A 57,671-nucleotide genomic window follows, 5' to 3' on the forward strand; every position below is an offset into this window, starting at 1 on the left:
CTTTCATACGCATGAATGTGGCGTCATGATCTGTTTTCGAATAACTATTTCTATCTTTAAATATCTCCATATCTCGCTGATACTTTTGTTTCCGAACAAGAAAATCTCCATAATGTTTTCGATATTTCTTCGGTTCTTTGCGCTTCGAGCGCAACTGTTTCCGTTCGCTTACCACATCAGAATCGTCAATCTTTTTCGTATATGTATCAATGGTATCGTCTAGTTTTTCGACGATGGTTTCTATTTCCTTCACCGAAAGTTCTTCTTCATTTTCACGTTCGATTGCCGGGATGATTTCTTTTTCCAGTAATTCATCGTACATAAGATTAGATTTTTCAATTAAGTTTGAACTATATCTTTCTACAGATTTGCGCCAAACGAAAGTAAATTTATTTGCGTTTGCTTCTATTTTTGTACCATCAATAAAAATAGCTTCCGTGTCTATTTCTTTTTCTTGAACTAGCTTGGAACGAAATTGTACAAAACACTGACGTAATAATTCTTCAACCAAAGGATTTGTGCGGAATCGATTAATTGTACGATAAGTTGGTTCATATCCTTGAGCCAACCACATCATACGAACACTATCTTTTAGTAACGCTTCTATTTTCCGTCCGGAAAATACGGACTGTGTATAAGCACACAAAATAATTTTCATCATCATACGCGGATGGTAAGCTGGACATCCTGTACTACGAGCAAAATCTTCAAAAGATTCTACTGGAATACTTTCAACCAAATCATTTATGGCAAAAGCAATATCATTTTTATCTAATTTAATCTCTAAATCTAAAGGCAAAATCACTTGATTCATGGTATAATGTTTAAACATAAGAGCACCTCCGGTGAGTAATGGTTTGGTCACTTTTATCTTACCAGAAGGTGCTTTTTTTGTTTACTAATTATTAGCAGAATAATCAATTATTTTAAATCTAAAGCAAAAAAAGGAATCCAGTATCTACTGAATTCTTTTTTCGCTATTTAGCCGAGTTTTGTCCCAGCCTCTTGACGATTATTTTTATATAAAATGATGTTTATTTAGAATCACAATCTGAGCAAGTACCATAAAGAGTAGTAACCTTCTCATCATCAAAATATTCAATAACATGTTGGCAATCTTGACAAACGATCGTCCCCATTTGCTACATCTCCTTTTTCTGGTTAGTAATGATAGCGTATTCATATTATAATATGACATAATTGAAGTTTCAAGCCCGAATTAGTATAACCTATTAAAAAATGTGTTATTTAAAGTGTAAAAAGCATAAAAGAGGTTGGAACGTAACTAGCCAAGAATAAGTAAAAATGGGTTCGATCATCGGTCTTTGATGATTGAACCCATTTTTCTCAGGATTACTTTCTTGATCTTTTGCCTGATTTCTGTTCATGGCGATGCACTTTTTCAAGTTTACCACCATGAACGCAAACCCTAATTCATTTTCCATCTTCTCTTTGCCCCTCACCGACAAACGCGTGAAGCGAAAATTAGCCTTCAGAAATACGAACGCTAGTTCTGCATCTGTTTTACGCTTGCCGTAAATTTCACCAGTTTCTTCTTCTGAAAGCTTCTTTCTAATATATTCTTTTTGCTGCTCCCATTTTTCGTTATAATAAATTTTCCGGTTGTTTCCTTCTTTTGCTTTTCTGTCTTCAAATAACTGTTGCGTTTTCCGAGGATTTTCATGTCATTTTCGTATTTCTGTTTGCGGATTAAAAAGTCCTGGAATCGTTTGCGATATTGTTTCAGTTCTTTACGCTCGAAGCTGCTTACGTTCACTTCCATCTTCACTTGCTTCCATTTGCTTGTCATAGCCGGCCACTGTATCATTCAGCTATTCAACTACTTCAGTTAGCTCTTCAGTCGAAAGTTCGTCCGGAATACTTTCCACGACATCATTCACGGCAAAGGCAATATCATCTTCTTGTAATTTAATTTCTAAATCCAGCGGCAAAACAACCTGATTCATGGTATAAGAATTAAGCATAAGCGACAACCCTGATAAATTGTTGTGTAGTGGCTTTAATTTTATCAGAAGGTGTCCTTTTTGTTTACTAAAACAAGTATATTAAAGCCCTTTTCATATCTAGTTGACTGGAACGAAAGGTGGCTGACTCCAGCGGGAACAGCACGGGTCTCAAGACCCCACGTGAAGTGGTTTTCTTCCGAGGAGGCTGAGGCTGAGGCCGTGCCCGCGGAAAGCATCCGCCTGCGGTGCAAGTCAGCGGGATTACTAAATAAGTATAAATCGCACGGAAAAGTAAAATAAAGAAGGGTTTTGTCCCAACCTCGTTACTCTTTTGTCTGTATTGAATTTGGATCAACGATCTCATATCCTTTTTCTTCTAAACCTCTAACGATATCATGCAAACCCGCAGCGGTCCACTTTCGGTCATGCATTAGTAAATTAGCTCCATCATTAAGATATTCCGTATTAACCATAATATCTGTAATTGCTTCTTTCGTCTGATATTCTGGTTCCCAGTCAAAACCATATGTCCAATTCATCAAAATCATACCTTCTTTATCAGCAACCTGTTTGGAGTAATCTGTATTCGCTCCATTTGGAGCACGGAAGAATTTTGGACGTTCACCAGTAATTTCTTCAACCATATCACTTACTTTCACGATTTCTTCTTTTTGTTCTTGTTCTGACAAATCCGGTAAAAATGCATGACTGTATGTATGATTACCTATTAAAAATCCCATATCATAAATTTCCTTTAACTTTCCCTTGTCCTCATCTGTTTCTAAAAAATGACCATTAACAAAAAAAATAGCATTCACATCTAATTCTTTGAGCGTTTTAGCCATCTCTACAGCATGGTTATCAGGAGCATCATCAATGGTCAGCAAAGCTACTTTTTCCTCTATTTGATCTTCTAGAGGCACAATAGACCATGAATTTGTATCAACTTTGTATTTTTTCTCTGCAAACTTTTGTTTCTCCTCATCCATTTCTTCATCGTTATCTTGTTTATTCTGATCATCATTTTCTTTATTTTTAGATGGACTAACCTTTTTTTCTTGATGTTCTGTTTGATGACTAGATGCATTCGTTTCATTGTCTTTTTTAAGTGTTTCTTCACTGCCACTACAGGCAGCTAAAGAAATCATCAATATCATACCGAATAAAACCAAAATTCGCTTCAACACACAGTCCCCCTTTTAATCTATTAATCTATTATATTAAAATGGTACAGAAGTTGACAATACCTGGCAAATTGTTTAAATTTTAGAAAGTTGTTTAGATTAAGGACTTAATGGGTATATAAGAATCAGTTCAGCGGCATAATCCGATAATTTTAAACAAGATTATTTGAATATAGAAAGAGGATATGTTTAAATACATAAATGTACATAAATATGTCGCTTATGTTTATACTAATTTCTAGAGAAAGGATTGGATAATGAATATGAAAAAGGTCACTCGGGTTTTTTATATATCCGCAATAATATCTATTTTATTTATTATTTGGGGAATAATTCCAGATTCGATCTTACCTCAAGCAAATTTAGACAATGTTACTACTGTTGTTCAAACGTTTTTAGTCGATAAATTCGGATGGTTTTATTTAATAAGTGCAACTGGTTTTTTAATATTTGCCATTTATTTAATTTTCTCTAAATATGGCAATATAAAACTTGGCAAGCCAAATGACGAACCAGAATACTCCTACCTTACATGGTTTGCTATGCTATTTAGTGCTGGTATGGGAATTGGCCTTGTGTTCTGGGGCGCAGGTGAACCATTATCACACTTTCACACACCACCATATGGGGATGCAGAAACAAATGAAGCAGCGAAAGCAGCTATGCAATATAGTTTTTTCCACTGGGGAGTTCACCCTTGGGCAATCTATGCTACATTAGCTTTAGCTCTTGCATTTTTTAAATTCCGCAAACAATCCTCCGGTCTTGTCAGCGATATCTTACAGCCGCTTTTTGGAGAGAAAATAAAAGGAAAATGGGGGACGCTCATTAACACGATCGTTGTTTTTGCGACTGTTTTTGGTGTAGCAACCTCATTGGGATTTGGTGCGATTCAGATTAGTGGCGGTTTATCTTTTGTGTTTGGCATAAATCAAACGTTTGCGCTTCAACTGTCTATTATCCTTATTGTAACCGTCTTATATTTATTATCAGCTATGACTGGTTTAAACAAAGGGATTAAATACTTGAGTAATACAAACATTGTACTTGCTATCGCATTGATGTTGCTCCTTTTGTTTTTAGGTCCAACCAAATTTATTCTGAATTTATTTACAACAACATTCGGTAGCTATGTTCAGAATTTGCCAAGTATGAGTTTAAGAATGACCCCTTTTGATCCAGAAAATTCAACTTGGATAAAAGACTGGACGATTTTCTACTGGGCTTGGTGGCTTGCTTGGTCACCTTTTGTTGGAACATTTATTGCTCGTGTTTCCCGAGGGCGTACAGTTAAAGAATTCGTACTAGGTGTTTTATTAGTCCCAACAATCTTTGGAACTTTATGGTTTTCTGTATTTGGCGGATCTGCGATCAATTTAGAGTTTTTCCAAGGCGTAGACATTATGCAACATGTTGATGCAATTGGAGAAGAAGTAGCATTATTTGCTGTATTAGAACATATTCCTTTTGGGACTTTTATTGCCATCATCGCCATTTTGCTTATTAGTACATTCTTTATTACTTCTGCTGACTCTGCAACATTTGTACTAGGAATGCAAACAACGGGCGGAAGCTTATATCCTGCAAATAGCGTGAAATTTGCTTGGGGTCTTATTCAGTCTGGTGCTGCAGCAGTCCTGCTCTGGCAAGGCGGACTCAATGCTTTACAGACAGCATCGATTATCGCAGCATTTCCATTTACAATCATTATGATTCTTATTGTATTTTCTTTAATAAAAGCGTTCAGAGAAGAAGCAAAGCATATTAATGTAAAACGTAAACGTGCAAAACAAGATTAGACAATATTGTCTAATCTTGTTTTTCTTAAAATCATTTTATCCCAATCAAAAAGGCTAGGACAAAACGAGCCATAGGATCTTAAAAAAGGTTCCAATCATCAAAACCGATGATTGGAATCTTTTTGATTTGGATTATTTCCATTATCTATAATTAGATTTGCATTCCGGACGGTGTACATTCTCAAGTTTACCATCGCGCATACAAAGTTTATTTTCACCTATCTTTGCCCCTTAAGGACACTTCCAATAGTTATTGTGTGGTACTTTAATTTTATCAGGTGGTGTCCTCGTCCTTTTTGTTTACTATTATTAGCTAACGAAAGGCATTTTCTGAATCGATAAAATTCTAATCGATATATATATAAACAGGTTGGCCCTCTATGAAGTTAACTGGAACAAAAGGTGGATGAAGCCATGCCCGCAGAAAGCAGCCACCTGTAGTCGAAGGCAACGAAGATACCATCCATATCGAGATTATCTCATTCATAAAAAATGGTCAGGCAGTCCATCGAAAGATGAACTATCTGACCTTTTTTACATTTGCTGGGGTTTTGTCCCGGCACTTTTTTTAGTGTTTTTACATCATATGAACTGGAGTTCCTAAAGCAACTTCTGCTGCTTCCATTGTAATTTCACCTAGTGTTGGATGTGCATGGATTGTAAGTGCAATGTCTTCAGCAGTCATGCCTGCTTCGATTGCTAACCCGATTTCTGCAATCATATCACTCGCATTTGGCCCAGCAACTTGTCCGCCAATTACTAAACCATCTTCTTTGCGTGTAATTAATTTCAAGAAACCATCCGTACTATTTAAGGATAGTGCACGTCCATTTGCTGCAAATGGAAACTTAGAAGACTTCACATCATACCCAGCTTCTTTTGCTTCTTTTTCGGTATAACCGACAGATGCAAGTTCTGGATCAGTAAATGCAACGGACGGAATTGCAAGGTAATCAACCTCTGATTTATGTGCGCTAATCGCTTCTGCTGCTACTTTGCCTTCATAAGAAGCTTTGTGTGCAAGCGGCAAGCCAGGAACGATGTCTCCAATTGCATAAATATTATCAGCGTTGGTACGGCACTGCTTATCTACTTTAATAAGTCCTTTTTCATCTACTTCAATACCTGCCTGTTCTAGTCCAAGCTCTTCTGTATTCGGCTTGCGTCCTACTGTAACTAGGACATAGTCAGCTTCCACCGTTTCTTCTTTATCTTTGGCCTCATAAGTTACTTTCACGCCGTCTTTTGTTTCTTCAACGCCTTTGGCAGTTGCTCCTGTAACAACAGTGGCACCTTTTTTCTTTAAGCCTTTCTTAACTAATTGGGTCATTTGTTTTTCGAAGCCGCCAAGAATATCTTTCGCACCTTCGATAAATGTAACTTCCGAACCAAGGTTTGCATAGGCAGTTCCAAGTTCCGTACCGACATACCCTGCGCCAATAACAACAAGTTTTTTCGGAATTTCTTTTAAGTTAAGCGCACCTGTTGAGTCAAGCACACGATCGGAAAATTTGAAACTAGGAATTTCAACCGGTGAAGATCCGGTTGCTATAATGCAGTTGTTAAATTTGTACGTTTGAGATTGCTTCTCATCCATTACTTTTGCTGTATGCTGATCAACAAAGTATACTTCGCCATTTAAAATATCTACTTTATTTCCTTTTAGAAGCCCTTCTACACCTGAAGTAAGTTTGTCGACAACTTTTCCTTTCCACTCTTGTGCTTTAGAAAAATCGATAGATACATTCTCTGCAGTTATTCCAAGTTCGTCGTGTCCGTTAGCCGCTTCTGCTTTGTGTCCAACTTCAATTAAAGCCTTAGATGGGATGCAACCAACGTTTAAACAAACACCACCTAATGGACCTTTATCAACAATTGTTACTTTTTGCCCTAATTGTGCAGCCCGAATAGCGGCTACATATCCACCTGGACCTGCACCAACAACTAATGTGTCTACTTCAATTGGGAAATCCCCTACTACCATAACTTACGCCTCCATCATAATTAATTGCGGATCATTTAGTAATCGCTTGATTTGATTTAGAGCTAATTGTGCTGTAGCACCATCTACAATACGATGATCAAAACTAAGTGATAATGCAAGTACTGGAGCTATGACAATTTCACCATCGCGTACGACTGGCTTTTCGGCAATACGGCCAATGCCAAGAATGACTGCTTCCGGATAATTAAGTACTGGTGTAAACCATTGTCCTCCTGCAGAACCAATGTTTGTAATCGTATTTGATGCGCCCTTCATCTCTCCTGATGTTAGTGTACCACTACGAGCTTTTTCTGCCAATTCATTAATCTCTTTGGAAATTGCAAAAATAGATTTACGATCAGCGTCTTTAACAACTGGTACCAGTAGACCTTTATCTGTATCTGCAGCAATACCAATATTATAATAATGCTTATGGATGATTTCATTTGTCTCATCAGCAACAGCAGCATTTAATATTGGGTGTTTTTTCGATGCAGAAATGAGCGCCTTTACAACATACGGTAAATATGTTAATTTAATTTCTTGCTCCGCTGCAATTTCTTTAAATTTCTTGCGATGTGCAACAAGTTCAGTAACATCGACTTCATCCATTAATGTTACATGTGGAGCTTTAGTTTTCGAGTTAACCATTGCTTTAGCAATCGCTTTGCGGATACCACTCATTTTTTCTCGAGTTTCCGCATATTCACCCATCGGAACTGCAGCTTCTTTTGTAGTTTCTTCTGGTTTCTCTTCAGTTGCATCCACTGCATCCTCGGCTGGTTGATCCCCGCTTAAGTAGCTGTCAATGTCCTCTTTTAAGATGCGTCCATTTTTGCCCGTTCCATTAACGGCTTGAATATTCACATCATTGTCACGAGCGTATTTTCGAACAGACGGCATTGCAATTACTCGTTTATCAGAACCCGTATCTGTATCCTCTGTTTCTTTTTGTTCCGTTTTTTCTTGCTTTGGTTCCTCGTTTACTGGTGCTTCATTTTCAACAGCTTCTTCTTCATCGCTACTATCGGATTCATAGCCTTCTGCATCAAATGTAATCAGCGTATCGCCTACAACAGCAACTTCTCCTTCCTCAACATGAAGCTTTTTCACCGTACCTTCTACAGGTGAAGGAATCTCTACGACAGCTTTGTCATTTTGTACTTCACATAAAGAGTCGTCCTCTTTGACTTCGTCGCCTTCTTTTAAAAACCATTTCACAATTTCGCCTTCATGAATTCCCTCACCAATATCTGGTAATTTAAATTCATACGCCATTAATACTACCTCCCGTCCAATATTAGAAATTTATTACTTGATCCACTTTTTCCATAATGTCCTTATGATCTGGCAGCCATATATCTTCCGCTTCTGAGAAAGGATACACGGTATCTGGAGCTGTTACACGCAATACTGGAGCTTCTAAATGTAAAATTGCTCGTTCTTGAATTTCGGTTACGATATTTGCTGCTACACCTGCTTGACGTTGTGCTTCTTGTACAACAACAACACGATTTGTCTTTTCAACAGACTTAATAATCGTATCGACATCGATTGGTGAAACAGTCCTAAGATCAATTACCTCTGCATTAATGTTGTTTTTCTCAAGTTCATCAGCTGCTTTTAGGCATGCATGAACCATTGCACCATATGCAATTAATGTAACATCTTTACCTTCGCGTTTAACATCTGCTTTGCTAAGATCAACGGTGTATTCTTCTTCAGGTACTTCACCGCGGAAAGAACGATAAAGTTTCATATGCTCTAAAAACACTACTGGGTCGTTGTCACGAATCGATGCAAGCAGTAATCCTTTTGCGTCATATGGTGTAGACGGGATGACAACTTTTAATCCTGGTTGTTGTGCAACTAACCCTTCTAGCGAATCAGCATGAAGCTCAGGTGTATTTACACCGCCTCCAAAAGGAGAACGAATTGTAATTGGCTGTTGCTTTGTATTACCTGATCGGTAGCGTGTACGAGCCATTTGTCCGTTGATCGAGTCCATCACTTCATATACGAATCCAAAGAACTGTATTTCAGGCACAGGTCGGAAGCCTTCTAATGCAAGTCCAATAGAAAGTCCGCCAATAGCTGATTCAGCTAGTGGTGTATCAAAAACACGATCTTCCCCAAACTCATCTTGTAACCCTTCTGTAGCACGGAACACACCGCCGTTTTGTCCTACATCCTCGCCAAAGACAAGTACATTTTCATCATTTTTCAATTCCGTACGTAGTGCATCTGTAATTGCTTGGATCATGGTCATTTGAGCCATTGTTATTTCGACTCCTTCTCTTTATATTCTTCCATTTGTTCTTTAAGGTTTTGTGGAAGTTCTTCATACATATTAGAAATAAGGTCTGTTACCTTTTGTTTTGGATACTTATCCGTTTCTTTAATAGCTGCCTTAATATCCTCTTTTGCTTGTTCAATCACTTTATTCTCTTCCTCTTCAGACCAAAGCTTTTTACTTTCTAAGAAAGTTCTAAAACGTACAATCGGATCCTTTTTCTCCCACTCATTATTAAGGTCTTCTGTACGATAACGCGTTGGATCATCTCCAGCCATTGTGTGTGGTCCATAACGATACGTTAAAGCTTCAATTAACATTGGCCCTTCCCCATTAATAGCACGCTCTCTAGCATGTTTCGTCACTGCATACATTGCAAGTACGTCCATACCATCTACCTGAATACCTTCAATACCTGCTGCAATTGCCTTTTGTGCTAGCGTTTTCGCAGCTGTTTGTTTTTCAACTGGAACAGAGATTGCAAAATGGTTATTTTGAACAAAGAAAATTGCCGGTGCACCGTATGCCCCCGCAAAGTTTATCCCTTCGTAAAAGTCACCTTGCGAAGTTCCTCCATCACCTGTATAAGTTACTGCTACAGATTTATTTCCTCGTAGTTTTTTTCCTAATGCTACTCCAGCAGTTTGTACATATTGTGCTCCAATAATAATTTGCGGGCTTAGAGCATTTACACCTTCTGGCATTTGATTTCCGTGGAAATGGCCTCTAGAAAACAGGAATGCTTGATACAACGGAAGACCATGCCAAATGAGCTGTGGCACATCCCGATAACCTGGTAAAATAAAATCTTCTTTCTCCAGTGCAAAGTGGCTTCCTAATTGAGAAGCTTCCTGTCCAGCAGTTGGAGCGTAAAAGCCTAATCTTCCTTGACGATTTAATGCAATAGATCTTTGATCTAATACACGTGTATAAACCATTCTGCGCATAAGCTCTTTTAACTCATCATCTGACAGATCAGGCATATCATCTTTATTGACAATTTTTCCATTTTCATCAAGAATCTGGAACATTTCGAACTTACTTTCAACACTATCAAGAACGTGTTTCAAAATAGTTCACCTCTTCCTTTCTATTTACCTTAATAATAGTATCCTTTTTTATCCTTCCCAGTAATCGAAAAAAATCTGTACCTTTTTTGCATAAATCTAATACCCTTTTTTATTTGTATATAATCATCTATTATAATCTGTTACATTGATATCGCAAATTTCACTGGTACAATTTTTAATCTACTCAGATTGTAGCCCAAATAGATTCAATTGGTCAATCCTTTTGTTTTATTATATAAATTTTCATGAAGGCTTTTGTTCGAGCGCGAATAAATAGCCGATCTGTTATATCACCTGTACCATTTTACCTTGTAACAGGTTGTGTTGTTGTATAATAAAAAAGACTAGGTTATACACCTAGCCTTTCCATTAATTGAAGATTGATTATTTTTTTTCCTTAGTTTCTTCTGCGTTACCGTTTACATTCTTACTTGAAGTATCATCATACTTTACACTTAAGTCAGTCTGATCATAAAATTCCTTTTTTAACTTATTATAGTTAGCTGTCGCTTCTTTAAATTCTTCGTTTTTATCCAATACTTTTTCATATTTTTTATTAATTTTTTCAATATGCGCTGTTAAGTCTTCTTGTTCTAATTCTTCTTTTTGAAGCATTTGATAAAGTTCTTTTTCCAGTTTTAATGATTTTATGTATTCCTTATGTAATTGATCATAATGCTTATAACGGTCCATCATAACTTCATACATTTCACGCGCTTTATTTTTTGTTTTTTCATCTTCTAATTTTTCGATTAATTTATCAATTTTCTCAAATTCATCCTGTGATGCATGAATGCTTTCCTGTTCAGATTCCATTTTATTAGACCGCTTTTCGATGGTTTCTATCGCTTGTTTTGACGTTTCTTTAATCTTATCTAACTCATCCGGACCAAGCTCTATGATCGTGCTGTATAATTCCCTCTCCTTTTTTTCCAGTTCGGTAATTTCAGTTTGTACTTTTTCAAACTCTTCCTCCAAGGTTACCGCTTCTTCTAAATGTTCATATATTTTTTCTTCTGTCGACTTTCCACAAGCACTTATAAATAATAATAATGTCATAGTAACAAAAAACAAAAGCTTTTTATTCATCGCAGTGATCTTCCCCCCTTATAGTTAAAACTTACCAAAAAATCAATTAACATGCCCTTTAGTATAACATAAGATATCTTAAATTTATTCAATAAATTATTTCACTCAAACAAGACGAGGGTTGTCCTTGTGTCTATTCTATGATTTTTTTGTTCCTTTTATGATAAAATAATAATTGATATAAATAAAATATGGAGTGATATGAGTCATGTTAACGATGAAAGATATCGTCCGGGAAGGGCATCCGTCATTGCGTGAAGTTGCCAAGGACGTAGATATACCAACAACAGATGAGGAAATAAATTTATTACATGATATGCTTACTTTTTTAAAAAATAGTCAAGATGAGAATACGGCAGAAAAATATAATTTAAGACCTGGTGTTGGTTTAGCTGCACCGCAGTTAGGAATTAGTAAACGCTTAATTGCTGTCCATTTTGAAGATCCAAAGGGGAAGCAATACAGCTATGGATTAATTAATCCAAGAATCATTAGTCATTCTGTAGAGAAGGCTTATTTAGCTGGAGGAGAAGGTTGTCTTTCGGTTGATCGTCAAGTCGATGGGTACGTACCACGCAATGCGCGCGTAACCATTAGAGCAACCGATATGAATGGAGATGATCTTAAATTACGACTGCGAGATTACGCTGCTATTGTATTTCAGCATGAAATTGATCACCTAAATGGATTGATGTTTTATGATTATATTAATAAAGAGAATCCATTTCTTGCTCCGGAAAATGCGAAAGCAATACAATAACAAGCAGAAACAGTTACTGAAGTTGCCTGCTTCGTAACTGTTTCTGGATCATTTTGAAAAGGCGAACAAAAATAGCCTTAAATTAAATTATAATACTCGAGCCCTTTTAAGATACCTTGTTCATCGACAGTACTTGTCGTGTAATCAGCCACTTTTTTTAAAGATGGAACAGCATTTCCCATCGCAATTCCAACGCCAACCTCTTGAATCATCTCCATATCATTTAATCCATCACCGAATGCAAAGGCATCCGCTTTGTTTAAACCACTTGCAGAAATAATTTTATCGATTCCTACAGCTTTGGATCCGCCACCTGGAAGCACGTCATAGGAAAACCGGTGCCAGCGGATAAAGTCAAGCGCATTATGTTTCGCAATAAAGGCATTCTGATCCTGTTCACAAAACAATAATGCCTGATAAATAGGACGGCCATGATAATAATTCGAATCTACTTGAGGATAATTTAACTTTAAATTGGCTAGACTTTCTTTTATATGAGGATGATTGTCTGTCGTGGCGCGCATATCTTTATCACATATAAATATCATCGGGAAATTATTCAAAGCGGAAGCTTCGTATAATGTTTCTAATGGTTCCTGATCAATCGGATTTTCATAAATGACTTCTCCCTCAAAAACAACATGTTGTCCATTAAAGCTGACGTATGAGTTTATATCAAGTTCTTTGCGTATTTCCTCAAACATAAATGGTGCACGTCCTGTAGCTATTGCAACATAGACATCATTTCTTTTTAATTCTTCAATAGCCTGCTTCGCAGATAATGGAATGTTTTTATGCTCATCTACGAGCGTTCCATCAATATCAAAAAAGACTATTTTTTTGTGCATTTATTTCTTCCCCTTTATCTAAGCATTGTCTTTATTATAGACGAAAAGCGATATATATGTATAATAAATGATTCAATGTAAAAAAATAGGAATAATAAACCACGGATAAAACTTGTGATATGTAGGCAACATGAACAGTTAAAAAGATTCTTTATATTATAAAAAAGAGATTTTCATTTCAATATTTGCCAAATCATACTATACTATAAGTAAGAGGGATTGGATCGGTAGAACGTTTTTATTGCTTTTCTGAAAAAAATGAAAGGAGATGTCATTCAACATGTTAAAACGCCTAAAGGAAAAGCTGAAAAAACGCTGGAAGGATTTTTTAGGCAAAGAACGTGTACCAACAACATATAAGAAAGACTACCATGAGTAAATGAACCAATCACATTCCACTTATGCTGAGTGTACGTGTTTTATATGGAATGATTAATGTTATCGATTGAATCGTGTTTATATCTTCAACATAAAATAATGAGCAGCTTATTAATAATAGCTGAAGTTCAATAAAAAAATAAGTATAACTATTAAAGTGATATAAGGAGAGAGAAAATGATTTTTAAAGTATTTTACCAAGAACTTCCAAACGAAGTTCCTGTACGAGAACGCACAAAAAGTTTATATCTAGAAGCTGAGTCCGAACGAGATGTTCGTGTTAAATTAAATGATCGCAATTTGAATATTGAGTATATCCAGTTATTAAATGAAACACATTTAGCTTACGAAAAACAATCTGAAAATTTTACAATGGAAAACGTGTGAACCGATGAAGTTTGTAAAAAATGACCAAACTGCAGTTTTTGCACTAGGTGGGTTAGGTGAAATTGGAAAAAATACGTATGGTATTCAATTTCAAGATGAAATAATCCTAGTTGATGCGGGTATAAAATTCCCTGAAGATGAGTTGCTTGGAATCGATTACGTTATTCCCGACTACACCTACCTAGTCAAAAATCAAAACAAAATTAAAGGCTTATTCGTCACACATGGACACGAGGATCATATTGGTGGAATCCCATACCTCTTACGTGAGATCAATGTGCCTATTTATGCTGGTAAACTCGCGATCGGATTAATCAAAAACAAATTAGAAGAACATGGTTTATTAAGAAATGCAAAATTAAACACGATACAAGAAGAAGACGTTATTAAGTTCCGTAAAACAGCAGTTAGTTTTTTCCGTATTACCCATAGTATTCCTGATTCATATGGTGTTGTCATAAAAACACCTCCGGGAAATATCGTACACACAGGTGATTTTAAATTTGATTTTACTCCAGTTGGAGAGCCAGCTAATTTAGCTAAAATGGCTGAAATAGGCAAAGAAGGCGTACTTTGCTTACTATCTGACAGTACAAATAGTGAAGTTCCAGGTTTTACAATGTCTGAACAAGTTGTTGGTGAAAGTATACAAGATATCTTTAGCAAAACGGAAGGAAGATTGATTTTTGCAACTTTTGCTTCCAATATTGATCGTCTTCAACAAGTTGTATCGGCCTCTGTAAAACATAACAGAAAAATTGCTGTATTTGGCCGGAGTATGGAATCAAATATTACCATTGGCCAAGAGTTAGGCTATATTTCAGCACCTAAAAATACCTTTATTGATGCTGGCCAAATTAATCGTCTTCCAGCACAGGATGTAACAATTCTGTGTACTGGCTCTCAAGGTGAGCCAATGGCTGCCTTATCCCGAATAGCGAACGGGACGCATAGACAAGTTCAAATCATCCCTGGTGACACGGTTGTGTTTTCATCATCACCAATCCCTGGTAACAACATCAGTGTCAGCCGCACAATTAATAAGTTATCTCGTGCGGGAGCAGAAGTAATTCACGGACCTTTAAGCAATATCCATACGTCCGGGCATGGCAGCCAGGAAGAACAGAAACTAATGCTCAGACTTATCCAACCTAAATATTTTATGCCTATTCACGGGGAATATCGTATGTTAAAACAACATACCAAACTTGCAGAAGTATGTGGAGTGAATTTAAAACATTCCTTTATAATGGATAATGGGGATGTGCTTGCTCTAGGGAAAGATAATGCGATTATTGCAGGTAAGATTCCTTCTGGATCGATTTATGTTGATGGAAGTGGTATTGGCGATATTGGAAACATCGTCCTAAGAGACCGCCGAATATTGTCTGAAGAAGGTCTTGTCATCATTGTTGTAAGTATAAATATGAAAGAGTTTAAAATAGCATCAGGTCCTGATATCATCTCCAGAGGTTTTGTTTATATGAGAGAATCGGAAGACTTGATCAATGAGGCCCAAAAACTTGTAGCCTCGCATTTAACTACCGTGATGGAACGAAAAACAACACAGTGGTCCGAAATCAAAAATGAAATAACAGATACCATCGCACCATTTCTTTATGAAAAAACAAAACGTAAGCCGATGGTACTGCCGATTATCATGGAAGTGTAAAATTATTATAAAATATAAAACAGGTCTATCATCTATTAGGCAAAAAACCTATGATGGTAGACCTGTTTTTATTGGTACTATTTCTTCGGGTTTCATGGAAACTTAAGCATGATCCATAACTAAATGTTTTTCAAACCTCGATATGTCTTTATCTGCCCCAATGACAATTAAAATATCATCTTCCCTTAAGACTTCATCTGCACTTGGTGATACATTAATTTCATTCTCTTGTTTGATAGCTACCACATTACAGCCATAATTAGCACGTATATCTAAGTCTACAAGTGTTTTCCCCTGCATTTTCTTTCCTGCTTTCACTTCAACAATACTGTGTTCATCAGACAGTTCCAAATAATCCAGTATATTATTTGATATGACGCTATGTGCAATACGTTTCCCCATATCTCGCTCAGGATGAACCACTTGGTCTGCTCCGATTTTATTTAAAATTTTCTCATGATAATCACTTTGTGCTTTTACTGTGATTTTTTTTATCTCCAAGTCGGTTAAAATAACAGTAGTCAGAATACTTGCCTGAATATTGTCCCCTATCGATACAATCACATGGTCGATATTTTTAATGCCTAATTCTTTTAATGTTGCCTCATCTGTCGAATCAGCAATAACAGCATAAGAAGCAATATTTTTAAATTCATTTACCTTCTCTTCATCAATATCAATTGCTAAAACATCCATTCCTTCCATGCTTAATTCGCGACAAACGCTGCCACCAAATCTACCTAGACCAATAACGGCATAATCTTGTTTCATCCCTCTTCCTCCATCACTGTTTCAGTTTTTTAAGTGTATCATATCAAAGATTTATATAAATATGAAACGCAGGTTGTTTTCTGTTCAAAAAAATTACTCCTGCATACTGGCAGAAGTAATTTTTATCTTCTTTATTTAATTCCTAAAACCCGATTGACCCGTTTGCGCAGCATTTTCATACCGCCTCCACCAGCTTGGAAGTGACGTAACTTCCCTTCTTCATCAAACACATAATAAGCTGGTACATACTCATTTTGAAATGCGTCTGTTAATGCATGTTGATTATCTACGTAAATAGGTTGTGTGATGTCATGTTCTTTCGCCACACTTTGAACTTGATCCAGATCTAAATCCTTTTCCGAGCGGGGCATATGAACAGCAATTACATTAAGCTTATCTTTATACTCATCACGGAATTCATTTACATTCGGCATAGCCTCTTTACATAAACCACAACTTACAGACCAGAAATGAATCAGTGTTGGCTTATTCCCAATTAGTTCACTTTTTTGAATCGGATCACTGTTATACCATGTTGTCGCTTCCGGCAAATCAGGCATTTGTTCTCTTAACTTCATATTCCTACCTCCTAGGTTCCCTTAGAAAAAGCTGACTCCTTAAGCAAAGAACTTCCTTCTATTTCAAAAGAAATATTCTTTATTCATGAGTCAGCTTCTGCATTCAAGAAACGCTAATTATAGCGTTTCTTGACCTGGCTTCCAGTTTGCTGGGCAAAGTCCGCCTGTTTGTAGTGCTTGTAGTACGCGTAATGTCTCATCCACATCACGGCCAATATCAGTATGGAATACTGTTTGATATTTTAGTTCACCTTCAGGATCAATAATAAACAGGCCTCTTAATGCAATACCTTCTTCTTCAATAAGTACACCGTAATCTTTTGCAACAGCATGATTTGTATCTGCTGCTAATGGATATTTAAGATCACCTAGTCCATTATCATCACGGGATGTATTAATCCATGCTTTATGTGTATGAATTGTATCTGTGGAAACACCAATTACTTCTGCATCCAAGTCTTCAAATTCATCGTATCTGTCTGACATTGCTGTAATTTCTGTTGGACATACAAAAGTAAAGTCCATTGGATAAAAGAACAATACTGTCCATTTATCTTCTTTCATAATTTCCTCTAAATTAACTTTTCCGAATTCTTTGTCTGGCATTACAGCATCCATTTCAAAACGTGGTGCTTGTTTACCTACCATTCTTTCTGCCATTGTTAAATCCCTCCAAAAATAATGTCATATTTTGCATCCGTTTATTATTATAAACGACTTGTTAATTTTAGTCAATTTTAAATTAGAATTAGTGTAAAAAAGACAAGAAGTTGTCATATCATGCACATATAAAGTATACCCATTTGACATGTTCTCAAACGTTATTGTAAAGTATATATGTTCATATTACCATTTGTTTTAAAATTTTGTCCAACAATTGAGAATATCATACTCATTTTTTCAAAAGGTGACAGGTTTTAACGAGTGAACTATTGGGTAAATAATGAAGTGGTTACATATTTTTTAAATATTTAAGGAAGGAGACAAAAAATGGATATTTTTGGAATTTCATTTGATCTTAGTAACATTTTAGGTGTTGTCATCCCAATTACACTTAAAATAGTATTTCTAATCCTAGCCTTTATTATTCTCAAACCGATTGGGAGAAAAGTAATTGAAAAAACCATTCAAAAAACAGGTAAATCAAGAAAGGTTTCTGCAAATCGCATGAAAACATTAGAAAAGCTATTAGTTAATTTATATTCCTATATTTTAATTTTTCTTTTCATTGTAATGGTATTTGCTATATTAAATATCCCGATCGGTCCACTGCTTGCTGGTGCTGGAATTGTTGGACTCGCGATAGGTTTTGGGGCTCAGGGTATCGTTAGTGATGTTGTTACAGGCTTTTTTATCCTACTTGAGAGACAACTTGAAATTGATGATTATGTCACTGTGGGAGAATTTGATGGTATCGTCGAAGAGGTTGGCTTACGGACTACGAAAATACGGGCATTTGATGGTACATTAAATTTTGTACCGAATCGTTTTATCGAAGGAGTTGCGAACCATTCTCGAGGAAACATGCGAGCACTTGTAGATATTAGTATTAGTTATCATGATAATATCGACAAAGCCATATCTGTTTTAGAACATGTATGCGAAAGTTTCCAGACAGATGATCGTTTTAAAGATGGGCCTAATTGTATCGGTGTCCAGGAAATCGGAACTTATAATACAATTTTGCGTGTAGTTGGACAAACAGAGAACGGATTACAATGGGAATGCGAACGAGATCTCAGAAAACAAATGAAAGAGGCATTTGAAGCTAACGAAATTACTATTCCATATCCTCATCAAGTATATATCCAAGAAAAACAAGATTAGAAAAAACAGCTAGCTCGCTTAAGAGTTAGCTGTTTTATTTCTTAGGTTAATTTTTCTGAGACTGCTTGGCAAACTTCTTCTAGATTTTGGCCTTGTGCATTGATGACCGGTCCAGCTATCGTTACATTAGAAATGCCCATTACATCTTTATCTTGACCGGAAATGATGCAGCAGTCACAGTATTGTACATCATCTTCTGAACGTAAATCGACCACTTCATGCCCCATTTCCATTAATGCTTCTTTAACGTCTGAAAGTGCTGGTTCTACTCCGATACGTGCCATCTTTTTTCCTCCTCTAGCGCTTTATATTCTTTGTTAGTTTCCCCAAGGAGACGCAACGGTATACTTTCATTCTTATTCTTATTCATGTTTAGGCATAAACAAAATGAGGATAAGACTTATAGTCGCCAGAATCAGAAGACCGACATAAACGACATGAAGCCCTGCCGTCAATCCTTCTTGCAATACTAAACGTACATCATCAGATAAGGTTGTATTCAGATTTGGATCAAGCAAGCTATTAGCAGAATCCACGGATACGCTTTTTTCCAATCCATTATTCTCTATGTACGTTTTTATTTGTCCATTTAATAAGCCACCTAACATAGCAGCACCGAGTGCACTTCCTAATGACCTCATAAACATATTAGCCGCGGTAGCGATACCCCTTACTTCCCATCCAATTGTACTTTGAATCGCAACAATAAAGGAGGTGGTGGTTAGGCCCATTCCAACTCCCACAAAAAACGACCCAATCCCAGCCCAAACAGGACCTTTATCAGGAGATAGCGTAAAAAAGAAAAAAGAACCAATAACTAAAGCTACACCACCGATCAAAGACGTATTGCGGAAACCGATTACTAATAATAACCTCCCAGCAATTGTCGAAGCAACAGGCCATCCGATCGACATTGTTGTGAGCGTAAAACCCGCTACTGTAGCAGTTTGTCCCATTACTCCTTGTACAAACGCTGGTAAATAACTTGAGACCCCCATTAAGATCATTCCTGTCGTTAGCGAGGTTAAATTAGCAACACTTATGATCCGGTATTTCCATATCGAAAATGGCATCATCGGTTCCAGTGCTCGTTTTTCCTGATACAAAAACATTACTGCTCCAAAGATAACTACACCTATTAATAAAATCATGAAGGAGGAATTCCAAGCAATGCCGACGCCTCCTTCAACTAATATGAGCATGAGCGAGCTTACTGCAACAATTATCCAGACAGCACCTGCATAATCAATCGGCTTTTTTTGTTTTTCAATATCTTCATGCAAGAAGAGAATAATTCCAAGTACAGCAAGCAAGCCAAGAGGTATATTCATCCAGAATACATATCTCCAGTTCAAAGCATCAACAAAAAAACCACCAAGGAGCGGTCCAGTTACTGCTGATATCCCCCATACACTCGATAAATAACCTTGTATTTTTGCTCGCTCTTCCTTACTATAAATATCCCCAACAATCGTTGTCGCAATGGTCATAAGTGCTCCCGCCCCAAATCCCTGTATACAACGGGATATAATCAGCATAACCATTGTTATACTAAACCCTGATAACGTGGATCCTAGTAAAAATAATAGCACTCCAATCACGAAGATTGGTTTTCTCCCAAAAATATCGGATAATTTTCCAAAGATCAAAACAGTCGAAGCATTTGTTAGTAAATAAGCAGAAAACACCCAACTATATGAAGAAAATCCGCCAAGATCAGCAACAATGCTCGGCATTGCTGTTGCTACAATGGTTGCTTCAATGGCTGATAAAAACATCCCTAACATGACCGATGCCAATATGAGTGGACGTTTTAACTCTTTTTTACTTTGTCTATTTATTCCTGCTTCCATCATTTATCCCAGCTTTTCTCTATTCAGTAAACTCCTTTTAATGTTAAAAACACCCTTGTCATTTACAATCTGGCAAGGGTGTTATCAACTTTAATCCGTTACGTTTGTTTCAGACTCCGATGATAACGTATACATCTCTTTCCTTACTTGTTTTAAAATTGCTCTTCTTGTTATAATTCCATCAAAATATCCCTCTTGATCTGCAACACAGACAAATGGAGAATTAATGACGGTTTTTAACGCTTGCACATAAGTATCTTCTTTGGTTAAACGAGGTATATCCCGTTTCATAATTTCATGGACGCGCATATCGGACAGTTGTTCAAACTCAAATCGTTCTAACCCTAAAGTCTGATTTAAAATCGCTGTTTTTCCAATTGTTCCAACTAATTTATAAGATGTATCCAAAACTGGAACAGCAGAATACCCTGATTTTACTAAGACAAGTAATGCATGTTCTAGTGGATTATTTAATTGTACATGTGCAACTTTTTCAGAAGGAATCATTAAATCTACAACCTGCTTATTTGTTGCCTGTTTATCTTGTAACATACTCATATAAAACGCTCCTTTTCAAATACTAACATCACAAACACATGTAGTTCATCACTTTCTAGAAAGGAGTGATCATTTACCTAAATGTATTTTACCATAATAAGGAGATAAGAAACATCATTAACTATTTGGTTATTCTTTTGAATATATTCTTATTTGCTATATAATATGAATATATGATCATATAGTTAAGGGAAGTTATATCATGCCTTATAATCCAATCGATCCGGCATTACTTGAAAATGTTTCACAAATATTCAAGGCATTATCTGACCCGACTCGTCTAAAAATTTTACATTTGCTCTCTGAGCAGGAATGTTCGGTCAGTGAAATTACTAAGCATTTAGATATGAAACAATCAACTATTTCTCATCAGTTAAAATATTTAAAACAACTTCATCTTGTAAAATACCGAAGAGTAAAAACGATGTATTATTATTCTCCAGATGATGACCATGTCATGAGTTTATTAGAGCAAGCAATGAAACATACGAAACATACAATCAGTTAGGAGGTTGTTAAAATGGGAAACCATCATGACCATTCACACCATCATACTAATAATGTGCGTGTGCTTTTTTTTAGCTTTTTGATTATCTTCATATTTATGATTATTGAAGCAATTGGAGGTTTTCTAACCAACAGTCTTGCTTTATTATCTGACGCTGGACATATGCTAAGTGATGCTGCGGCATTAGGTTTAAGTTTAATTGCTTTTAAAATCGGAGAACGAAAGGCAACCGAAGAAAAAACATATGGGTACAAACGCTTTGAAATTATTGCCGCTTTTATCAATGGTATCACCTTAATTGCTATTTCCCTGTACATTTTTTACGAAGCTTTTCACCGATTCGTCGAGCCGCCAAATGTCAGTGCGAGTATGATGATTATTGCTTTTATTGGTTTAGTAGTGAATATTGTAGTCGCATGGATGTTAATGCGTGGAGATTCTAAGGACAATTTAAATATCAAAAGCGCTTTGCTTCATGTACTGGGGGACCTATTAGGTTCAATTGGAGCCATTGTTGCCGGTTTGTTAATCCTTTTTTTCAATTGGAATATTGCAGATCCAATAGCAAGCGTTCTTGTCTCTGTACTAATTTTGTATTCAGGAATTCGTATTACAAAAGACGCAATCCATATACTAATGGAAGGAAAACCGAATCATGTCGATGTGGATGAACTAAAAAAATCTTTATCCGAATTAGACGGGGTAGAAAATGTTCACGACCTGCATGTTTGGTCGATTACATCTGAGTTTCCTGCAATGAGCTGCCATTTAGTAGTTGGTGATGACATTGACCGTGATCATTTACTGGTTGAAGCGAATAAAGTGGTTACAAGTAATTTCCAAATAGCGCACTGCACTTTGCAAATTGAAGGAAGTCACATAAACATTCATGAAAAATGCGATTCTTGTGATTCGTTTTAGGGATTTAAAATAAATAAAAGATGAGGTTTTTAAATGGGAACACATACATTTTCAAAGCAAGAGGAAATTGCGCATGCCATTACACATGGGATCGGGGTTCTGCTTAGTATTGCAGGATTAGTCTTATTAATTATTTTTGCCTCTCTTGAGGGAGACGTCTGGCAAATTATTTCCGGGATCGTATTTGGTACAACCATGCTGCTCATGTACATTGCTTCCACTGTAGTTCATAGTTTACCTAAAGGAAAATGGAAAGACATCTTTCAAATCTTTGATCATTCTTCCATTTATCTCTTTATTGCCGGAACATACACTCCTTTTCTGCTTGTTCACTTACGAGGAGATGTAGGATGGACACTGTTCGGTGTGATCTGGGGAATTGCAATTGTCGGTGTTGTATTTAAAATATTTTTCGTAAAAAAGTTCATTCTCTTGTCGACACTTTTCTATCTGTTCATGGGATGGCTCATTGTACTAGTGTGGGAGCCGTTAACATCGATTGTGCCTAGCAACGGAATTACTTTATTAATGATTGGAGGGATTCTCTATAGTGTAGGAGCTATTTTTTTCATATGGCGAAGTTTACCGTATCATCACGCCGTATGGCATTTGTTTGTTATAGCGGGATCCGCTTTCCACTTCTTCTCTATTTTTTATTACGTCATATAGAATGCGAAAGGCTGTGAAGGGCACTCCCCCCTCGCAGCCTTCTTTTTAAAATGGGAATTTATTGAGCCACTGGCCTCCATCCATTTTATGGAATATGTCAAAATTTTTTGCATTTAAAAGGGCCCTGAATCAGTTTATCTTCAGAACCCAATCAATCCATTCATTTTTAGGCATAAGATGTGGATGCTTCTGCATTTATTGGTATATGTTTAAAAGATGTAACATCAAATAATCCCTGATCTGTCAATTTAATTTCTGGTATTACCGGCAAAGCCATAAAGGACAAGGTGATAAAAGGATTAAAATCACCATAAAAACCAATTATTTCCAATGCATCTTCTAATTGATGCAATCCTTTATTAACGGTATGAAATTCCTGTTCTGAAATAAGACCTGCGATCGATAGGGATAGTGAAGCAAGTATTTTTCCATTTTCTACTACAACTAATCCCCCGCGCATTTCCTTAATCTTATTAACTGCGCTTAGAAGATCATCATCATTTGTTCCTGCTGCAACAAGATTATGCGAATCATGTGCAAATGTAGAAGCAATAGCACCTGATTTAATTTTTAAACCGTGTAAAATACCAAGACCTACACGCTCTTTCCGATCGTGTCTTTCGATTACTGCCATTTTTAATAGGTCGTTTCGAATGGAGGCTTGAAAACAGCCATGCTCTACATCTACTATCTGTGTTCTATGTTTGGTCACAATACTGTTAGGAATAATAGATATAATATTTGCCTTTTGGTCTTTGCATAGCTTTATTTGCAGATCTTCCCTTGTGATCCCTTTCATCTGTACACTATTCATTAATTTTGAAGAAGGCTTCACTGTATTTTTATAGGTTGATATACATTGACCGCATTTAGCAACAGATACTCCTTTTACAAAAGTTTCATCGATATCCATTTCCTCTAGATTATCTAGAAGTAAAAAGTCTGCATCATATCCAGGAGCAATAGCGCCTTTCGTTTTTAAATGAAAGTATTCAGCTGCATTCAATGTAGCCATTTGAATGGCGGTAATTGGGTTGATTCCATGTTGGATGGTCACGCGTACATTGTGATCGATACTGCCTTCTTCAAGCAAGTCATTTAGATGTTTATCATCTGTAACAAATAAACAGCGCCGAGCATTTTTTTCATTTACAGCATGCAACAGTGTTTTTAAATCCCGAGAAGCTGACCCTTCACGAAGCATCACGTACATCCCTCGCTTGAGTCTGTCTTTTGCTTCTTGAACAGTAGTACATTCATGATCACTGCCGATCCCTGCTGCCATATAAACATTAATGCCATTTGGATCAATACCAGCTGCATGACCATCGATGATTTTATGATGATTCATTGCATCTACTAATTTATCCAGCATGCCATCGTCTCCATTTAAGACAGCTGGATAATCCATTACTTCTCCTAGACTGATTACTCTTTTTTGATCATAAAAAGGAAGTAAATCTTTTGCTGTAAGAATTGCTCCGGCATTTTCAAATGGAGTAGCAGGAACACATGATGGAATGCCAAACAACACATCAAGTGGGATGTCAGCTGAGGCATCCATCATAAATTGAATCCCCTCAGTACCACTAACATTCGCAATTTCATGAGGATCTGCTATAACGGTTGTAACACCATGAGGTAACACTACATTCGCAAATTCTGCCGGTGTAACCATCGCCGATTCAATATGAACATGTCCGTCAATAAATCCCGGTGCGATAAATTTCCCCTCTGCATCAATCATATGCTCTCCTTCAAAACTACCGATACCCGCAAAGACCCCATCAACAATTGCGAGGTCTGCTTCTATTATTTCTTGATTAAAAACATCAATAATTTTGCCGTTTCGTACAACGATATCAGCTGGGACTTTTTTAGCTGCCACTGCAATTCTTTTTCCTAATACCTTTTTATCCAATAAGGACCCTCCTTGTATTTTATGTTTAGTGTCCCCCTACAATAAAATGGATGATAAATGCTATACTGATGAAATATACAATCCAGTGTATTTCTTTAAATCTACCTGTTAACATTTTTAATGCTGTGTACGTAACAAACCCAAAAGCAAGTCCTGTAGCAATACTGTATGTGAGCGGCATCATAACGATGGTGAGAAAGACCGGAATTACGTTTGTGTAGTCATCGAATTTTATATTTGCAATTTCCGTAAGCATTAGGGCACCTACAATGATAAGAATCGGAGCGGTTGCCATACTAGGAATAAATCCAATTAAAGGTGCAAATAAGAGCGATACTAAAAATAAAACCCCAACCGTTAATGAGGTCAAACCAGTCCTGCCGCCTTCGGAAATACCTGTGGCGTTTTCTACATAAGCATTAAGTGCTGTACTTCCAAATGTCGCACTTGCCATTGTACCAAAAGAATCAGCCTGAAGTGCTTTATCAAGATCTTGGATATTACCATCCTTGTCTGTTAAGCCTGCTTTTTTCGTTAAGCCAATCAATGTTGCCAGGTTATCAAATAATTCCACAATGGTGAAAGAAAAAATAACAGCGATCACGCCATACCCAACAGCTCCCATAATATCCATCTGCATGAAAGTCTCAGACATACTTGGCAATTTAAACGAAATAATATCTCCAATCCCTTTAGGGACAGCTGCAGCACCACCGATCATCGCAATAATGGTAGTAGTTGCGATCGTAATCAAAAGCCCTCCTTTTATATTTTTTGCCATTAAAAATCCAGCTATGATGACACCGATTATCGCTATTAAAGGACCTGCTTTTGTCACGTCGCCCAAGCTGACAACGGTTGATTCATCCGTAACAACTAAACCAGCATTCTGAAATCCGATAAATGCAATAAATAAACCGATTCCTACACCAATTGCTGACTTCAATGGGGCAGGAACTCCTTCTACAATTTTTGTCCGGATTCCGGTTACAGTTAAAATAAAGAACACGAGTCCGGATATAAACACAGCACCAAGAGCGGTTTGCCATGTTAGTCCCTCACCGATGACAACGGTATACGTAAAGAATGCGTTCAAGCCCATTCCGGGTGCAATAGCAACAGGATAGTTTACCCAAAGTGCAAACAAGAGCGTACAAAAAACACTCGCATAAATCGTTGCGGCTAGAGCAGCTTCATGTGGAATACCTGCATCAGCTAAAATCATCGGATTTACAATAATAATATAACTCATTGCTAAAAACGAAGTAATGCCGGCTATAATTTCCGTTCTGGCTTTTGTTCCTCTTTCGGATAGCTTAAATACCTTCTCTAATAACCCCTTTTGATTAGGACCTACAGTATTACTTTTTTCCTGGATATCTTCCGCTTGTTTTGACACATCATCATCCCCCTATCTTCGTATTGAATCCATCCTTTGCTAACGCAACATATACATATAACAGTAAGTTGTATATTTCGGCCTGCATTCACCTCCTTAGATAATTATTTAAGAGAACTGCATAAATCCATATCCTTGAAATGATTAAAAAGTGATCGCTAAAGAAGAAATATTAAACGAAGAAATAAATTTACGCTGATTGTTTACATGAAGAGAAGTTTTTGTACAAATTAAGCGTTGAAGAGCTTGTATCATAATGCAATCTATATATTTTAAAGAAAAGGAGAATGTTTAATAATAAAGATGCTCTGATGTAAAAGCATCTTTATTATCAACAAGGCTTTTAAATGATGAAATGGAGGATAAACGCTGCTGTAACAAAATACATAACGGGATGGATCTGTTTCATTTGTCCGGTACCTAGTTTCAATAACGTATAAGAGATGAAACCAAATGCAAGACCTTCGGCTATACTAAATGTAAGCGGCATCATAATAATCGTGAGCATAACAGGTATGACAATGGTAAAGTCATCAAATGCAATATTTTTAATTTCCGGAAGCATAAATGCCCCAACAAGAATTAAAGCAGGTGCAATAGCTTCAGTTGGAATATAAGAAATCAAAGGAGCGATAAACAACGTACATCCAAATAACGCTGCTACTACAAGCGCTTTTAAACCGGTTCTTCCACCTTCAGCAATACCAGTCGCATTCTCTGCATAGGCATTTAAAGCTGTCCCACCCAAAGAAGCACTTAAAAGAGTCCCGGCGGCATCGGCCTGCAACGCACGATCAATCCCATCAATTTTTCCGTCCTTACGAACAAGTTTTGCTTTTTTAGCAAATCCAATGAGTGTTCCTGTATTATCAAATAATTCAACAAGCGTAAAAGAAAGAATAATGGAAACAATGCCAAATCCAACAGCTGCTCCTAAATCCATTGCTAAGAAGGTTTCACTGAAACTAGGAATATTTAATGAAAATACTTCTCCAATACTGCTTGGAGAATCTGTATAACCTACAATCATCGAAACGGCAGACGTCAGGAGTATGGCAAGTAGCAAACCTCCTTTTACATTTCTGGCAGTTAATATCCCTGCTATAATAAGGCCAAATAATGAAAGTAAAGGTCCCGTAGCTGTTATATCCCCTATTGCTACGATATTCGATTCATCAGAAATAACTAATCCAGCATTCTGAAGACCGAGAAAGGTAATAAACAAACCAATTCCTACCGTTATCGCGGATTTTAAAGAATCTGGAATGCCGTAGATAATCATTGTTCGTATCCCTGTAATTGTAAGGATAAGAAAGACAATCCCCGATATAAATACAGCACCTAACCCTGCCTGCCAAGTCAATCCCTCACCAATTACAACGGTATATGTAAAGAATGCGACCAGTCCGATCCCCGGTGCCACAGCAGCAGGGAAATTGGACCACAAGGCAAATACAATGGTAGCAAATAAAGCAACAAAAATGGTTGCTGCAAGTGTAGCATCTCGTGGCATCCCTGCGTCCGCAAGCATCATTGGAATGACAAAGATAATATAACTCATCGAAACAAAGGTAGTTATACCTGCGAGAATTTCAGTTTTCACATCTGTTGCCCGCTCGGTTAGTTTAAAAAACTGATCCAAGCCTGATTGTTGTTTATTTTTACCGATTTTCACTTCAATTTCTGGCTGCCTCTTTTCTTCAGGGTGTCTGTCATATTTTATTTCTTGTTCCTGTCCTAGATTTGACATACTATTTTCCCTCCCAAAATCTTTGGCTACAGTAGATGGACGAAACATGGATTGGTGAAAATACGATTTATTCCTTTATCACTTCCTTTATCATCTCAGCGATAACGCTAGTTAAAATATATTCTCCATTTTTCATTTCCAGATGAATACCTTGTTAAAAACGGACGCACAATAAAGTGACTATTCTGAAAATTACGTGTGAGCACATACATCACCTGCGAAATGTAAACGACATATCGTCTATTACTTTCTTTGGTTGAATCAAGAAAGCAAAAAAACCACAGCAATCCCTGCATTAACAGGAATTTGCTGCGGTTCATTCTTTTCCGATAAACAGAAATGCACGATACCGCCACAAAATATTTAGAAATAAATGCGTATGAACACTTTTACTTCGTTGGAAATATTTTATTTACTATCTATTAATGTAAACGTTTTATTTTTGTTTGTCAAGTTGGAATTTTTATAATCTTTTGGTTATACATGGATACTGCTGATATAATAAGAAAAGCTCACCTTTTATTGTATCGGTTCAATGAACACATCCATAATTCCGCCGCAAATTCCACCATCTTCATAAAATAAACCTTGGGTTAAGTCCACTTGATGCTGCATGGGAATACCTCTCTCTATGACCGCAAAAGACTTTTCAATTACTTCTCCCTCACCACAGCCTCCACCGATGGTACCGTCGATGTCTCCATCTGAATAAATGATCATTTTTGCACCGGTTTCCCTCGGTATGGACCCTTTCGTTCTAATAATGGTGGCAACTGCGGCGCGCTTACTTTCTTTGCGAGCAGACATCACCTTCTCATAAAAATCAATCTTATTCATTTTCTCGATCTCTCCCGAAAAATTAATTTTGAATAACTCGATATTTTTTCTTTTAAAGAACTCCCACTGGCTTGATTTTTCACCTTTAAAATTTCTGCTAAAATACTAATTGCAATTTCTACAGGGGTCTGTGCACCAACATCAAGACCTACAGGGGAATAAATATTAATAAAGTTATGGTCTGTAAATTCATCTTTCAGTTGTTCAAACACACCAGAAATTCTTCTTCTGCTGCCTATCATTCCGATATATACGGTACGTTCTTCTACATCCAACATTTCTTCACGTTTTAATAACTCTTGTAAACTGACAACATCAAATTTATGCCCCCGTGTTAATAATAGTATATAAGTTTCTGATGTAATGGGAACATTTCTGAAAAAATCAATATACGATGAACAGACAACTTCATCTGCATATGGAAACTTTTTAGTATTCGCAAATTCCTTGCGGTCATCAATAACCGTTACATAAAAACCGAGCATTTTGCCTACTTCGGCGACAGGTTCTGATACATGCCCAGCTCCTGCCACAATTAAATGTGGAGGAACTGGAAAAATTTCTACGTAACATTCTATATGTGTGTTGCGATAAACAACATCAATTGTTTTTGTTTTCTTTTGTTCTAATAATGGCAGACAATTCTCTATTATTTTCTGCTGGAAGTCTTGCGGCATTTTACTTTCATCGTATAAAGTTCCATCCTTATAAAGAATAATTTTTGCGCCGATGAAAGATATTTCTGGATGATTCGTAATTGTAATGAGAACGGCATCGTTATGCTCATTAACTGCTTTTGTAAGCCTTTTAAATAACTCCTCGCTCATCATTGGGATCACCTCGAAATAAGCGATGGCTTTTTCGTTGCCTGCATAGCATGATAAATACGTTCTGGAGTGGCTGGCAGACGGTTAATTCGTGCTCCTGTCGCGTCATGAATTGCTGCCATGATTGCTGGAATGATTGGTATCATGACAACCTCAGCAATTCCCTTTGCCCCAAACGGTCCGGTTTCCTCATTAGACTCTACTGGTATTGTTACAATCTCAGGCGTTTCCCGAATAGTCGGTATAATGTAATCTGCAAAATTTTTCGTTTTATGCATCCCATCTTCGATCAGCACATCTTCATACAAGGTGTAGCCAATTCCCATAACGGCACCACCCTCCGATTGTCCTTCAAGACCTTGTGGATTTAAGACTTTTCCCGCATCTGGAATCGCTACGACTTTCAGGACATCTGTTTGTCCTGTGAGTGTATCCACTTCTACCATTACAACGTGTGTCATATAGCCGTATAAGTGATGGGGAGCACCGCCAGAGTTTCGAAGTTCTTCTTTTTCTTTTGGCAAATAAAAGTGACCTTCTACTCGTGTTGATTTACGTTTATCTAATAAAATTTCACAAATTTGCTTATATGTTACAAACTGGCTTTCATCCCCTGCGACCATTAATTTATTGTTGGCCAGCTCTATTTCAGATTTGGGTACATCTAAGATTTCTGCGGCAGTTTCTGAAAGCAAATTAATCATGTTGGGCGCGGCTGTTGCGATTGCTCGACCACCAGTGTATGTTGACCTAGAAGCGGAAATAGTGCCGCTATCGAGTGTTTTTGTTGTATCACCCTGGACAACGATGATATGATCAAGACTGCATTTGAGACACTCCGCAGCAACTTGTGCGTAAACCGTTCCATTTCCAGTACCAATTTCTTCAATGGCTACTCCGACTTTAAATCGACCATCCTCAAGCAGTTCCATGGTAGCCGCTCCATAATCAGGGCTGCCAAGACCCATCCCCACACCATGAAACGAAGTAGCTATTGCAACACCTCTCTTCTTCCATGGTTCACTAACTTGGGATTTATATAAATCTCTATTTTTCCACAGGTCACATTGTTCAGCTTTCTCTAATGTTTCGATTGTACCAACGCTCGATTTGACAACATGACCTAAGCTTGAAACATCGCCCTGGCGGTATGCATTTTTCTTTCTAATCTCAACGGGATCAAGACCTGTTTTTTCTGCCAGCATATCGATATGTGTTTCAATCCCTGTGCAAACTTGATTTACTCCAAAACCACGAAAAGCACCTGCAATTCCATTATTTGTATAGACGCAAAAACCTTCCATATCAACATTCGGAATTTTATAAGGTCCTGATGCGTGTTCGATAGCCAGTGCAGTTACTGCACCTCCAAGTGAAGCATATGCACCTGTATCTGCAATAGCACATACTTTATTTGCTACTAGGCTTCCATCCTTGGTTGCACCTGTTTTAACAGTAACTTTAAAAGGATGGCGTTTGATTCCGGCAAGTACAGATTCTTCACGACTTAAGTGAATTTTGACTGGTCTGCCGCTAATGTTATGTGCTAATAATGCAAGGTGAATCTGTACCGTAATCTCATCTTTTCCTCCAAAGCCACCACCATTTGGACTGGAGTAAACATGAATTCTTTCCGGATTTAATGCAAGAGCCCGCGCGATTTGCAATTTGTCTCTGTGGCCATATTGTGCAGGGCATTGTATCATGAGTGAACCATCAGGCTTAAGCATTCCCCAGCCGCCCTCTGTTTCAATAAAAGCATGCATTTGTCTTGGTGAATAAAAAGTGTTCTCGAATATATAGTCTGCCTCTTCAAAACCTTTATCAATATCTCCATTACGAATAGACACATGGCTGTGGATATTTCCATCTGGATGGAGCTTGGGAGCGCCTTGAACCATTGCCTTTTCAGCGTCAGTAACAGGGTCAAGCACTTCATAGTCCACCTCAATTAATTCAAGAGCCGATTCGGCTGCTTCAAGTGTTTCTGCCCCTACAAGAGCCACAGCGTCTCCTGTACACCGAACAACATTTTCGCATAAAACAGGCTGATCTGGTGTTACAATTCCAAAACCATTAAAACCTGGGATATCCTTATGTGTAAGCACACAAACCACATCCGGATGAGCTTCCGCCTTTGTTGTATCAATTGATTTGATCTTAGCAAAGGGATACTTTGCGCGCAATACTTTTCCCCACACCATATTTGGATAGTTATAATCCGTTTTATATTTCTGTTCCCCTGTCACTTTTTCAGGTCCATCGATTCTTTTTACAGGTTTACCGACCCATTGTAAATTTTGCTTATCTTTGTATGCTTGTGTTTCTTCCACTTGTTTACTCATCTTTCATCCCACCTTTTCATTAAACGGTATAACCCGCGCTCTAACAATGCACTTGCCATGCTCCGTCTATATTTGGCACTTGCTCTAACATCTGAAATGGGCATCACTTCTTTCCAGGCAGCTCCTGCTATATCCTGAATTGCTTCATCATGGAGCGGATTTATGGTAAGCATCCTTTCACATTTTTCAGATCGAACGATTGTTGGCGCGACTGAACCAAATGCGATTTTTCCGCCGAGACATTCTCTGGACTTTTCACCCATTTTTAATGAAATGGCGACATTAACAATAGAAATGGATTGCGCCTTACGCGGTCCTAGCTTTTCAAAAATACCAATTTCATTCTCCGTTTGCGGGCGTATGATAATATTTGTAATCATTTCCTCTTGTGCTTGCACGGTTCTGCCCGGTCCCACAAAAAATTCATTGATAGGTACAATTCGTTTTTCCATCAATGAGGTTAGTTCAATTTGCGCATCGAGGACGAAAAGAGTTGGTATGGTATCCCCTGCCGGTGAAGCAGTGGCAATATTTCCCCCAATGGTTCCCATATTTTGCAGTTGTACGGCACCAACTTCTTTTGAGGCGGCTGTTAATACATCTGCTTTTTTTTGAAGTAATCCTGAATGGACAATATCTGTATGTGTCGTGAGTGGCCCAATGTGGATTCCATTCTCCTCTTCCTTAATATAACGAAGTGAATCCAGTTGTTTGATATTAATCCACGTATCTGGTAGCCAAGCACCATCTTTCATACGAACAACTGCATCTGTTCCACCTGCAATAAAACGCGATGTTTTATCCTTTTCGCCAAGATGGTATAGGCATTCTTCAACCGTTTGTGGTGAAATCATTTCTATTTCTGAAACTTTCATGGTAAGCCCCCTTCAGAAAAATTTTTAAGATAATCCTCTGGTTTGTTAAAGTTAAACAGAATGGATGGATCCTGAACTTCTAAATACATGATACGCTCAGCATAATCACTGACAATTTGTCTTAATCCTTTTGTATTTTCGCGAACAGCTAATAAGTCATCTTTCAAATTGCCGTGGAATAAAATTGGATGTCCCCGTTTATTTTCGTAAACAGGTATGATCGCTGCAGATTGAATTAATTTATCTGACATCTTCGTTAAGGTATGACTTGGCACGGGCTGGTCTACGTTACATATGAAAATACCTTTCGCATTATCAGAAACATTTGATGCTCCAATTCGAATGGATGAGCTCTTTCCTTGCTTGTAATGATCATTTCTTACAATTTTCAAATGATCATACTGCGTCATCACTGAATGAAGCTGGTCTGCTTGGTAGCCAAGAACAACAACAATTTCACGTACTCTCGCCTGGTGTATTTGTTCGATTTGGTATTCGATCAGTGTTTTTCCTTGCCACGGAAGTAAAGCCTTTAATTTTCCCATTCGGCTGGAGAAACCTGCCGCAAGCAATATTGCCGACATTCCTTTTTTATTCAATTCGTCGTCTCTTCCATCGTAAGTTGTTTCCTTGCGGCTGTTTGTACTGCTTTCATTATTTTGGTGTATCCGGTGCATCGACAAAGGTTGCCCCCAAGTGCTGTTTTAACTTCATCATCAGTAGGAACATGGTTTATACCGTCTAAGAATGACCTGGAAGATACAATCAATCCAGGTGTACAATACCCACACTGTGTTGCACCTTCATCAACAAATGCTTGCTGTACAACATCCATATTCGACGTTAAACCTATCCCCTCAACAGTGATAACGCTTACATCGTGTATTTGACCTATTAAAACAAGACAAGAACAAACAGAAACTCCATCCAGTAACACAGTACAAGATCCACACTCCCCCTTGCCGCAACATTCTTTGCTGCCTGTTAAATCAAATTCATCTCTAAGTACATCCAATAATGTTTTTGTTGGTGCACAATTCACAGAGACATTTTTTCCATTAACTTTAAAATGAATGTCTTTCAAACGATCAACCTCCATGTATTTTGTATAGAAGCCATTTTCAATAGTTTTGGATAATGATTTGTTTGAGGATTACAGGGAAGATTCATAGAACACAGAAGTACGTAAAAAAAGGTGCCATTAAAAAGCTACGAAAAGGTGCCTCACACAAAATGAAGGCGCCTTTTCGTAGCTAAGGTTTACGGTTCCCTGTAGAAACCCCCAAACGAATATTGAGGTTATACGAAAAACGGCTCTTTACAAATGAAAATGACATATTTTTGTAATTGTTTAAATTATATCCGGCGTATACTTTTTTGTCAATATACAATTTTCTAAAAATTACAGGAATTAGCTTGATTATGTTTACAAAATTCTTTAAGAAATCATTCTCTTTCCTTTTATTTTTCATGCTATAATTGCTTAGTAGCTTTATCTATTAGTAGAAAGGTTGGCATCAATGAACAGAAGAACTTTTTTAAAAAAGGCATTTGGGAGCTTTTTAGCTTTCATTGGGCTTAGCGGTGGAACTTACTATTATGCACGCGAAATAGAACCTTCTTTACTTGACGTTCATAAAAAAACAATTACTTCATCCAATCTATCAAAAAGTTTTAATGACTTTAAAATCGTTCAATTTTCAGATACCCATATCGGTTTTCACTATACACTCGAGCAATTTAATGAGTTGGTAGAGAAAATAAATAAATTAAACCCAAATTTAATTGTTTTCACCGGCGATTTGGTCGATGAGCCAAACAATTTTCATAATAAGGGAGAGCTGACTGAAGCTTTAAAAAAACTAACATGTACACACGGTAAATATTGGATTTATGGCAATCATGATCATGGCGGTTATGGCACAAACAAGATGAAGAAGATCATGGATCAAGCCGACTTTCATCTGCTAAAAAATGAACATGCACGGATCGAAGAAAGTAACGATCAATTTATTTTAGGCGGTATTGATGATGTTATGCTTGGAAGTCCAAATTTAAAACAAACTTTAAGAAAGGCAAACCCCGACTTATTTACGGTTATTCTGGCCCATGAACCTGATTATGCAGATACAACCCGCAAATTCCCTGTAGATATTCAGTTATCAGGTCATAGTCACGGAGGTCAAGTTCGCTTTCCATTTTTGGGACATTTATATACCCCCCTCTATGCAGAGAAGTATGTACAGGGCGAATATCAGTTTACCAACGAAAGATTAACACTTTACGTCAATAGAGGAATCGGCACAACGAGATTGCCATACCGCTTTTTATGCAAACCCGAAATACATGAATATACATTACAATCAAGCAAATAAGGAAAAATGCATTCCGTTGGCAACATCCAACCAAATGCATTTTTTTGTGTCAAATAAATAATTATATTGCAAGTAGACGAGCTTTACGTTAAGCTTAATTTATGACAAATGAAGAAAGGAGAATTTTCCCATGGGTGAACAAATTCCTTTACATGAACTCGCTAAAGCTATCTATACCATTAATAGACATGCTAAAACTGCCCCAGAACCTAAGCATTTATACTATATAAAAAAGAAAACCATTCAGCGATTACTCCAGGAAAAACGTGCAACAAAGATTGGCCTTCACTTTTCAGACCATCCAAAACGGAGTAACCAACACTCCACTTCACTTGTTAAAGTGGATAATTATTATTTTCATGTCCCTCCAACCAAAACAGATTTTAAGGAACTTAAGCATCTAGGTACACTCGATCAAAGTTATCGAAACCCAAAAACGAGAATGTCGCTTTCACAGGCTAAAAGGATCATCTACCGCTATATCGATTGGAAGCCTAAGAAGCACCGCCATCAGAAAAAGCAATATACATCTCCTTATTACACCCCTTCATCCTTAGGTAAAATGGAGTGGCCTCCTAGAAGAACATAATCCTGTACTTCCTGTATATACTCCCATGTTTTAATATTTCCTTTTAAAGGTATATGTAATAAAGGAAGGGTATCATTTTGATTAAATGAAAGGACTTCACTTATGAAATATGCAAAACAAATACATATTTTAAAGGATCATTATGGCAAACTTTCAGCGGATGAAAAAGAATTGGTAATACATTTAGTACCGCCCGAACATGAAACACCGGAGGACATGGATAGAAGAAGTACAAGTTCAATTCAAGTGACGAATACGAAAATATGAGGCTGTTCCTTAAAGGTGCTTACTTTTTTTCAGCCTCTTTTATGGTTTAATTATTTCTTTTTAAAACCCGTTGAAGACTGTGATATAAGATCATAATACCTCCCCAAATAGCGAGGCACTGCAATGTTATTTTTAACAAATTCAATAAGCTATCAGAAAGATCACCCAAGAATAACACGACGGTAAAAAAAATGGCAACAACGAATAAGCTGCTTGTCAAGTAGCTTAAGAATCGAATAGACCGAAGCATGACAAACCATGACATGATAGGTTTTATCATGAGATAGCTTATGCAGACCCCTAAAAAAACCAATATAAAATAGATGTACTCCGCTTGAATAGTAACGAAGGAATAAAGCAGTACATAAAGCCAGTCCGAATGGGTCATAGAATTCACTTCTTTCACAATGGTAATGCAAAACGTTAGAATGATAAGATCGTTATGATCCAGTTTAAACTTTCATAGCGCTTGTTATACATGATGTACAAAAAAGAAACTAAAAAACCAGAAACGGCATCCCATGCTTTCTGGCTTTTTTAATTCAAGAATTTATTTATGTTCGACTACGATAGTTCAAGATTTTTTCGTTTATGATCAACTAAATCTGTTTGCTTCTTTTCCAACTTCATTTCAATTTGACTAATCTTTTTTTCATCAGCCAATAATGCTTTTTTATTTTCTTGAACAAGTTGTTCAAATGAATACATTTTTGATCGCATATTTTATACACTCCTTTTCTTTCCCTTCATTTTAATTATAACCAATTTCTCCGGAAATAAATCATAATTATGTGAACAATTTAGTAAAATTTAAAAAATTTGATATTTCTTTATATATTTTTAACGTATATTTTGAAATAGTAAAGAATGAAAATGATATAATAGGAATACATTAAAAAAGAAGATGCTTAGCTATTTCTCTGTCACATTCTTCTTTCGGCTATATCGATTTAACATTCTATCTAGTTCCTGGCTTAATTTAATTGATTCTTTACTCGTAAATCCTTTTTCTATAGCTACCGTCATCATCTTGTTGCGTAAAACCTCGATATGTTCAAGTAATTTTTCAGATGTACACATTTAATTAAGATAGTCTCCTCTTTATGTATTATTGTATTGTCAGCAAAAATATACTTTCCGATGCTTTTTCTTTTCGTTTTCATCAACGAATTAAAAAATATTATTTTCCAATGTAGGAATAGATTTCGGTTCTTCCTCACACAAATGTACCTTTGACAGTTTAACATATAAAGAGGAAAAATAGAATTTGGATCATGATATAAAAAATGTATTCATTATACCGATTATAGAACAATCGTTCTTATATGTAAAGTTAGATAACTAAAGTGTTTTGAAAAATATATTAAATATATATAATTTAATATATATAACTGTTGTATATAATTCGAAACCTAAGAATCACTGTGCTAATATATTATATGAACTTGTTTTTTTGAGAAAGGATGTCCTCATTGACTAAGTCAAAAAAGAAAAATGAATGGGTGGAATGGATAAAAGCTATTGTAATTGCTATTGTAATTGCTTTTTTATTAAGAAATTTTGTGTTTGCAACATCTATTGTCGATGGGGATAGTATGGCCCCTACATTAGAAAACGGGGAAAGGGTTGTTTTTAATAAATTTTCTTATTTAATTGGTGACCCTGAACATGGAGATATTGTTATCATTCAGAGGCCACAAAAAAATTATGTGAAGCGTATTATTGGACTGCCTGGAGAAACAATAGAGATTGTAAATCATGATATATATATAAATGGTAAAAAATATGAAGAAAATTTTGTAAATAAAGAAGCTAAAATGCTTACTGGTAATTTTGGCCCCATTAAAATTCCAGAGGGAAGCTATTTTGTAATGGGTGATAATCGGGCCATCAGTAAGGATAGCCGAAATGGGTTGGGTTTTATTTCCAGAGATGATATTATTGGAAGGTCAGAATTTATTATTTTTCCATTTAATGAATGGGCGTTAACAAGATAAAATTAAACACATCATAAAAAGCGGAAAACGCAGGTAACATGCGAATCCGCTTTTTTACTATTATCCTTTGTCAAAAATACAATATCCAAGATTTAGCAGAATGATACCAAAGCAAGCAATACCAAAAATTGTCTCCCACATAGCTGGCACCCCCCTTGTAGCATGTATGTACACAAAATTTATTTTTTGATGAACATTGATATAAATCCTACCTTCTTATCATACCAATAAACATAACCTAAATAAAGCAAAATTTCGCTCAATCAACCGTGACAAACGTCCATACACTACATTATAGGTGTCATACAATGTAGTGTAAGTTTTATGGAGGTGAATCATGATGAGTTACGGTTATGATGGTGGTTATCACGAAGGATATTATGGATACGGATATGGTTCAAGAAACAATTTTGCGTTAATTGTAGTACTCTTTATCCTTTTAATTATTGTCGGCACAGCGTTTTATTGCTAAATTGTTACTGTATTTCAAGGCTGTTTCAATCTGAGGGCTTCTCGCTTGAAACAGCCTTTTTTATTTCCTAAATGCTTTAACCAATAATTAATTTTTCTTTTGGATAACGGTAGTTTCCTCTTTTTTTATTCTTTTTAAACATAAATAAAAAGGTTATGATGCCTACCCGTCCAATAAACATTAAGATCATTAGGATTATTTTAGAGATGCTCGTTAATTCGCTTGTAATGCCTAAGGATAGACCAACCGTCCCAAAAGCAGAAGTAACTTCAAATAATAGTTGTGTGATCGTAAAAGGTTCTATAATGGAAATAAGAAAAACGGAACTAAAAACAGTTATAACTGCCATAAGTGTAACGGTCACTGCTTTTAGCAGATCTTCCTCATAAACTTCACGTCGAAAGATACGAATTCTTTCCCCACCTCTAGCGTACGTAAGAATGAAAATCACTACCAGAGCAAATGTGGTTGTACGAATACCGCCACCAGCACTGCTTGGTGAAGCTCCTATAAACATCAATATAGACATAAAGAGATGATTTTGTTCCGTTAACAAACTGACATCCATGGTTGATAATCCACCACTTCTCGTCGTAACCGATTGAAACAAGGAATAAAATAGATTTTCATGCCACGCTTTATCAGCAAAGAAATTTCCGCTATCTAATAAATAAATAAATAACGTTCCTATCATAATCAAAATAAAAAACGTACTTGTCGTTACTTTTGTAAAAAGACTAAATCGGAAATGTTCCCTTTCAGCCGATTTTGCGAATATAAATTTCTTTACTTCTATCAGTACAGGAAAACCGATTGCTCCAAAAATAATCAATAACATGTTTACAAATTGGACAAAGTAATCATGTTTAAAGACCATTAAGGATTGACCTGTTATATCAAATCCACCATTAGATATTGCGCTGATTGTTCCAAAAAAACCATGCAAATAGGCTTCTTTTGCAGTTGGAAAGTATTGCAAGAAATATGTCCCAAGGACAATAAAACCAATAAATTCAATAGTAAAAAGAACATAAATAATTTGCTTAATTAAATGAACCATGCCTTCAAACGTTGTTTGGTTTTGATCAGTCATAATTAAACGGCGTTCTTTTAATCCGATCTTTTTACCTAAAAGAAGCCAGATAAAGGTACCGATCGCCATTACACCCACAGCACCAAGTTGCAGTATGACAGCAAGCAAAATAATGCCTGTTGTACTTAATGAATTTGCAATCGTAATCGTGCTCAAACCTGTCACACTAAGTGCACTGACTGCAGTAAAAAGGATGTCAATAAATGGGATATCTACACCATCCTGATGTGCAATCGGTAAAGCTAATACAATTGTGGATACAATCACAGCTATAAAATAAAATAATAATAAGATTTGTACTGGTGATAGTCTGTTTATCCAGTGAATTCGGCGAAAGTTCATCTTGCTACTCCTTCTTCGCTGATATAAAAATTTAAAAACATACATTCATTATAGCAGTCGTAATGCATGAATGCTTGTGTTTTCCTTATTTTATTTTATAGATCATAAAGGTATCGTCTTCTTTATAATAACTCCTTAAATTTCTCAAGAAGTTCCTCTCCCTGATACCCTTCTTCAACTAATGCGGTAAGCATTTCTTGAATTTTGTCCTTTTGCTTATCCACAATAGAACCTTTGAATAATACGTTCATTTTTGAACCAATTTCATTAACACCAATGATGGACGTAAGGAAGGTTGCAGGACTATTGCTCTCTTTCGTTATTTTTACTTGGATCAATACTTCATCTTTTTCTTCCTGTAAATTTTTAAAGAACTCCAAATACGCTTGTTCAATATATGCTTCGATGAGCCACGTATTTTCTTCGTCCTCACGATTAATCGTTAATCCATCGATTAGTGGTATATCTGTTAAATGGATATCTTCTTCTTTTTCCTCAATGATTTCCAAACGTTTTAGTTTAAATGTTTTCATTTCCTATCCACCTATATAAGACATTTCAATTTTCTTCCGTTTCTTATGTTTTCCTTCTGACCGTTCGTCCGAATAACGATCTTTTCTTTTTCCCCATAAAGATATCAATTCTGTTTCCAATTCTTCATCTGTTAAGCCTTTTCTCAGTTTTTCTTTTATGTCAAATCCATCTGAAGCAAAAAGGCATGTATAGAATTTCCCGTCGGCGGACAATCGCATGCGTGTGCACGTTCCGCAGAATGAATCTGTCACAGATGATATGACACCTATTTCTCCTGTTCCGTCCATATAACGGAACCTAGAAGCAACTTCACCATAATAATGCTCTTGGGCAGATTCAAGAGGCATTTCTTTATGAATGGTATCAATAATTTGCTTTTTAGAAACAACATTGTTTAAGTCCCAGCCATTATAATTCCCAACATCCATAAATTCAATGAATCGTAAAATGACATCCGTTCCTTTGAAATGGCGTGCCATTGGCAATATTTGGCTTTCATTCATACCTTTTTTCACAACCATATTTATTTTCACTTGTAAGCCTGCATCCAGAGCAGCTTCAATTCCTTTAAGTACTGGTAATGCTACGACACCTTTTCCGTTAATCTGTTTAAAAACGGCATCTTCAATTGCATCCAGACTAACATTCACACGTTTTAATCCTGCTCTCCTGAGTTTTTTTGCCTTTTTTGGTAAAAAAACAGCATTTGTGGTTAATGCAATATCATCAATACCAGGTATGTTTACTAATCTTTGGATTAATTGATCCAAATCTTTTCGCATCAATGGTTCCCCGCCTGTGATACGAATCTTATTAACACCAAGCTCAGAAAACTTTTCTGCCAATCGGACAATTTCATCAAAATGAAGTAATTCGCTTTCAGGTAGAAAGGGGTAGTCGTCGCCGAAAATTTCCTTTGGCATACAATACGTGCAGCGAAAATTACATTGATCAATAACTGAAATCCTCAAATCCTTCAATGGGCGGCCAAAATGATCTTTTATTGGTTCTATATCTTTACTCATCGAGATCTCTCCTTTACAACCTAAAATGCTTCTTGACCTTCCATATCATCAAGCAATAAAACATCGACCTCTGAGCCAGCTTCAAATCCTCTTGTTCCTCCAGGTAGCATCATTAAACAAGTGGCATTTGCAAGTGAAGAGACAACGTTGGATTTATCAATCCCAGACGGATGTACATAGATGGAACTTTTATTAAAAGTAAGATAACTGCGAACAAATCTTGTAAATGGATTCGGTTTTGGAAAATCAACACCTAAATTTGCGGTAATATGCTTTAAAAATGGCTTCTTATTAAATAATTTCGATTGCAAAACCGGTCTTACAAATAGCTCAAATCCAACGTAACAAGCAGACGGATTACCGGACAAACCAAAGAGCAATTGATTCCCTCTTGTTGCAACCGTTGTTACACTGCCAGGACGCATTCCTACTTTATTAAATAGTACATCTGCTCCTAATTTATCGTAGATGGCTGGCATTAAATCAAAATCACCTACGGAAACACCGCCTGTTGTAATTAATATATCTACCTTATTTAATGCATTGTTAATTGTCTGATAGCTTGTTTCCAATTCATCGGCCAATTTACCAAAATAAAGGCATTCTCCGCCGACTTTTAAAATTTGCGATTCGATCATATATGCATTCGAGTCGCGGATTTTACCTGGCTCGAGTGGCTGGTCTGCGTCTAATAATTCTGTGCCTGTAGCAATTACACCGATTAATGGCTTTTTAGCTACACAAACTTTGCTATATCCGAACGTAGCAAGCAATGCTTTTACCCCTGGATTGATTAGCGTTCCTTGTTCAATAAGTACATCCCCTTTTGATACTTCCGAACCTTCTTTTATAATATTTTGATCTTTTTCCATTTTCCGTTTGATGGACATGTAAGGCTGATTATTCTTCTCATATGTCTGGCAAACTTCGAACATCGCTACACAATCTGCACCTTCTGGAATCATTGCACCTGTCATGATGCGTGTTGCTTGTCCTTTTTGTAATGAAATTTTTGGCACGTTACCTGCACCAATATGTTCAACAACTTCAAATTCAACAGGATTATTGAAAGAAGCATCAGCGGTATCGATCGAACGTAATGCAAAACCATCGTAAGGTGACTTATCGAATGATGGAACATGATTTGTAGCGATAATGGGTTCCGCCAACCTTCTTTGATCACAATCATGTAAAGAAATTGTTTCTTTTTTACCGTATTTTTGATATTGCATTACTTTATGAACAGCTTCTTCAACTGGAATCGGCTTACGTATTTCAACCATTAAATTCTCTCCCCCCAAGTAATCGCAAGTAGCATTTTTGTCTATCTTTAGTTTATCAAAAATAAGCTGCATTTGGTATGTTTTGCTTTCATACGTCCATTTGTCATCAAGCTCTTTTAAAAGGTAAAAAGTAGAAAGTATATTTATATTAATAAATCGAATTCTATATAGTGAAGCTTATAAAGGAGGATGATTCATTTGACAGTAGGAACTCAGGTGAAACAAACAATTGCAGGTTTAAAAAGTGCCCAAGCGAGTCTTGAGCAATTTGCGCTAGAGACTGAAAATAAACAAGCAAAACAAATGTATCAAAACGCTGCACAACAAACACAAGCAATTGTACAAAGCGTTGAGCCAAGAATGCAACAAATTGAACAGGAAGAACCTCAATATAAGCAACAGTAGGCTTTTTTGAGGGGGTTATCCCCCCTCAAGCCTTTATTTATCTTGAGTAGGAAATGAGTGAGAGAATCATGTACAGAATCATTTTAATGATTGGATTTATTTTTTTATTTGTTGGTTGTAATGCGAATTCCAATACAGATACATCACAACAAGGTGAGAAAAATAATGATATTGAATTAACCGAAATTTCCAATACGAAAACGGTAGATCAACAACCTTCCAATCAAGCGAAACAAGTTCTCCAAAATTATACAAATATAACGAAAGTAAAAGCTGCAAATACATCAAAATTACTCTTAATCGCGATTGATATTAAACATAGTAAACGCTTCAGTTTGAAAAAAACGGAGCAATACCTTGCTAAAAAAATGAAAAAAGAATTTCCTGATATGAAAGTGGAATTTTCTACCGACCAAAAAATTGTGCTAGAGCTTGATCAACTGGAGAAAGATTTACAAGCAAATAAGGTATCAAATAAAAAACTTAAAAAACGACTAAAAAAGCTTGCTAAATTGAAAAACGAAAAAACGTAAAGGAGAAAAGAAAAATGGCAGATAAAAAGAAGAAAAACTTGCCACCGGAAGCACAACAATATCAAGCGTTTCAACAGAAGAGGGAAACAAAGCGACCCCTTTTTAAAAATTGCCTCAAAGCATTCTTTGTAGGTGGGTTTATTTGTTTTATCGGCCAGCTTATTACTACATTTTATATTTATTTCTTCAATTTTACTGAACAGACTGCAGGCAACCCGACTACAGCGACGTTAATTTTTCTTACCATGTTGGCGACTGGTTTTGGGATTTATGATCGAATTGGACAATTTGCAGGTGCCGGTACAACTGTTCCGGTAACCGGCTTTGGAAATGCGGTAATAGCTTCAGCCATTGAACATCGAACGGAGGGATTCATCATGGGCGTTGGGAGTAGTATGCTCAAATTAGCCGGACCTGTCATTGTATATGGCGTTTTCTCAGCGTTTATTGTTGCACTTATAAAAACATTTTTAACGAAGTGGAGTGGGTTTTAAATGCTAATTGGGCATCGAACATGGTTATTTACCAACAAACCTGTCATCGCTTCTACTGGTGTCGTAGGTGGCCCTTTTGAAGCGCGTGGAAACATTCCAAATGATTTTGATATTCTACACGATGACACATGGCTAAAACAAGATTCATTTGAAAAAGCACAACAAATATTGATGGAAGAAGCTTGTCAAGTTGCGGTTAAGAAACTTTCAATGGATAAAGAACAAGTGCAATTCTTTATCAGCGGGGATTTAATTAATCAAATCACCCCAACTAATTTTGCAGCAAAAACAATTGGAATACCGTATTTTGGCTTATTCAGTGCCTGTGCAACATCAATGGAAAGCCTAGCTCTATCTGCTTTCATAATCAATAATAATGGTGCAAATTATATTTTAAGCGGAACGGCTAGTCATAATTCAGCAGCAGAAAGGCAATTTCGCTACCCTACTGAATATGGAGGCCAAAAACCTCCAACGGCTCAATGGACAGCGACAGGTGCAGGATGTGCACTTATAGCAAAAGAAGGAAAAGGTCCAGTAATAACGTCAGCAACGATAGGAAAGGTCGTAGATATGGGGATTACAGACCCATTTAATATGGGCGGAGCGATGGCACCAGCTGCAGTGGATACAATTACAACCCATTTAAAAGAGAAAAATGTTGATCCTTCTTATTATGATTATATTATTACAGGTGATCTAGCCCATATCGGTAGAGAAATATCCTTGGACCTCCTACAGAAAAATGGCATTAATGTAACGGCAGAACAATATGTTGATTGCGGACTCATCCTTTACAGAGAAGGACAGCCTGTTTTAGCCGGAGGAAGTGGTCCTGCCAGTTCTGCTATTGTTACGTATGGACATTTTATCAATTTACTGAAAAAAGGTGAAATTAATCGTATTCTCGTCGTAGCTACAGGCGCGCTTCATTCACCATTAAGTGTGAATCAAGGTGACTCAATCCCATGCATTGCACACGCCGTTTCCATTGAGTCGGGAAGTGGTAGCTCATGATCTTTTTTTGGGCATTTGTCGTAGGTGGACTTTTTTGTGTGATCGGACAAATTATGTTTGATGTTTTTAAACTTTCTCCGGCTCATACACTGACCATCTTAGTTGTTTCAGGTGCTGTTTTAAATGGCCTCGGTTTATATGAACCATTGATTGATTTTGCGGGTGCAGGTGCTACCGTTCCAATTACAAGTTTCGGTAATTCACTTGTTCACGGCGCGATGGCTGAAGCAGAGGCTCATGGATTGATCGGTGTTATAACTGGAATGTTTGAAGTAACAAGCTCAGGTATCTCTGCTGCAATTATTTTTGGTGTCATCGGAGCACTTATTTTTAAAGCCAAGGGATAAAGTTTTTAAAAGGAGTTGATTAATATGACAGTTGGATCCCATGTTAAAGGGTGTTTTTCGTCTATTAAGAGTGCTGAAGCATCACTTGAGATACTAGCTAATAAGACGCAAAGTATAGAAGCACAACAAGCCTTTAAACAGGCTGAACAATTGATGACTGAAATTAAGGATGACTTACAGAAACAGGTAGTCTTTCTTACACAAGAAGAGCCAACCTATAAATAAGCGAAAGAAAGGAGATTTCTATGCCAGGATGGGTTGAAATTCTCATTCGAACTATTAGCCTCGTAGTTATTCTGTTTTTAATGACAAAATGGCTGGGGAAAAAGCAATTAGCACAACTTAATATTTTTGAGTTTATATCCGGTATTGTCTTAGGTGGGGTTGTGGCTATTCACACCAGTAACACAGATACCCGGATGATTTATGGGATCCTTGCTATGGCAATCTGGTTTGCCATTCCATATGCAGTGAATTTTATTTCTTTAAAAAGCAAAGCCTTCCGCAATTTTACGCAAGGAAGAAGTACGGTTGTTATTCAAGATGGCAAAATTATGGAAGACAACCTTAAGAAAGAAGGATATACCACAGACGATTTGCTTGAGAACCTTCGCAGTAAAAATATGTTTAAAACCGCAGACGTAGAATTTGCTGTACTTGAACCATCAGGTACGCTAAATGTTTTACCAAAAACAGAAAATAAACCTTTGACTCCTAAAGATTTTGGGCTTAAACCTTCCCCCAAAAAAGAACCTCAAACCGTTGTCATGGATGGAAGAATGATGCTTGAACCATTAGCCAATTTAAACTTAAATCCGAATTGGCTAGAGACGGAATTAGATAAGCTAAACGTGAGCATTGAAAATGTTTTTCTTGCACAAGCGGATAGTGATGGACAGGTAACCGTTGATTTATATGACGATCAAATCGCTGTTCCTGATCCTACAGAAAAGCCACTCCTCCTTGCAACGATAAAAAAATGTCAGGCTGATCTAGAGTTATTTGCCTTAGAAACAGAAAATAAAGAAACAGAACAAATGTATCAAAAAAACAGCCAAAAAGCACAACAGGCTATCGATCTCATCACTCCGTATTTAAAATAAGCCTATAAAAAGGTCCCCGTTTCGTGTAAGATTGGTGTAGGTACTTCTATCTTACAGGGAAAAGAGATGAATGTTTTGAAAGAGAAGTTAAAATCCTACCGATTTCCATTAATTCTTCTTTCTTCTATTTTCATCGGATCAATCGTTGGATTCATTTTTGGCGAAAAGGCGAATGTGATCAAACCATTAGGTGATATTTTTATCAACCTATTGTTTATGGTTGTCATTCCCCTTGTTTTCTTTTCCATTTCGTCTGCCATTGCAAACATGAATAGTATGCGACGACTTGGAAAAATTATGGGGTCGATGATTTCCATTTTTGTGCTTACTGGACTTATTGCATCTATCGTTATGCTTGCTGCAACAGTCATGTTTCCACCTGGGTCTGGTACAGATATTCCATTAGAGACACCAGATGATGTCGAACAATTAACCGTATCTGAGCAAATCGTAAATACATTTACGGTTCCGGAATTTGTTGATTTATTTTCTCGTGACAGTATGCTGGCATTAATTATTTTTTCCGTACTTATCGGGGTAGCTACAGGGCTTTCTGGTGATCCCGGACGCCCTTTTGCTAAATTTCTAGTCAGTGGATCAGAAGTTTTTATGAAGCTTGTTCAACTAATTATGTACTACGCACCTATTGGGTTAGGAGCCTATTTTGCTTCCCTGATCGGTGAATTCGGGGCAGATTTAATTGGAGACTACGCAAAAGCAGTTATTATTTATTATCCGGTCGCTGTCTTATATTTTGCCATTGGTTTTACACTATATGCTTTTTTAGCGGGAGGGACCAAGGGAGTTACCCATTTTTGGAAGAACATCCTCGCTCCTGCAGCAACTTCGCTTGGAACTGGAAGCAGTATTGCTGCACTCCCAGTGAATCTGCAGGCAGCCAAAAAGATAGGTGTTCCAAAGGATATCCGTGAAACAGTTCTACCACTAGGCGCTACGATTCACATGGATGGATCGTGTCTTGCTGCGATGTTGAAAATAGCTTTTATTTTCGGGGTACTAAATAAGGATTTTACAGGAATTGATACATTTTTAACCGCGATTGGAATTTGTTTATTAGCGGGGGTTGTAATGAGCGGAATACCCGGCGGCGGATTTATTGGAGAAATGATGATCATTACATTATATGGCCTGCCAATCCAAGCACTGCCAATTATATCTGCAGTTGGTGTTGTCGTTGATCCTCCAGCAACAATGGTTAACGTGACGGGAGATACCGTATCAAGCATGCTTGTTTCAAGACAATTGGAAGGAAAAGACTGGATGGAAAAAGAGGAAATCGAGTAGAAGGGGCTGGGACATAACTAGCCAAAATATCTTAAAAAAGGTTCCAACCATCAAAAATTGATGGTTGGAACCTTTTGAGTTTGAGTTATTTTCATCATCTATGGTTGGATTTGTGTCCCAGCGAGAAAAACACGTGTCTGATGACCCCACGTGAAGTGGTTTTCTTCCGAGGAGGGTGAAGCCGTGCCCGCGGAAAGCAGCCACCTGTAGTGGAAGTCAACGGGATTAGTCCCACCCCCTTTTTTATAAGTTGATTCTGGGTTTTACTGATGAAGTAGGCCAACCGGTCGATAAGAGACTTGCTCCGAACCGTTAAAGTGCACATCCTGCACTATTACTCACTAATTTTTATCGCAACTTTACCAAATTGTTTTCCCTGATTTAAGTATTCCATCGCATCACTCGTTAAATCAAATTCAAATGTGCGATCTACTACGGGATGAATATTATGTGTATCAATCAAATTGAGCATGTCCCGCAGTTCTTCTCTGCTTCCCATCGTTGTTCCAAATAATTTATATTGCCCATAGAAAAATTCGCGCAAATTAAAATCAACGACATCTTCCGTGGTAGCACCAAAGACAACGATTTTTCCGCCTTTTTTCAACACTTCCAATGAACGATTAAAGGTTGCCTTTCCTACACTTTCAATGACCAAATCAATGCGTTCCTCTTTTAATTCTTCAGGCCAATCGCTATTTGTATCAAGGGCGATGTCAGCACCTAATTCTTTTGCCTGCTCTCGTTTTGTTTCACTTCTTGAAGTAACAATTACTTTTGCTCCTGCACTTTTTGCAAAAGATATCAGATAAGTAGCTACGCCACTTCCTGCTCCAGGAATAAATACGGTTTCACCTTCTTTCACCTGACCTTTTGTAAATAATGCACGGTACCCTGTTAAAGCTGCTAAAGCCAATACCCCCGCTTCTTCCCAAGACAAATGTTCTGGCTTTTTCTCCACCTGTTCTTTCGAGATCACTATTTTTTCTGCTAATGTTCCGTGATCCGGCATTCCCAGGATGTCAAATTCTTTCGGCGGAGCGTCACTATTATCGTACCAGCGAAGAGCAGGATTAATAATCACTTCGTCCCCTGGCTTGATATTTGTCACGTTTTCTCCAACGGAATCAATCACACCAGCCCCGTCCGATCCTAGGATTAACGCGTCAGCTTGATTCCCGCGGCGGTTTGGTATCCCTACATCGCGACGATTTAATCCGGCAACACGCAATGCGACAACTACCTCATCTCTTCCTGCAGTTGGCTCGTCCATGTTTTTGATTGCTAATTTTCCATGTTCATGAATAAATCCCTTCATTCTAACCTTCCTTTCTAAATCATTCAGAAATATTTGCTTACTCTAACTAGTTGGTGTTTATTCATTATATCATGAGAAAACATTGGTATATAAATTAACTGCTGATCGGTAAACAACGATGTGATTTTTTCGATATATTTTTGTTCATGCTCTTTCCTTTTCTTAAAAAAGTTTCCGTCCACATCATCTGGGAGCACTTTATTGACAATAAGTGTTCTTACTTGCAAATGGTACTTATCTAATAATTCAATTGCTTTTTCAGTCTCTAAAATGGGCAGGCGCTCGGGGTTTAAGACGAAAATAAAACCAGTCTGTTTCAAGTCCAGCAGTATTTTCCTAACTTCAATGAAACGTTCTTGACGCTTTTTTAACACATCATAGATGGGATCCTCAACCGGTTCACCGTCGTTTAGCAGCTGGGAGTAATTTTCATTTGTCTTCTGTCGCTTTTGCAACAAACCGTCGATCCAAACGCCCATTAACTCAGGTAAGGAAAGCAGCCTGATTGTGTGCCCTGTTGGTGCAGTATCAAAAATTAATTGATCAAACTGATTACCTTCCTCTAAAATGATTGTAATCAACTTATCAAAAAGCGCAGCTTCGCCTGCCCCTGGAGAGGCTTTAGCGGTATCTAGCTGACGATTCACCTCCTCGACCATCGTTGACTGAACCATTCCTTTCATATTTTGTTTTACCCCTTGGATATAATTTTCTGTTTCCTTTTCTGGATCTATTTCAAGTGCGTATAATTGTTCGGTAACTTTTCTAATATCCCCACCAATTTTTTTATCGAAAATATCACCTAGATTATGAGCGGGATCTGTTGAAATCAGTAATGTTTTATAGCCATTTGCGGATGATTTCCACGCAATTGCCGCAGCAGATGTTGACTTTCCTACACCGCCTTTGCCACCGATAAATATGATTTTCTTTTCCATCTCAGTCATTTTACATCCCTCATTTAACAACACCGGATTCCCGAAATTGGTGATTTTTCCATCCCCATGCGCAGATGCCAATCATGAAATTTTTCAATTATATATGGATATAGCTCCAATGTATAATAATAGGCCGGGTTTGGAATACCGAGCATCTCCGAATAGATCAATAATAGAAATATATCGTCTTCATCTCGTAGTTCACGAGCTACTTCCTGACGATGTGGCATACTTAGTATTTCTTCATAAAGTTCGATTAGTTTTTTTATTTTATCCAACACTGAATGTCACCTCCAACTTATTGGAAAAAGGGATCCTTTATTGATCCCTTTTTCCCATTGCATGTACATTAAATTAACCCTTATCGATTGGGTTATCTATTTTTCCGCTTAAAGCTGAAAATGCAGTAAGTACGATCCACACGGCAAAGACAAAGATGATCGCTCCTAGGACGAATAATAATGTGTTGGAATCATCCCCAATCCAGGACCATTCGAAAACGACCTGCTGGAACATAGCATACAGTGTCATGAACATAACGAAGATCATCGGAATTAAAACAACTGCATAATTTCTCCCTAACCGCTTCAGCCAGATGGCAATAAGCAGTAAGCTGATTCCAGCTAGCAATTGATTTGCCGTACCGAATAACGGCCACAATAAGTAGCCACCGGATCCAAACCCTTTTGGCCCTTCTGGCAATAAAACCAGTGCAGCACTAGAAATAACAGCGATCGATGTCGCAACATGTGGCTTGGATAAAGAAGGAACATGGTATTCGATACCCAGTTCACCAATAATATAGCGCATTAATCTGACGGAGGTATCTAAACTTGTCGCTGCAAAGCTAACGACAATGATTGAAACAATTGTAGTTGCGATATCGGTAGGAATTGCTAGACCAGAAAATAATTGAGCGGCACCTTCAACAAAGATACCTAACCCCATTTGATTCGCATCTGTAAAACTGCTATAGGTAGCTAAAAATTCCTCCGAACTGCTGAAAAATGTAATAACAGCAATAATTGCAATTAATGCTAAAACACCTTCACCTACTGCTCCAAAATATCCAACAAATCGTGCTTCCGTTTCATTATTAAGTTGTTTGGAAGATGTCCCTGATGAAACAAGTCCATGGAATCCCGAAATTGCTCCACAAGCGATGGTGATGAATAGCAGCGGAAACCAGGAAATATCCGCATCCGGATTTGTAGCCGGAGCAGTAACAGAAGGATTTAAGAAAACCATTCCCAAGTATAAAAGTGCAAGTCCAAGCACAAGTTGATGGGAATTAATAAAATCCCGTGGTTGCAACAGTTTCCAAACCGGTAATGTGGAGGCGATATAAACATAGATCATTAAAATAATAATCCAGATGAAAAATGCAGATGATACTGCTCCGAGTCCAAATATTCCAGTAGCTCCTTCACCACCCATATACTGTACTAAATCAATTTGCAAGAAACTTACTTTACTTGCAATCATCGCCGTCACATACATCACAGCGAGTGCCAGAATAGATGGGAGCAACATTTTTTTGTTTCGTTTATAAACGGCATTACCGATCCAAATAGCTAGTGGAATTTGAATAAATACAGGCAAAACACTTGCCGGGTAAGAAATAAATAGATTTGTAACTACCCAAGCGAATACCGCGTTTACCATTAATACGAGAATGAGAATGATAAATAGAAATAAAATTTTTGCCCTTTGACCAACTAGTTTATTCGCTAGTGTTCCAACAGATTGTCCTTTATGGCGAACTGATAGTACTAATGTACCAAAATCATGCACACCAGCAGCAAAAACAGTTCCTATAAGAACCCACAGGAGCGCCGGTACCCATCCCCAATATACAGCAATAGCCGGTCCAACGATCGGTGCGGCTCCTGCTACAGAACTAAAGTGATGTCCCCATAGTACAAATTTGTTGGTTGGTACAAAATCGACCCCATCTTTATACCGGTGTGCCGGTGTGACATAATTTGGATCGATTTGAAAGATTTTCTCTGCAATAAATTTTGAATAATAGCGATACCCTAAAATGAAAATAAGTATTCCTATAACAGCCAGTAAAATACCGCTCAATTTTTTACCTCCTTTGTTTTTTTACTATTCAGATAATAATAGGAATAGGTCGTCTAATAAACCTTATGTAAACAGACGAACTTCTAGTACAAATAAATGGAATAATTTGTTTATTATTAATATTAAAACAGAAGGGCTGTCCTTTTGCAAGAAACAGCCCCTCGTTCATCACTCTTTTCCCATTCCACGTAAAAATGTCAAGAGCATTGTGACGCTTCGGTTTATTTCCGGATCCTTTAACGCTTTAAATAAATCCATATACGATGTGGATTTATCTGTTTCCATTGTATTTACATCTTGTAAACCTTGTGTTACCTTTTTGCTAAAGTCATTTAATTCCTCTACTGGCAATTCACCGGTCATTAGGAAAAGATCACTCAGATTTTCTAAAATAGTAGCATACTCCGGCTTATTTGCTTGTTTTACGACATTTGCAATCGCTTCATCTTTTTGTTTTGTCAGCGCATTTAATATTTCTAATACCCCACTCTCATGGAGTGTTGCTAAAAATTCGATACTTTTTAATATGGCCTCTTTATTTTCACTTATACGATCGATCACTTCAGAAATATTATTATCTTTGACTTCTTGCTCAGATAATTCCATTTTTTTAATTTTCGTAATTGGATTAGCCATTTTGTTTCACCTTACCTTTTGGGAAAGCATAATCAGCACGATTCCACTTTTGCTCCACTTGCACACCGATTTGTGGCTGGCGGTTGCCGCGCCTGAAATTATGATCGGGGAGCGGGCTTTTCCCTTTTTTCTTTAAAACTTCCATACGAACAGCAATTTCTTTATATGCAGGTGTGTTCGTATCTTTATCAACACGATTATCGGATAAAAAGTTCACTGCAGATTCGCCGCTAGAGTTAAGTGGTAAATACAGTTCATTATTTCTTACCCGATCTGTCACATGCACAACACAAGTTGCTTCACCAGTATGTGAAATTAATTTCACTTCGGCTCCTTCTTCTATCCCGCGCTCTTTAGCTAATTCCGGAGATACTTCCACATAACACATCGGCATTTCTCTGGCGATTGCTGGTGATTTGTAAGTCATATTTCCTTCATGGAAATGCTCAAGCACTCTTCCGTTATTTACATGGAGGTCATATGTTTCGTTTGTCTCATAATCATAATTAAACTCAAGCGGGAAGAGTCTTGCCTTTTTGTCTTCAAATGGAAACCCATCTAAAAATAGCACAGGAGAGTCCGTTCCATCTTTTTCTACAGGCCATTGCAGACTGTTATAGCCTTCTAAAAGCTCATAGCTTACACCTGCAAAAAGAGGTGTGAGCGATGCAGCTTCATCCATGATTTCGGATGGATGCTGATATCCCCAATCATACCCCATTTCCTTTGCCAATTCTGTCAAAATAACCCAGTCTGGCTTGGAATCACCAACAGGTTCAAGTGCTTGATATAATCGTTGAATTCGTCTTTCTGTGTTTGTAAACGTACCGTCCTTCTCTAGGCTTGGTGAGGCAGGTAAAATAACATCCGCAAATTCTGCTGTACGGGATAAAAATAAGTCCTGCACAACGAAAAAGTCTAATTTTTCAAATGCGTTTGTAACATAATTGATGTTTGCATCCACGATACCGGTTTCTTCTCCTTTGATATACAGAGAACTGAGACTGCCTTCATGGATCGCAGCAATCATTTCATGGTTATCTTTTCCTGGTTCCGCCTGAATTTTCGTGTTCCATGCCTTTTCATATCGTTTTCTGACCACATCATTTGCAACTTTTTCATATCCCGGAAAGAAATCTGGCATACTCCCAAAATCACTGCAGCCTTGCACATTATTATGGCCTCTTAATGGATATGCTCCTACACCTTTACGCATATAGTTCCCTGTAATAAGCAGCAAATTCGATATAGCAGTACTTGTATCACTTCCGAGTTGATGCTGTGTGACACCCATTGCCCAACAGATTGCCAGTTTATCCACACTCGCTATTTCCCGGGCAATTTCCTTTAAATCTTGCTGGGATATACCCGTTAATTTTTCTGCATATGCTAATGTAAATTTACCTAAGCTTTCCTTATATTCGTCAAAGTCATTGACCCACTTGTCAATAAACGTACGATCTCCCCATCCTTGGTCAATAATATACTTTGTAACTGCTGATAACCATACTAAATCTGTACCACTGTTAGGTGAGAAAAACTTGTCGGCACGTTGCCCCATTTCATGCTTACGTAAGTCAAATACATATAACTTTTGTCCGAACAACTTTTGCGAGCGTTTAATGCGTGAAGCGATAACCGGATGGGATTCTGCTGTATTGGTTCCAATACCAATAACCATGTCCGCTTCCGCTATATCATCAATCGAACCGGAGTCACCCCCATGACCTACCGTGCGAAATAGTCCTTTTGTTGCTGGTGACTGACAATAACGCGAGCAATTATCCACATTATTCGTTCCAATTACCTGGCGGGCGAATTTTTGCATTAAATAAGATTCTTCATTTGTTGCTTTTGATGATGAAATAAATCCTAAAGCGTTTGATCCTTTTTCTTCTTTAATATCCTTAAAACGTTTTGCAACATAGCTTAGAGCTACGTCCCACTCTACTTCTTCAAAGTGGTCCCCTTTACGAATTAATGGTTTTGTAAGCCTCTCTTTGGAGTTAACATAATCCCAGCCAAACTTTCCTTTAATACAAGTAGATATCCCATTTGCAGGTGATTCGTGCTGTGGCTCAACACGTAGTATTTTCCGGTCCTTTGTCCAAACATGAAATGAACAACCGACACCACAATATGTACAGACCGTCTTTGTTTTTTCAATTCGTTCTTCACGCATTGCAGCTTCCGTATCTGAAATGGCGAACAACGGCCCGTACCCTGTTTCAACATGCTTGGTAACATCAATCATAGATCTTAATAAGCCTGGTTCTGTATCGGTCATAAAGCCCGCTTCGCCAAGCATATCTTTTTCCATTAATGCATTACATGGACACACCGTCACACATTGCCCGCAGCTGACACAAGAAGATTGATCAATCGGTACATCATTATCCCAAATGACACGTGGCTGGTCCCGCTTCCAGTCAATTAATAACGTTTCATTAACCTGAACATCCTGACATACTTCTACACACCGCCCACAAAGGATACACTGGTCTGGATCATATCTATAAAACGATCCGGAATTATCCACTTCATAAGGTTTTTCTTTAAACGGTCTTGATTGGTGTTCAAGTCCGAATTCCGCCACCGTATTATGAATTTCGCATGAGCCATTATTATAATCACAAACCGTACAATATAACTCATGGTTTTCCAAAATTCGATCCAATGCCTCTTTTTGCGCGCGATGAGCTATCTCAATTTTCGTATTTACTTCCATCGCAGCTTCAACCGTTGTACCACATGCTCGTTTTATTTCCCCGTTCACTTCCACCATACACGTATCACATGTCTGGATAGGACCAAGGGATTCGTTATAACAAATTTGCGGAACAAATTCATCGGTTGTATTAATTAACTCTAGTAAATTCTGACCAGGATCGGCTAAGAATTCCGTTCCATTTATGGTTACGATGATATGATCTTGCACTATCCTTCCTCCTTAAGTGATTTTTTTCCACGTAAAACGCTTGCAAAAGATCTATATGCGCTTATCCCCTATTTTAACTCAATTCAAACAATTCTCAATAGATTTAACCAAAATAAAAAGGTCTCACGAGAGAACCTCCCCCTCCTTGAGACCTTAAAACAGGTAAACTGCTACAACGGTTGTTACAAATAATCCGGTGAGTACTGGTATAAAATTTTTGCGCACAAGGTCCATCACGGAAATACCGCAAAAGCCTGCAATAGCTATGAGAGATGACCAGGCAACAATGGTGCCTCCACCAGTCCAAATAGAACCTAGCTGGCCGATCGCTGCGAGTGTTTCCGTATCTATTGCCCCATTTTCTAAAGAAGCTGCGAGTGCACCAGTTAGCGGTAAACCGGAAAATCCTGATCCATCCAGCCCAGTAATAATTCCTATGATTAGAATGCTAAGCGCTGCCAGCAATGCACTTTGAGGCAAATATCCTTGAATTGCTTGAACCAGATCAAATAAGAATGCTGGTGGCTCCTCCATTGTCAAAATTTGATCTGAGAAATCCGCACTTCCTAAAAAGAAAAACCCAGCTATCGGAATAACCGGACCCATTGCTTTAAATGCAAAGACAAATCCGTCTGTTATATGGTTTGTTATATAATCAAGGGCATGCTGCTTTCCAAATGCCACGGTGGATAATAATAAGAGTATTACAGCAACACCGCCGATAAATGCTGCACCATCGCCTCCTTCAAGGCCACCCGATCTTCCACCTTCAAATTTTGTATAAATCATGTATACAACAACAAGGAATAATGATAATGGTACCAAAATAGAAAATACTTTACTCCAAGCCGTTAAATGTTTCGTATAAGCTTTTTTATCATTTGTACTTGTCGTGTCTAAAGCAACAAGATCGGATTCATTTAAAGGGTCATGTTTAGAGCGGATTGTTTTACGGTAAAATAAATAAGCTAAAGCGATCGCTGTCGCCCCGGCAATTAAAGACAATATCAATGCTTTATCGGCTACTAAACTCGTATCAATCCCAGCGGATTTAGCCGATAAACTAGGCGCTACTTGAACAATAAAATCGGAAGAAAGCGCCATTCCCTGGCCTGCTATTGCAACAGCCATTGCTGCCAGCATAATTGGCAAACCTGACCTGACAGCTGCGGGTACTAATAAAGCACAAATAAGCGGAACAGCAGGTGTTGGCCAAAAAAATAAAGAAATAACGTACGTCACAATAACCAGAACGAAATAGGAGATGTGACCATTAATCATCACTTTTTGGATCGGTCTTATCATGCGTCGATCTGCACCAAGATCCCGCAAAGAATGAAGTAATGCTAACATAAATGTAATGATCAAAAATATATTAAAAAGCTCTGTAGCTGCAACTAAATTGGCGTTAAAAATGGCTGTAAAACCTTCGATTACACTGCCTTTATATACCCAGGCAATCACAAATGTTCCTAGCAGCGATGGAAGTACAACGCCTTTCC

General features: G+C 37.3%; 59 protein-coding genes, 1 pseudogene and 1 riboswitch (1 of these 61 running past the window's edge). Of the genes and pseudogenes, 21 read left to right on the forward strand and 39 right to left on the reverse strand.

All coding sequences use genetic code 11. From position 1 onward, the window contains the following. From J2Z81_RS04235 to J2Z81_RS04250, 5 genes and pseudogenes are all read right to left on the reverse strand, one after another. A partial coding sequence (locus tag J2Z81_RS04235) for a transposase (RefSeq protein WP_226370796.1) occupies positions 1 to 832 on the reverse strand: 832 nt, incomplete at its 3' end. A 202-nt stretch (positions 833 to 1,034) separates the two neighbouring features. Continuing rightward, positions 1,035 to 1,139, reverse strand: a complete 105-nt coding sequence (locus J2Z81_RS04240) for a GapA-binding peptide SR1P (RefSeq protein ID WP_084179379.1) — start codon at positions 1,137 to 1,139, stop codon at positions 1,035 to 1,037. A gap of 105 nt (positions 1,140 to 1,244) precedes the next feature. Further along, positions 1,245 to 1,643: pseudogene (locus tag J2Z81_RS16155) on the reverse strand (transposase); the annotation flags it as partial. Between the two features lie 189 nt (positions 1,644 to 1,832). Further along, positions 1,833 to 1,985: a hypothetical protein gene (locus tag J2Z81_RS16160; protein ID WP_156947699.1), complete on the reverse strand. Its 153-nt coding sequence runs from the start codon at positions 1,983 to 1,985 to the stop codon at positions 1,833 to 1,835. Between the two features lie 305 nt (positions 1,986 to 2,290). Continuing rightward, on the reverse strand, positions 2,291 to 3,154 hold the full coding sequence (locus J2Z81_RS04250) for a polysaccharide deacetylase family protein (RefSeq protein ID WP_318842364.1): 864 nt from the start codon (positions 3,152 to 3,154) through the stop codon (positions 2,291 to 2,293). 260 nt (positions 3,155 to 3,414) lie between these two features. Between J2Z81_RS04250 and J2Z81_RS04255 the strand changes: the two genes are divergently transcribed. Continuing rightward, on the forward strand, positions 3,415 to 4,950 hold the full coding sequence (locus J2Z81_RS04255) for a glycine betaine uptake BCCT transporter (protein ID WP_029268336.1): 1,536 nt from the start codon (positions 3,415 to 3,417) through the stop codon (positions 4,948 to 4,950). Positions 4,951 to 5,527: 577 nt separating this feature from the next. On the opposite strand, the gene lpdA is transcribed toward J2Z81_RS04255, so the two are convergent. From lpdA to J2Z81_RS04280, 5 genes are all read right to left on the reverse strand, one after another. Next, positions 5,528 to 6,934, reverse strand: coding sequence for a dihydrolipoyl dehydrogenase (gene lpdA / locus J2Z81_RS04260; RefSeq protein WP_029268335.1), 1,407 nt, complete (start codon positions 6,932 to 6,934; stop codon positions 5,528 to 5,530). A gap of 3 nt (positions 6,935 to 6,937) precedes the next feature. Then, positions 6,938 to 8,212 carry a dihydrolipoamide acetyltransferase family protein gene (locus J2Z81_RS04265; protein ID WP_029268334.1) on the reverse strand — a complete coding sequence of 425 codons (1,275 nt, stop codon included), beginning with the start codon at positions 8,210 to 8,212 and terminating at the stop codon, positions 6,938 to 6,940. A gap of 22 nt (positions 8,213 to 8,234) precedes the next feature. Further along, on the reverse strand, positions 8,235 to 9,212 hold the full coding sequence (locus tag J2Z81_RS04270; protein ID WP_029268333.1) for an alpha-ketoacid dehydrogenase subunit beta: 978 nt from the start codon (positions 9,210 to 9,212) through the stop codon (positions 8,235 to 8,237). 2 nt (positions 9,213 to 9,214) lie between these two features. Further along, positions 9,215 to 10,258, reverse strand: coding sequence for a pyruvate dehydrogenase (acetyl-transferring) E1 component subunit alpha (pdhA, locus tag J2Z81_RS04275; RefSeq protein WP_226374335.1), 1,044 nt, complete (start codon positions 10,256 to 10,258; stop codon positions 9,215 to 9,217). A gap of 423 nt (positions 10,259 to 10,681) precedes the next feature. After that, positions 10,682 to 11,386, reverse strand: coding sequence for a YkyA family protein (locus tag J2Z81_RS04280; protein WP_226370797.1), 705 nt, complete (start codon positions 11,384 to 11,386; stop codon positions 10,682 to 10,684). A gap of 208 nt (positions 11,387 to 11,594) precedes the next feature. Between J2Z81_RS04280 and def the strand changes: the two genes are divergently transcribed. Beyond that, on the forward strand, positions 11,595 to 12,146 hold the full coding sequence (gene def / locus J2Z81_RS04285; RefSeq protein WP_029268330.1) for a peptide deformylase: 552 nt from the start codon (positions 11,595 to 11,597) through the stop codon (positions 12,144 to 12,146). A 77-nt stretch (positions 12,147 to 12,223) separates the two neighbouring features. On the opposite strand, the gene J2Z81_RS04290 is transcribed toward def, so the two are convergent. Beyond that, positions 12,224 to 12,994, reverse strand: a complete 771-nt coding sequence (locus tag J2Z81_RS04290; protein ID WP_029268329.1) for a Cof-type HAD-IIB family hydrolase — start codon at positions 12,992 to 12,994, stop codon at positions 12,224 to 12,226. Between the two features lie 555 nt (positions 12,995 to 13,549). Here J2Z81_RS04290 and J2Z81_RS04295 point away from each other — a divergent pair. Together J2Z81_RS04295 and rnjA are read left to right on the forward strand one after the other, a co-directional pair. Further along, positions 13,550 to 13,759, forward strand: a complete 210-nt coding sequence (locus J2Z81_RS04295) for a DNA-dependent RNA polymerase subunit epsilon (RefSeq protein WP_029268328.1) — start codon at positions 13,550 to 13,552, stop codon at positions 13,757 to 13,759. 4 nt (positions 13,760 to 13,763) lie between these two features. After that, positions 13,764 to 15,431 (forward strand): ribonuclease J1, encoded by a 1,668-nt coding sequence (gene rnjA / locus J2Z81_RS04300; RefSeq protein WP_029268327.1) that lies wholly within the window; start codon positions 13,764 to 13,766, stop codon positions 15,429 to 15,431. A 102-nt stretch (positions 15,432 to 15,533) separates the two neighbouring features. Here rnjA and J2Z81_RS04305 read toward each other — a convergent pair whose 3' ends face one another. The 3 genes from J2Z81_RS04305 to J2Z81_RS04315 form a co-directional block, all read right to left on the reverse strand. Continuing rightward, complete coding sequence (locus J2Z81_RS04305; RefSeq protein WP_029268326.1) at positions 15,534 to 16,202, reverse strand: potassium channel family protein; 669 nt, start codon at positions 16,200 to 16,202, stop codon at positions 15,534 to 15,536. Between the two features lie 131 nt (positions 16,203 to 16,333). After that, on the reverse strand, positions 16,334 to 16,780 hold the full coding sequence (locus tag J2Z81_RS04310; RefSeq protein ID WP_029268325.1) for a TlpA family protein disulfide reductase: 447 nt from the start codon (positions 16,778 to 16,780) through the stop codon (positions 16,334 to 16,336). A gap of 117 nt (positions 16,781 to 16,897) precedes the next feature. Next, positions 16,898 to 17,440 (reverse strand): peroxiredoxin, encoded by a 543-nt coding sequence (locus tag J2Z81_RS04315; protein ID WP_029268324.1) that lies wholly within the window; start codon positions 17,438 to 17,440, stop codon positions 16,898 to 16,900. 330 nt (positions 17,441 to 17,770) lie between these two features. On the opposite strand from J2Z81_RS04315, the gene J2Z81_RS04320 reads away from it, so the two are divergent. Next, positions 17,771 to 18,607 carry a mechanosensitive ion channel family protein gene (locus J2Z81_RS04320; RefSeq protein ID WP_029268323.1) on the forward strand — a complete coding sequence of 279 codons (837 nt, stop codon included), beginning with the start codon at positions 17,771 to 17,773 and terminating at the stop codon, positions 18,605 to 18,607. Positions 18,608 to 18,648: 41 nt separating this feature from the next. Here J2Z81_RS04320 and J2Z81_RS04325 read toward each other — a convergent pair whose 3' ends face one another. The 3 genes from J2Z81_RS04325 to cbpB form a co-directional block, all read right to left on the reverse strand. After that, the gene (locus J2Z81_RS04325; protein WP_029268322.1) at positions 18,649 to 18,891 is read right to left on the reverse strand and encodes a YkuS family protein; all 243 of its coding nucleotides are present in this window, start codon (positions 18,889 to 18,891) and stop codon (positions 18,649 to 18,651) included. A 78-nt stretch (positions 18,892 to 18,969) separates the two neighbouring features. Continuing rightward, on the reverse strand, positions 18,970 to 20,463 hold the full coding sequence (locus J2Z81_RS04330; RefSeq protein ID WP_226370798.1) for an MFS transporter: 1,494 nt from the start codon (positions 20,461 to 20,463) through the stop codon (positions 18,970 to 18,972). An 87-nt stretch (positions 20,464 to 20,550) separates the two neighbouring features. Continuing rightward, the gene (cbpB, locus tag J2Z81_RS04335; RefSeq protein WP_029268320.1) at positions 20,551 to 21,018 is read right to left on the reverse strand and encodes a cyclic-di-AMP-binding protein CbpB; all 468 of its coding nucleotides are present in this window, start codon (positions 21,016 to 21,018) and stop codon (positions 20,551 to 20,553) included. 202 nt (positions 21,019 to 21,220) lie between these two features. Between cbpB and J2Z81_RS04340 the strand changes: the two genes are divergently transcribed. Genes J2Z81_RS04340 through trhA form a run of 3 tightly spaced genes read left to right on the forward strand, consistent with a single transcriptional unit; the run spans position 21,221 to position 23,116 of the window. Continuing rightward, complete coding sequence (locus J2Z81_RS04340; protein WP_029268319.1) at positions 21,221 to 21,526, forward strand: ArsR/SmtB family transcription factor; 306 nt, start codon at positions 21,221 to 21,223, stop codon at positions 21,524 to 21,526. Between the two features lie 12 nt (positions 21,527 to 21,538). Further along, positions 21,539 to 22,447, forward strand: coding sequence for a cation diffusion facilitator family transporter (locus tag J2Z81_RS04345; RefSeq protein WP_226370799.1), 909 nt, complete (start codon positions 21,539 to 21,541; stop codon positions 22,445 to 22,447). Between the two features lie 33 nt (positions 22,448 to 22,480). Continuing rightward, positions 22,481 to 23,116, forward strand: a complete 636-nt coding sequence (gene trhA / locus J2Z81_RS04350; RefSeq protein ID WP_029268317.1) for a PAQR family membrane homeostasis protein TrhA — start codon at positions 22,481 to 22,483, stop codon at positions 23,114 to 23,116. 166 nt (positions 23,117 to 23,282) lie between these two features. On the opposite strand, the gene ade is transcribed toward trhA, so the two are convergent. From ade to J2Z81_RS04395, 9 genes are all read right to left on the reverse strand, one after another. Beyond that, positions 23,283 to 25,037: an adenine deaminase gene (gene ade, locus J2Z81_RS04355; protein ID WP_029268316.1), complete on the reverse strand. Its 1,755-nt coding sequence runs from the start codon at positions 25,035 to 25,037 to the stop codon at positions 23,283 to 23,285. Positions 25,038 to 25,062: 25 nt separating this feature from the next. Further along, positions 25,063 to 26,415 (reverse strand): NCS2 family permease, encoded by a 1,353-nt coding sequence (locus tag J2Z81_RS04360; protein WP_226370839.1) that lies wholly within the window; start codon positions 26,413 to 26,415, stop codon positions 25,063 to 25,065. A gap of 364 nt (positions 26,416 to 26,779) precedes the next feature. Further along, positions 26,780 to 28,186: an NCS2 family permease gene (locus J2Z81_RS04365; protein WP_084179093.1), complete on the reverse strand. Its 1,407-nt coding sequence runs from the start codon at positions 28,184 to 28,186 to the stop codon at positions 26,780 to 26,782. A 519-nt stretch (positions 28,187 to 28,705) separates the two neighbouring features. Next, positions 28,706 to 29,023, reverse strand: coding sequence for an XdhC family protein (locus J2Z81_RS04370; protein WP_029268341.1), 318 nt, complete (start codon positions 29,021 to 29,023; stop codon positions 28,706 to 28,708). Further along, positions 29,020 to 29,850: an XdhC family protein gene (locus J2Z81_RS04375; protein ID WP_226370800.1), complete on the reverse strand. Its 831-nt coding sequence runs from the start codon at positions 29,848 to 29,850 to the stop codon at positions 29,020 to 29,022. The genes J2Z81_RS04370 and J2Z81_RS04375 overlap by 4 nt, the downstream gene beginning before the upstream one ends. Before the next feature lie 8 nt (positions 29,851 to 29,858). Beyond that, positions 29,859 to 32,195, reverse strand: a complete 2,337-nt coding sequence (locus J2Z81_RS04380) for a xanthine dehydrogenase family protein molybdopterin-binding subunit (RefSeq protein WP_226370801.1) — start codon at positions 32,193 to 32,195, stop codon at positions 29,859 to 29,861. Next, positions 32,192 to 33,070: an FAD binding domain-containing protein gene (locus J2Z81_RS04385; protein ID WP_029268344.1), complete on the reverse strand. Its 879-nt coding sequence runs from the start codon at positions 33,068 to 33,070 to the stop codon at positions 32,192 to 32,194. Before J2Z81_RS04385 ends, J2Z81_RS04380 begins: the two co-directional genes overlap by 4 nt. After that, a complete protein-coding gene (locus tag J2Z81_RS04390; RefSeq protein ID WP_084179096.1) occupies positions 33,067 to 33,747 on the reverse strand; it encodes a nucleotidyltransferase family protein in 681 nt (226 codons plus the stop codon). The genes J2Z81_RS04385 and J2Z81_RS04390 overlap by 4 nt, the downstream gene beginning before the upstream one ends. Next, complete coding sequence (locus J2Z81_RS04395) at positions 33,666 to 34,154, reverse strand: (2Fe-2S)-binding protein (protein WP_029268346.1); 489 nt, start codon at positions 34,152 to 34,154, stop codon at positions 33,666 to 33,668. Before J2Z81_RS04395 ends, J2Z81_RS04390 begins: the two co-directional genes overlap by 82 nt. Before the next feature lie 146 nt (positions 34,155 to 34,300). Beyond that, positions 34,301 to 34,397, reverse strand: a riboswitch (purine riboswitch). A gap of 193 nt (positions 34,398 to 34,590) precedes the next feature. On the opposite strand from J2Z81_RS04395, the gene J2Z81_RS04400 reads away from it, so the two are divergent. The 3 genes from J2Z81_RS04400 to J2Z81_RS04410 all read left to right on the forward strand — a co-directional run bounded on the left by J2Z81_RS04400 (position 34,591) and on the right by J2Z81_RS04410 (position 36,301). Further along, positions 34,591 to 35,445 carry a metallophosphoesterase gene (locus J2Z81_RS04400; RefSeq protein WP_029268347.1) on the forward strand — a complete coding sequence of 285 codons (855 nt, stop codon included), beginning with the start codon at positions 34,591 to 34,593 and terminating at the stop codon, positions 35,443 to 35,445. A gap of 130 nt (positions 35,446 to 35,575) precedes the next feature. Beyond that, a complete protein-coding gene (locus J2Z81_RS04405) occupies positions 35,576 to 36,034 on the forward strand; it encodes a YkyB family protein (RefSeq protein WP_029268348.1) in 459 nt (152 codons plus the stop codon). A gap of 102 nt (positions 36,035 to 36,136) precedes the next feature. Then, on the forward strand, positions 36,137 to 36,301 hold the full coding sequence (locus J2Z81_RS04410) for a hypothetical protein (protein WP_226370802.1): 165 nt from the start codon (positions 36,137 to 36,139) through the stop codon (positions 36,299 to 36,301). A gap of 564 nt (positions 36,302 to 36,865) precedes the next feature. On the opposite strand, the gene J2Z81_RS04415 is transcribed toward J2Z81_RS04410, so the two are convergent. Further along, the gene (locus J2Z81_RS04415; RefSeq protein WP_084179099.1) at positions 36,866 to 37,021 is read right to left on the reverse strand and encodes an FbpB family small basic protein; all 156 of its coding nucleotides are present in this window, start codon (positions 37,019 to 37,021) and stop codon (positions 36,866 to 36,868) included. A 192-nt stretch (positions 37,022 to 37,213) separates the two neighbouring features. Next, positions 37,214 to 37,381 (reverse strand): aspartyl-phosphate phosphatase Spo0E family protein, encoded by a 168-nt coding sequence (locus J2Z81_RS04420; protein ID WP_084179102.1) that lies wholly within the window; start codon positions 37,379 to 37,381, stop codon positions 37,214 to 37,216. A gap of 392 nt (positions 37,382 to 37,773) precedes the next feature. Between J2Z81_RS04420 and lepB the strand changes: the two genes are divergently transcribed. After that, the gene (gene lepB, locus J2Z81_RS04425) at positions 37,774 to 38,298 is read left to right on the forward strand and encodes a signal peptidase I (RefSeq protein ID WP_029268349.1); all 525 of its coding nucleotides are present in this window, start codon (positions 37,774 to 37,776) and stop codon (positions 38,296 to 38,298) included. 340 nt (positions 38,299 to 38,638) lie between these two features. Then, positions 38,639 to 38,770, forward strand: coding sequence for a YjcZ family sporulation protein (locus J2Z81_RS04430; RefSeq protein ID WP_156947701.1), 132 nt, complete (start codon positions 38,639 to 38,641; stop codon positions 38,768 to 38,770). A gap of 76 nt (positions 38,771 to 38,846) precedes the next feature. On the opposite strand, the gene J2Z81_RS04435 is transcribed toward J2Z81_RS04430, so the two are convergent. From J2Z81_RS04435 to J2Z81_RS04450, 4 genes are all read right to left on the reverse strand, one after another. After that, positions 38,847 to 40,205, reverse strand: coding sequence for a TrkH family potassium uptake protein (locus J2Z81_RS04435; RefSeq protein WP_029268350.1), 1,359 nt, complete (start codon positions 40,203 to 40,205; stop codon positions 38,847 to 38,849). A 122-nt stretch (positions 40,206 to 40,327) separates the two neighbouring features. After that, on the reverse strand, positions 40,328 to 40,738 hold the full coding sequence (locus J2Z81_RS04440; protein WP_029268351.1) for a YwpF family protein: 411 nt from the start codon (positions 40,736 to 40,738) through the stop codon (positions 40,328 to 40,330). A gap of 3 nt (positions 40,739 to 40,741) precedes the next feature. After that, a complete protein-coding gene (gene moaA, locus J2Z81_RS04445; RefSeq protein WP_226370803.1) occupies positions 40,742 to 41,764 on the reverse strand; it encodes a GTP 3',8-cyclase MoaA in 1,023 nt (340 codons plus the stop codon). Between the two features lie 20 nt (positions 41,765 to 41,784). Further along, positions 41,785 to 43,047 (reverse strand): molybdopterin molybdotransferase MoeA, encoded by a 1,263-nt coding sequence (locus tag J2Z81_RS04450; protein WP_226370804.1) that lies wholly within the window; start codon positions 43,045 to 43,047, stop codon positions 41,785 to 41,787. A 198-nt stretch (positions 43,048 to 43,245) separates the two neighbouring features. Here J2Z81_RS04450 and J2Z81_RS04455 point away from each other — a divergent pair, with 198 nt between their 5' ends. The 8 genes from J2Z81_RS04455 to J2Z81_RS04490 all read left to right on the forward strand — a co-directional run bounded on the left by J2Z81_RS04455 (position 43,246) and on the right by J2Z81_RS04490 (position 48,251). After that, positions 43,246 to 43,452, forward strand: coding sequence for a DUF1657 domain-containing protein (locus J2Z81_RS04455; protein WP_029268353.1), 207 nt, complete (start codon positions 43,246 to 43,248; stop codon positions 43,450 to 43,452). A gap of 68 nt (positions 43,453 to 43,520) precedes the next feature. Then, on the forward strand, positions 43,521 to 43,985 hold the full coding sequence (locus J2Z81_RS04460; RefSeq protein ID WP_226370805.1) for a hypothetical protein: 465 nt from the start codon (positions 43,521 to 43,523) through the stop codon (positions 43,983 to 43,985). Between the two features lie 14 nt (positions 43,986 to 43,999). Further along, positions 44,000 to 44,479 (forward strand): stage V sporulation protein AC, encoded by a 480-nt coding sequence (gene spoVAC / locus J2Z81_RS04465; RefSeq protein ID WP_029268355.1) that lies wholly within the window; start codon positions 44,000 to 44,002, stop codon positions 44,477 to 44,479. Further along, on the forward strand, positions 44,480 to 45,496 hold the full coding sequence (gene spoVAD, locus J2Z81_RS04470; protein WP_029268356.1) for a stage V sporulation protein AD: 1,017 nt from the start codon (positions 44,480 to 44,482) through the stop codon (positions 45,494 to 45,496). It begins immediately after the preceding gene. Next, positions 45,493 to 45,843 carry a stage V sporulation protein AE gene (gene spoVAE, locus J2Z81_RS04475; RefSeq protein ID WP_029268357.1) on the forward strand — a complete coding sequence of 117 codons (351 nt, stop codon included), beginning with the start codon at positions 45,493 to 45,495 and terminating at the stop codon, positions 45,841 to 45,843. The genes spoVAD and spoVAE overlap by 4 nt, the downstream gene beginning before the upstream one ends. Positions 45,844 to 45,867: 24 nt before the next feature. Beyond that, the gene (locus tag J2Z81_RS04480) at positions 45,868 to 46,068 is read left to right on the forward strand and encodes a DUF1657 domain-containing protein (RefSeq protein ID WP_029268358.1); all 201 of its coding nucleotides are present in this window, start codon (positions 45,868 to 45,870) and stop codon (positions 46,066 to 46,068) included. A gap of 20 nt (positions 46,069 to 46,088) precedes the next feature. After that, positions 46,089 to 46,946, forward strand: a complete 858-nt coding sequence (locus J2Z81_RS04485; RefSeq protein ID WP_029268359.1) for a DUF421 domain-containing protein — start codon at positions 46,089 to 46,091, stop codon at positions 46,944 to 46,946. Between the two features lie 75 nt (positions 46,947 to 47,021). Then, positions 47,022 to 48,251 (forward strand): dicarboxylate/amino acid:cation symporter, encoded by a 1,230-nt coding sequence (locus tag J2Z81_RS04490; protein WP_226370806.1) that lies wholly within the window; start codon positions 47,022 to 47,024, stop codon positions 48,249 to 48,251. A 334-nt stretch (positions 48,252 to 48,585) separates the two neighbouring features. Here the strand turns inward: J2Z81_RS04490 and J2Z81_RS04495 are convergent, their stop codons facing one another. From J2Z81_RS04495 to J2Z81_RS04525, 7 genes are all read right to left on the reverse strand, one after another. Continuing rightward, on the reverse strand, positions 48,586 to 49,569 hold the full coding sequence (locus J2Z81_RS04495; protein WP_226370807.1) for a zinc-binding dehydrogenase: 984 nt from the start codon (positions 49,567 to 49,569) through the stop codon (positions 48,586 to 48,588). 23 nt (positions 49,570 to 49,592) lie between these two features. Then, the gene (locus J2Z81_RS04500) at positions 49,593 to 50,516 is read right to left on the reverse strand and encodes an ArsA family ATPase (RefSeq protein WP_226370808.1); all 924 of its coding nucleotides are present in this window, start codon (positions 50,514 to 50,516) and stop codon (positions 49,593 to 49,595) included. 14 nt (positions 50,517 to 50,530) lie between these two features. After that, the gene (locus tag J2Z81_RS04505; protein WP_029268363.1) at positions 50,531 to 50,788 is read right to left on the reverse strand and encodes a cory-CC-star protein; all 258 of its coding nucleotides are present in this window, start codon (positions 50,786 to 50,788) and stop codon (positions 50,531 to 50,533) included. A gap of 73 nt (positions 50,789 to 50,861) precedes the next feature. Next, positions 50,862 to 52,595: a carbon starvation CstA family protein gene (locus J2Z81_RS04510; protein WP_226370809.1), complete on the reverse strand. Its 1,734-nt coding sequence runs from the start codon at positions 52,593 to 52,595 to the stop codon at positions 50,862 to 50,864. Between the two features lie 168 nt (positions 52,596 to 52,763). Continuing rightward, a complete protein-coding gene (locus J2Z81_RS04515) occupies positions 52,764 to 53,231 on the reverse strand; it encodes a DUF1641 domain-containing protein (protein WP_029268365.1) in 468 nt (155 codons plus the stop codon). Next, complete coding sequence (gene fdhF / locus J2Z81_RS04520) at positions 53,224 to 56,169, reverse strand: formate dehydrogenase subunit alpha (protein WP_226370810.1); 2,946 nt, start codon at positions 56,167 to 56,169, stop codon at positions 53,224 to 53,226. The genes J2Z81_RS04515 and fdhF overlap by 8 nt, the downstream gene beginning before the upstream one ends. 153 nt (positions 56,170 to 56,322) lie before the next feature. Next, positions 56,323 to 57,671 carry the 3' portion of a hypothetical protein gene (locus tag J2Z81_RS04525; RefSeq protein ID WP_226370811.1) on the reverse strand. Its footprint extends 70 nt past the window's final position, so the window shows 1,349 of its 1,419 coding nt (coding positions 71–1,419); the start codon falls outside the window, past its right edge; it ends in the stop codon at positions 56,323 to 56,325.

It is taken from the genome of Virgibacillus alimentarius (assembly GCF_017874635.1).
GTDB lineage: Bacteria > Bacillota > Bacilli > Bacillales > Amphibacillaceae > Virgibacillus_B > Virgibacillus_B alimentarius.

What these genes read in the sequence shown, in the direction of transcription:
- J2Z81_RS04240 (WP_084179379.1), bottom strand. Translation starts at nt 1,139, where the DNA reads ATGGGGACGATCGTTTGTCAAGATTGCCAACATGTTATTGAATATTTT.
- J2Z81_RS16160 (WP_156947699.1), bottom strand. Translation starts at nt 1,985, where the DNA reads ATGCTTAATTCTTATACCATGAATCAGGTTGTTTTGCCGCTGGATTTA.
- J2Z81_RS04255 (WP_029268336.1), top strand. Translation starts at nt 3,415, where the DNA reads ATGAAAAAGGTCACTCGGGTTTTTTATATATCCGCAATAATATCTATT.
- lpdA (WP_029268335.1), bottom strand. Translation starts at nt 6,934, where the DNA reads ATGGTAGTAGGGGATTTCCCAATTGAAGTAGACACATTAGTTGTTGGT.
- J2Z81_RS04265 (WP_029268334.1), bottom strand. Translation starts at nt 8,212, where the DNA reads ATGGCGTATGAATTTAAATTACCAGATATTGGTGAGGGAATTCATGAA.
- J2Z81_RS04270 (WP_029268333.1), bottom strand. Translation starts at nt 9,212, where the DNA reads ATGGCTCAAATGACCATGATCCAAGCAATTACAGATGCACTACGTACG.
- pdhA (WP_226374335.1), bottom strand. Translation starts at nt 10,258, where the DNA reads ATGTTCCAGATTCTTGATGAAAATGGAAAAATTGTCAATAAAGATGAT.
- J2Z81_RS04280 (WP_226370797.1), bottom strand. Translation starts at nt 11,386, where the DNA reads ATGAATAAAAAGCTTTTGTTTTTTGTTACTATGACATTATTATTATTT.
- def (WP_029268330.1), top strand. Translation starts at nt 11,595, where the DNA reads ATGTTAACGATGAAAGATATCGTCCGGGAAGGGCATCCGTCATTGCGT.
- J2Z81_RS04290 (WP_029268329.1), bottom strand. Translation starts at nt 12,994, where the DNA reads ATGCACAAAAAAATAGTCTTTTTTGATATTGATGGAACGCTCGTAGAT.
- J2Z81_RS04295 (WP_029268328.1), top strand. Translation starts at nt 13,550, where the DNA reads ATGATTTTTAAAGTATTTTACCAAGAACTTCCAAACGAAGTTCCTGTA.
- rnjA (WP_029268327.1), top strand. Translation starts at nt 13,764, where the DNA reads ATGAAGTTTGTAAAAAATGACCAAACTGCAGTTTTTGCACTAGGTGGG.
- J2Z81_RS04305 (WP_029268326.1), bottom strand. Translation starts at nt 16,202, where the DNA reads ATGAAACAAGATTATGCCGTTATTGGTCTAGGTAGATTTGGTGGCAGC.
- J2Z81_RS04310 (WP_029268325.1), bottom strand. Translation starts at nt 16,780, where the DNA reads ATGAAGTTAAGAGAACAAATGCCTGATTTGCCGGAAGCGACAACATGG.
- J2Z81_RS04315 (WP_029268324.1), bottom strand. Translation starts at nt 17,440, where the DNA reads ATGGCAGAAAGAATGGTAGGTAAACAAGCACCACGTTTTGAAATGGAT.
- J2Z81_RS04320 (WP_029268323.1), top strand. Translation starts at nt 17,771, where the DNA reads ATGGATATTTTTGGAATTTCATTTGATCTTAGTAACATTTTAGGTGTT.
- J2Z81_RS04325 (WP_029268322.1), bottom strand. Translation starts at nt 18,891, where the DNA reads ATGGCACGTATCGGAGTAGAACCAGCACTTTCAGACGTTAAAGAAGCA.
- J2Z81_RS04330 (WP_226370798.1), bottom strand. Translation starts at nt 20,463, where the DNA reads ATGATGGAAGCAGGAATAAATAGACAAAGTAAAAAAGAGTTAAAACGT.
- cbpB (WP_029268320.1), bottom strand. Translation starts at nt 21,018, where the DNA reads ATGAGTATGTTACAAGATAAACAGGCAACAAATAAGCAGGTTGTAGAT.
- J2Z81_RS04340 (WP_029268319.1), top strand. Translation starts at nt 21,221, where the DNA reads ATGCCTTATAATCCAATCGATCCGGCATTACTTGAAAATGTTTCACAA.
- J2Z81_RS04345 (WP_226370799.1), top strand. Translation starts at nt 21,539, where the DNA reads ATGGGAAACCATCATGACCATTCACACCATCATACTAATAATGTGCGT.
- trhA (WP_029268317.1), top strand. Translation starts at nt 22,481, where the DNA reads ATGGGAACACATACATTTTCAAAGCAAGAGGAAATTGCGCATGCCATT.
- J2Z81_RS04365 (WP_084179093.1), bottom strand. Translation starts at nt 28,186, where the DNA reads ATGTCAAATCTAGGACAGGAACAAGAAATAAAATATGACAGACACCCT.
- J2Z81_RS04370 (WP_029268341.1), bottom strand. Translation starts at nt 29,023, where the DNA reads ATGAATAAGATTGATTTTTATGAGAAGGTGATGTCTGCTCGCAAAGAA.
- J2Z81_RS04375 (WP_226370800.1), bottom strand. Translation starts at nt 29,850, where the DNA reads ATGAGCGAGGAGTTATTTAAAAGGCTTACAAAAGCAGTTAATGAGCAT.
- J2Z81_RS04380 (WP_226370801.1), bottom strand. Translation starts at nt 32,195, where the DNA reads ATGAGTAAACAAGTGGAAGAAACACAAGCATACAAAGATAAGCAAAAT.
- J2Z81_RS04385 (WP_029268344.1), bottom strand. Translation starts at nt 33,070, where the DNA reads ATGAAAGTTTCAGAAATAGAAATGATTTCACCACAAACGGTTGAAGAA.
- J2Z81_RS04390 (WP_084179096.1), bottom strand. Translation starts at nt 33,747, where the DNA reads ATGCACCGGATACACCAAAATAATGAAAGCAGTACAAACAGCCGCAAG.
- J2Z81_RS04400 (WP_029268347.1), top strand. Translation starts at nt 34,591, where the DNA reads ATGAACAGAAGAACTTTTTTAAAAAAGGCATTTGGGAGCTTTTTAGCT.
- J2Z81_RS04405 (WP_029268348.1), top strand. Translation starts at nt 35,576, where the DNA reads ATGGGTGAACAAATTCCTTTACATGAACTCGCTAAAGCTATCTATACC.
- J2Z81_RS04410 (WP_226370802.1), top strand. Translation starts at nt 36,137, where the DNA reads ATGAAATATGCAAAACAAATACATATTTTAAAGGATCATTATGGCAAA.
- J2Z81_RS04415 (WP_084179099.1), bottom strand. Translation starts at nt 37,021, where the DNA reads ATGCGATCAAAAATGTATTCATTTGAACAACTTGTTCAAGAAAATAAA.
- J2Z81_RS04420 (WP_084179102.1), bottom strand. Translation starts at nt 37,381, where the DNA reads ATGTGTACATCTGAAAAATTACTTGAACATATCGAGGTTTTACGCAAC.
- J2Z81_RS04430 (WP_156947701.1), top strand. Translation starts at nt 38,639, where the DNA reads ATGAGTTACGGTTATGATGGTGGTTATCACGAAGGATATTATGGATAC.
- J2Z81_RS04435 (WP_029268350.1), bottom strand. Translation starts at nt 40,205, where the DNA reads ATGAACTTTCGCCGAATTCACTGGATAAACAGACTATCACCAGTACAA.
- J2Z81_RS04440 (WP_029268351.1), bottom strand. Translation starts at nt 40,738, where the DNA reads ATGAAAACATTTAAACTAAAACGTTTGGAAATCATTGAGGAAAAAGAA.
- moaA (WP_226370803.1), bottom strand. Translation starts at nt 41,764, where the DNA reads ATGAGTAAAGATATAGAACCAATAAAAGATCATTTTGGCCGCCCATTG.
- J2Z81_RS04450 (WP_226370804.1), bottom strand. Translation starts at nt 43,047, where the DNA reads ATGGTTGAAATACGTAAGCCGATTCCAGTTGAAGAAGCTGTTCATAAA.
- J2Z81_RS04460 (WP_226370805.1), top strand. Translation starts at nt 43,521, where the DNA reads ATGTACAGAATCATTTTAATGATTGGATTTATTTTTTTATTTGTTGGT.
- spoVAC (WP_029268355.1), top strand. Translation starts at nt 44,000, where the DNA reads ATGGCAGATAAAAAGAAGAAAAACTTGCCACCGGAAGCACAACAATAT.
- spoVAD (WP_029268356.1), top strand. Translation starts at nt 44,480, where the DNA reads ATGCTAATTGGGCATCGAACATGGTTATTTACCAACAAACCTGTCATC.
- spoVAE (WP_029268357.1), top strand. Translation starts at nt 45,493, where the DNA reads ATGATCTTTTTTTGGGCATTTGTCGTAGGTGGACTTTTTTGTGTGATC.
- J2Z81_RS04480 (WP_029268358.1), top strand. Translation starts at nt 45,868, where the DNA reads ATGACAGTTGGATCCCATGTTAAAGGGTGTTTTTCGTCTATTAAGAGT.
- J2Z81_RS04485 (WP_029268359.1), top strand. Translation starts at nt 46,089, where the DNA reads ATGCCAGGATGGGTTGAAATTCTCATTCGAACTATTAGCCTCGTAGTT.
- J2Z81_RS04495 (WP_226370807.1), bottom strand. Translation starts at nt 49,569, where the DNA reads ATGAAGGGATTTATTCATGAACATGGAAAATTAGCAATCAAAAACATG.
- J2Z81_RS04500 (WP_226370808.1), bottom strand. Translation starts at nt 50,516, where the DNA reads ATGACTGAGATGGAAAAGAAAATCATATTTATCGGTGGCAAAGGCGGT.
- J2Z81_RS04515 (WP_029268365.1), bottom strand. Translation starts at nt 53,231, where the DNA reads ATGGCTAATCCAATTACGAAAATTAAAAAAATGGAATTATCTGAGCAA.